Origin of the sequence: Ewingella sp. S1.OA.A_B6 (genome assembly GCF_049889095.1) — a bacterium.
Taxonomy (GTDB): Bacteria; Pseudomonadota; Gammaproteobacteria; order Enterobacterales; family Enterobacteriaceae; genus Ewingella.
In genome coordinates this window covers 1,375,217-1,432,887 of sequence record NZ_JBLJFK010000001.1, presented here as the reverse complement: position 1 = coordinate 1,432,887, position 57,671 = coordinate 1,375,217, and the positions used below count along the sequence as shown (strand labels likewise).

Here is a 57,671-nt window from a genome sequence, read left to right as displayed (position 1 = left end):
ATGAAAATCGCCAAGATACTTAATAATAATGTGGTGGTGGTGCTCGACGAACAGCTACGTGAGCAGGTGGTGATGGGCTGTGGGCTGGCTTTTCAGAAACAGGCAGGTGACAGCGTAGACGACAGTAAAATTGAGAAGGTTTTCGCGCTGAAGAATGATCAACTGGTTGCCCGGCTTTCCGAGTTACTGGGGCATATCTCGATAGACGTTATGACAACGTGTGACCAGATCATTCAGTTGGCCAGCCAGCGTCTGGGGAAGTTACAAGAAAATTTGTACATCGCGCTGACCGATCACTGTAATTTCGCTATCGAACGGCAAAAACAGGGCGTGCCTGTCAGCAATGCGCTGTTGTGGGAAACGCGGCGGTTGTATCCGAAAGAGTACGCTCTGGGGCTGGAAGCGCTGGAGATGATCGACGCCCGGCTCGGGGTCCGTCTGCCGGTTGACGAAGCCGGATTTATTGCTCTGCATCTGGTCAACGCGCAGCTCAACGGTGAAATGGCGGAAGTGACGCAAATCACTAAAGTGATGCAAGAAATACTGCAAATGGTTAAGTACCAATTAAGTCTGGAGTATGACGAGGAAACTCTAAGTTATCAGCGTTTTGTTACTCATCTTAAATTCTTCTCTCAGCGAATGCTCAGCCGCTCGGTGGTCCCTGATGATGATCTGATGCTGCACGTGGCGGTCAAAGAGAACTATCCCAAAGCCTGGGCCTGTGCCGAAAAAATAAGTACTTATCTTATGGCGCATTACCAACGGGAGCTCAGCACTGAAGAGATCATGTACCTGTCGATCAACATAGAAAGGGTGCGAAAAGAGAGCCGCAGCGCTGAAGGTAGATGAGTTTTTTTGCAGTAAAAAAGTTTTCTCATGAATTATGACTGATCACAATTTTACAATACGGTTTCGTTTTTTTTTGCCTCGTTTGTCCATAAAAGGTAGCATCCAACGCCGTAAATATACTGATATTTAATCAGGCTAAGAATAATACAGCGGCAAAGCCGCGCAAACGTCAGCATCTGCAATCGTTTGCCTGTAAGTACATCAGCAGGCATCGGGCATTTTGGAGAACAGGATCGAATGCGATTACATAGAAAGTCTGCTGAAGAGAAGCAAGCCGCTAAGCGACGTTGGTTGGAGTCACATGACGACGGGTATCAAAAAAGCATGGGCAATCGTCAGGTTCAGATGATTGCGATCGGTGGTTCTATCGGGACAGGTTTATTCCTTGGAGCCGGTGCGCGTTTACAAATGGCCGGTCCGGCATTGGCGATTGTGTATGCCGTGTGCGGTATTTTCTCTTTCTTCATCCTCCGCGCGCTCGGTGAGCTGGTATTACACCGCCCGACCAGCGGCAGCTTCGTCTCTTATGCACGTGAGTTCCTCGGTGAGAAAGCCTCCTATGTCGCAGGCTGGATGTACTTTCTCAACTGGGCGATGACCGGCATCGTGGACATCACCGCCGTCGCGCTGTACATGCATTACTGGGGCACCTTCGGTGATGTCCCTCAGTGGATGTTTGCCCTCGGCGCGCTGGCGATTGTTGGCACCATGAACATGATCGGCGTGAAGTGGTTTGCTGAAATGGAGTTCTGGTTTGCGCTGATCAAAGTGGCGGCTATTATGCTGTTCCTGATTGTCGGCGTAGTGGTGCTTGGTACGGGTAAAGAAGTTGCCGGCAACGCCACGGGCCTGCATTTGATCACCGAAAACGGCGGTATCTTCCCGCATGGCTTGTTACCAGCGCTGGTGCTGGTGCAGGGTGTGGTGTTTGCCTTCGCGGCCATTGAGCTGGTGGGAACCGCTGCAGGGGAAACCAAAGATCCTGAAACCGTATTGCCAAAAGCGATTAACAGCGTTATCTGGCGTATTGCACTGTTTTACGTCGGGTCCGTGGTGCTGTTGGTGTTATTGCTGCCGTGGAATGCTTATCAGGCAGGTCAAAGCCCGTTCGTGACCTTCTTCAGCAAACTTGGCGTGCCGTACATTGGTACCATCATGAACATTGTGGTATTGACCGCGGCGCTCTCGAGCCTCAACTCCGGTCTTTATTCCACCGGGCGTATTTTGCGCTCGCTGTCGATGGGCGGTTCTGCGCCGAAGTTCATGTCAAAAATGAACTCGCAGCAGGTGCCTTACGCCGGGATCTTAGTCACTGTGGGTATCTATATCATCGGGGTAGTGCTGAACTACTACGTACCGTCGCAGGTGTTTGAGATTGTACTCAACGTGGCTTCGCTGGGGATCCTTAGCTCGTGGGCCTTTATCATCGTTTGCCAGATGAAACTGCGTAAAGCCATCAAAGAGGGCAAGGCCAAAGAGGTCTCCTTTAAGATGCCGTGGGCCCCGTTCACTTCCTGGCTGACTCTGGGTTTCCTTGTCAGCGTATTAGTGCTGATGGCCTTTGACTACCCGAACGGCACTTTCACCGTGTCGACCATCCCGGTCGTCATCCTCCTGCTGGTGCTTGGCTGGTACGGTTTGCGTAATCGTGCCAAAGAAGTTAACGCTGAACAGGCTGCTCAGGAAGAAGCGCATCATGCCAGTGAAGAGAATAGCTAACTGTTGATGCTTTTGCAGATATGAAAAGTACGAAAGGCACAGCGTCATGCTGTGCCTTTTTTTGGCTGCGCTATAGCCATCCTGCCAGTAATAAATCCGAAATCTGGTCTCTTTTGTCACACTGCATGATTTCTTAGCTACTCTGAATGTCTATCCAAAGGAGCAGTTATGCTGAAAATCTTTATGCGAGTCTTTTCCAGCCCGGAAAAATTTTTAGGGTTGTTCACTGCGAACGACATTCAGGAAACCCTCGAAGAGGGGGAGCGCATTATCATCGATGAAAACGGCATCGCATCGGTGAATCCAGCCAATGAGCAAATGCAACAGGACTTCACCCGTCACGTGAAAAAGATGAGTGTACTTTAATGGCAACGGCAGTTTTTATGGTGTTGATGGTGTGCGGTTATTGGTATACCACCCGCGACATCTCAACGCGTTTCAAACTTAAACGCACCTTTGGTTGGGATGTCTACTTTCTGGTGGCGCTCTACGGTTGTATCTTCGTTTTGCAAGGGGTACTGACTATAGCCATTGTCTATATACTGCTGTGGGGCATCTCGTCGGCGATTAATCACCTACCGGAGATCCACTCTCTGAGGCAGGACGTGCATTATCACCGCGACTTCATCAACTGGAGTTTCCTGGGTATTCAGGCACCGGTGGTTATTATGCTCTGCGTTTCAGTCATGCTGTGCCTGTTTCGCACCACTTGGTCGCCGGGACTTCGGCTCAATACCGCCGGGCGCAAGCAGTTATACAAACAGCTCACCAGTGCCAACGGCGTGGAAGGGATTTTGTATCAATGCATGGAACGGGGCGACATGGTGTATATCACGCTGAGTTCACACCGGGTCTATATTGGAATGGTGCATACAGCTCGCTGCGAAACGTCATCGACGGATAACGTTGTCGTTATCCCGATGATCAGCGGTTACCGCGATCGTCAAACCCAGCAGCTGGTGGTCGAGCATAACTATGCAGCGTATTATCGACAACACTGGATAACGCCGGTGTCCGAGCCAAATAATGCGCTGAACTTCCGCAAGGTGATCCTGATTAATCAGATAGAATCTCTGTCGCTGTTTGATCCCGCTACCGCCTGCGGGTTTGAAAAACTGGCACCGACAGTGGAGCAGCACATTGAGCAGACAGCGCCGGGAGAACGGACGCCGTTGCTTTAAGGCTAATGAATCATTGAGCACTATTCGGCGTTATAGCGTTTGCCCGGATGAGCCTGAGCAAAGCCCGGCAGCATGTTGCGGCGAGCGGTCTCAAAGTCTTCCCACTGCGTTGCATCCTGCAATGGTGGAATGGTGATCTTCTCTTTACGATCGAAGCCTATCAATGCGGCATCCACCAGATCATCCACTTCCATCAAACCTGGTAGATCATCCAGGCTGCGCCCACTGCGTTCCCAGATCTCGGTACGGGTGGCGGCTGGCAATACTGCTTGCACGTAAAGGCCGCTTTGCGCCAATTCACATTGCAAGGTTTGCGAGAAAGTCAGCACAAAGGCTTTGGTCGCCGAATATACTGCCGCGTTCAGTTCTGGTGCCAGTGCCATAACAGACGAGATGTTGATGATTGCGCCGTTTTTATGGTGTAGCAAACCCTCGAGGGCGACACGCGACAGACGAGCGACTAATGTCACGTTCAGGCGGATGAGATGGTCGATGGCATCGGCATCGCTGGTCTCGAAGCCGCCCGGCAGGGAAGCCCCGGCATTGTTCACCAACAGGGAGATTGCAGGGTGGCTGCGCAGATACTCTTCCACCCGCAACAGGTCAGCATGATTTGTAAGGTCAGCAGGAAGAATATCAATCGAAACGCCGAAGGCATCGCGCAGCGACGCTGCCAGTGTTTCCATGCGCTTGCTATCTCGGGCGACCAGAACCAGATCGTAGCCGCGTTTTGCCAGACGGTCAGCATAGGTAGCACCGATACCGCTGGATGCGCCGGTGATCAATGCGACAGGTTTGGAATAAGTTGATTGAGCCATGAAGTGCTACCTCGGTGTCGTGGAATAAAGTGGTTTAATTATGAAACCAGATGATAATCACGCAGGCGGGTACTATAATGCAACCAGATTTTCGACCACCGCATTTTTTGCGATCGCCACAGGAGCCTTTTAATGAAAAGAACCCGACTGGAAGACAGCGTCTGCCCGACCGCACGGGCGCTGGATTTGATCGGTGACTGGTGGACGCTGCTCATTGTGCGTGACGCCATGCGCGGCATAACACGGTTCAGTGAACTTCAGCGTAGCCTGGGTGCGGCAAAAAATATCCTCAGCGCACGGCTAAAAACGCTGGTGGCGGAAGGGATTTTACGCGTAGAACCGGCGTCGGATGGCTCTGCTTATCAGGAGTATGTCTTGACCAAAAAAGGCATCGCGCTACAGCCAATTCTGGTGGCGTTAGGACAGTGGGGCAGTGAGTATTTGTTCGAAGATAATGAGCCTTGCACCCATCTGGTGGACGCAAAAAACCGCCAGCCACTGCGCAAAATAGAGCTGCGTGCGCAGGACGGGCGGGTGCTGGAGAATCAGGATATTGCCGTGATTACCCCTGACGCTTAACGTGCAATCCGTTCATGCCAATACTTCGTAAATTCCTCCTCACCATTGAGACTGACCACCATGTCACCGCTGACGATGAAATGTGTCAGATCACTGTGCATATCCAGTGTGATCTCGGCTTCAACCTGCCAGCCGGGGCAGCTTATTTTCATGGTCTGCGTGAGTAAATAGCGGGCTGAAAGTGGGTCTGCGTTGTTGATGCTCAGTTCGCGGCGTAGGTTGTGATCCACCGTGGTATCAATATCGTCGAAGCGGTACACGCCTTCGCCAAACACGCCGCCTTCGCCGTTGGTCACACAGGCCCAGATGTCCGTCAGAAAATCATAACTGACTGAGCGGTCAACCCGGCCCTGAGTCAGCAAGGTTTGCGGCGTTGGTGCGGCGCTTTCTGGCTGTTTGTTCGGGCCATCAATCAGCAGCGGCTGTTCACAAACTGGCAGTAAAAGTTGGGCGCTGTGCAGATCAACGGTCAGCGTGGCTGCTTCGGCCATCGGCCAAACCATCGGCCAATAAGTGGTAGCCAGTGAAATACGCAAGCGATGACCGGCTTCAAAGCGGTGGGAGATACCATCGAGCTGCACCGGTACGCGCACTTTCGCACCCGGTACCAGCGGTACAGATTTATGATGGCCTTGCAGATGCGTCAGGTTGAGCCAGCCGTGGGTTACACGGTTGACCGCACCCTCCGGCGAAACGTCCGAGAGGCGTACATACAGCATGGCCGCCGGTTTATCGCTGCTCAGCTCTACGGTGAACTCCGGGAAACCAAATATCGATAACGGTTCAGCCAGCGGCTCACCGTCGAAGATCTCGGCGTTACCGTCGTCAACTCGCTGATCCGGCGGTGTTTCACCCAGCACGCCCGCGCCCATCCATTCCCCTGACATCAGGCCATGATTCTGTGGAGAACACAGAGAGATGATACCGGCATCCGTGTACGGCTGCGTATTGAGTTGACCACGGGACAGCCAGCGAGGGCTGTGGCTAACATTACTGGCAGTACCGCGATCAAAACCTACCCACCGGCCTTTGCTTACCGGGCGCTGCGCTGACGGCGGCTGACTATCTTGTTGCCAGGCCTGAATCATCGGGCCATCCATCGCATCGTTGTCTTCACCTTTCAACCAGTGATCCCACCACCGCACCGCCTCCTGTAAGAAACCGATCGCCGGCTCCGGCGTGCCGTCCTGCGGGTACACGTGCGCCCACGGGCCGATAATGGCGCGGCGCGGAACCTTCAGGCTGTCCATCAGACGAAAAACAGCGTTGCTGTAAGCATCGGCCCAGCCACCTATTGCCATGACCGGACATTGGATCGCCGACCAGTCTTCGCATACGGAACCGTGTTGCCAGTAGCGATCACGTAGCGGGTGTTCCATCCACAGCGCCGGGAAGAACGGCATGTTCTCCAGACGGTGCAGCCATTCGTTATACCAGCCATCACCCACCAGGGCCGGATCGGCCGGGCGGCTCTGGTAGGCCAGCATGATGCCTCCCCACCACAGATTATCGTTGAGCAGGCAGCCACCTTTGTAGTGAATGTCATCGGCGTAGCGGTCATCAGTGGAGCAGACGGTAATAATCGCCTTAAGAGCCGCAGGGCGATGGGCCGCTACCTGCAGCGAGTTAAAACCACCCCAGGATTTACCCATCATACCGACGTTACCGCTGCACCAGTTTTGCTCCGTTATCCACGTGATCACTTCCAGCGCATCTTTCTGCTCTTGCAACAGGTACTCATCGGCCAGCAAACCATCGGACTCACCGCTACCGCGCATATCTACGCGAATAACCGCGTACCCGTTACCTGCAAAATAGCCGTGCATCGGTTCATCGCGGGTGCGAGTGCCGTCGCGTTTTCGGTAAGGGATGTACTCGAGGATGGCCGGAACTGGGGTATCATCGGCGGAATCTGGCAGCCATAAACGGGCGGCAAGGCGCGTGCCGTCATTCAGTTTGATCCATAGATGCTCGATCGTGGTGACCGCGTGCGGGAACTCAGTAATGATGCGTTTAGTACTCATAATGCACCTGTAAGTGAAGACTTTTCGGAGGACGAAGAGGGTGAGCGCAGTGCCAGAACTTCGTCGAGCCAGTCGGTGCGCATTTCAGGTACCGAGGTCAGCAGGGTTTCAGTGTAACTGTGCATCGGCGGGCTGAAGACTGCGCGGGTATCACCGCTGGCGACAATCTGTCCCTGATACATCACTGCGACCTGGTGCGCGATGCGTTTTACTGTCCCAAGGTCGTGCGTGATAAACAGGTAGGAAAGGCCAAGCTTCTCTTGTAAACCGCGCAGTAAGCTCAGCACTTCTTCTGCCACTAACGGATCAAGAGCCGATGTTGCTTCATCACAGATGATCAATTCAGGCTGAGCCGCCAGTGCGCGTGCGATACAAATTCGCTGCTTCTGGCCGCCGGAAAGTTCACCGGGATAGCGGTCAATCAGCTTGAGCGGCAGCTCGGTCAGTTTCAGCAACTCTTCAACCCGGGCGCGCACCTGATACTTATTTAGGCCGAAGTAGAAGGCCACCGGGCGGCCGATAAGCTCCAGAATGGTCTGACGTGGGTTGAGCGCTACGTCAGGCAACTGATAAATCATCTGGATCCGCCGCAGCGTCTCTTTCTGGCGCTGCTGGTAGAGAGGCGAAAGGATGACGCCGTCGAACTCCATCGTGCCTTCAGTATCGGGCAGTAACCCCACCAGTGCACGTGCCAGCGTACTTTTTCCACTGCCAGACTCACCGATAATCGCCAGAGTTTTACCGCGTGGCAGTGTCAGATTGATGTCACTGACCACTGTCTTGCGATTGTAGCCGGTGCTCAGATTATTGATGGTCAACAGGGCGGTACTGCCTTTGGGCTGCGCCGCGGTGACCGGTGCCGTCGCGTGTTCACGCTCGGCGACCAGTCTGCGGGTATACGCATGTTGCGGGTGATTAAGAATATTGTCAGTGGTGCCGGTTTCGACCTCTTTACCGTTACGTAACACCATAATGCGGTCGGCCAACTGTGCAACGACGGCCAGATCATGCGTGATATACAGTGCGGCGGTATTGAACTCGCGCACCAGTTTTCGCAGCATCACCAGCACTTCAATTTGGGTGGTAACGTCCAGTGCGGTGGTCGGTTCATCCATTACCAACAGGTCCGGTTTACAGGACATTGCCATGGCGGCCATCGCTCGCTGTAGCTGGCCGCCTGAAAGCTGATGCGGATAGCGTTTACCGATGTTCTCCGGATCGGGTAAATCCAGTGAGCGAAACAGTTGAATCGCCCACTGACGGCTCTCTTGCTTGTTCATCAGGCCGTGGGAGAGCGGGCCTTCACATACTTGCTTTTCGATAGTTAGCGCCGGATTGAAGGCGGCGGCAGCGCTTTGCGCAACATAGGCCACGCGACGTCCGCGCCATTCACGTTTCACCCGCGCAGGTTGCGGTACGATGTCAGTGCCGTCGAGGATCACTTCCCCACCGGCAATCCGGCAACCCTGCCGCGCATAGCCAAGCGCTGCAAGCCCGATGGTGGATTTCCCTGCGCCGGATTCGCCGATAAGCCCGAGCACTTCGCCCCGCGCCAGTTGCAAAGAGATATTCTGCACCAAGGGAGAGCCGTCGAGGGTTTCCACCCGTAGCTCGCGCATTTCAAGGATCAGCGCTTTGTTTAATTGGCTCATGCTTCTTCCCCGTGTGGCAGGTTGTTGCGGGCCAGAAGCCAGTCAACCACCAGATTGACGCCGATGGTTAGCACGGCAATCGCCGCTGCCGGGTAGAGCGGTGCAAACTGACCAAAGTTAATCGCCTGTGCGTTGTCGCGCACCATACTGCCCCAGTCCGCATACGGTGGCTGAATGCCCAATCCTAAGAAGCTCAGACCGGCAATAAACAGGAAGGTGAAGCAAAAACGCATACCAAATTCGGCCAGCAGCGGCGGTATGGCGTTAGGTAATATTTCTTTTCTCAGCACCCAAAGCAGCCCTTCGCCACGCAGGCGGGCCGCTTCGACATACTCCTGGCAGACAATGGCCTGCGCCACCAGACGGGCCAGACGAAATACGCGGGTTGAGTCGAGCAGGGCGATGGTGAGTACCAGTACCGGAATTGATGTGCCCATAACAGAAAGCACCATCAGGGCGAAAATTAGCACGGGAATTGACATCACGGTATCAACAATGCGAGTCAATATCACGTCTACCCATTTGCCATAAATCGCCGCTGCAAATCCGCTGATGATACCGATGACAAACGAAGTGAAGGTGATGGTCAGTGCAATAGCGATAGTGGTGCGGGCACCAAACAGGATACGTGAGAGCATATCGCGGCCCAGACTGTCGGTGCCGAACGGCGTGGCCGCCGACGGCAGCAGCCAGATGTCGCCGACCTGTTCGGTTTCACTGTGTGGCGCCAGCCACGGAGCGAATATTGCAGCCAGCAGATTGATGGCAATAATGATGATGCCAATCCAGGCGGAGAGCGGGATATTGATAAATGATCGTTTCATAATGTCCGGCCTCTAGCGCGCGTGGCGTAAACGTGGGTTACACCAAATAGCCAGTAAATCGGCGGTGGTATTGAGGAAAATGTAAGTGCCGCCGAACAGCAGGCCGCAGGCCTGCACAACGGGCAGGTCACGTTTGGTTACCGCATCCACCATGTATTGACCGATGCCCGGATAGACAAACACCACTTCCACCAGAATTACCCCGACCACCAGATACGCTAGATTAAAGGCGACGACATTGATAATTGGAGCAAGGGCATTGGGCAGCGCGTGGGATACGACAATCCGCCAGCGGGATACGCCTTTGAGCACAGCGCTTTCGATGTAAGGGCTGGACATCACGGCGGTCACCGAGGCACGGGTCATGCGTAACATATGTGCGAGAACCACCAGTGTCAGGGTCAGCATCGGCAATGTACACACATACAACCGTTCACTGAATGAGCTGCTGGGGTCGACCATCGCGAGACTCGGGAACCACGCCAGCCGGATGGCAAAAGCAATCACCAGGACGTAACCGACGAAGAATTCCGGTACCGAAATACTGATGAGCGTCAACGTATTGGCCAGTCGGTCAAAGATCGAGCCGCGCCAGATGGCCGAGGCAATGCCCAGACCCACCGCCAGCGGAATCGCGATGATGGCAGCATAGCCAGCCAGAAACAGCGTATTGCCGAGACGCGGCAGCAGCTCGTTACTAATCGGCCTGCCGTTAGCCAGCGAGTTGCCCAGATCGCCATGCAGAATGCCTGCCAGCCAGTGGAGATAACGCATGACAGCGGGTTCATCGAGTCCCAGTTGCAGACGCAGTGCAGCGACCGTTTCCGGTGTGGCACTTTGGCCGAGGATCGCGGTGGCCACGTCCCCTGGCAGCATTTCGGTGCCGATAAAAATCAGCAGCGACACCAGCCAAAGCGTACCCAGACCGAGCAGTACGCGTTGTAAAACCCGCTTCTTCATCATGCCTCCAGCCATACGCGCTCGGCCAGACGACCACCCATGAAGTTGAACATTGGATGCGGTTTGATGCCGCCGACTTTTTTATTCGCGGCATCGAGATAGTCACCGAACAGAGGGATCATGGCACCGCCGTTATCCCGCACCCTACTTTGCAGTTCGCCGTAGATTTCTGCACGCTGGCTTTCATCCAGCAGGGAACGTGCCTGAATCAACATGGCGTCGAATTTTTCGTCTTTCCAGTGCGTGTCGTTCCATTTGGCGGTGGACTGGTAGGCGGTGGAGAACATCTGGTCCGCCGTCGGGCGTCCGCCCCAGTAGCCCATGCTGAACGGGGCTTTCATCCAAACGTCGTCCCAGTAGCTGTCGGCAGGCTGGCGTTTGATACTGACCTGAATGCCACCTTTCTGCGCCTGTCCCTGGAACAGCGCGGCGGCGTCCAGGGCACCGGCAAAAGCGGCATCGGACGAAGAGAGTTCAACTTTGAGAGCGGACATGCCTGCTTTTTTTAGGTAGAAAGCAGACTTGTCAGGGTCGTAAACGCGCTGCCCGAGGGTGTGATTGAAGAAGCGGTCAGTTTTCGGGATCGGATGATCGTTACCGAGTGAGCCGTAGCCACGTAGCACGGTGTCGAGGATCTTCTGCCGGTCGATGCCGTGCTTAATCGCCATGCGCACGTCGTTATTGTTGAACGGCGCGACGCTGCAATCCATCAGGAACGTAAAGTGCTGCCCGCCGGAGGAGCGCACGATGTTGAGCATCGGGCTGCGCTTAAGGAAATCGACGGTTTTGAAATCTACCCGGTTGATAGCGTGAACCTGCCCAGAAATCAGGGCGTTGGTGCGGGCAGTTGGGTCATTGATGACGATGACTTCTACTGCATCAACAAAGGCGCGGTCTTTCTTCCAGTAATTTGGGTTGCGTTTGAACAGTGAACGAACGCCCGGCTGGTACTGGTCGAAGACGAAACCACCGGTGCCAATTGGGTGTGACCAGTCGGTAAAGCCATTCGGCACCACCAGCAGATGGTAGTCAGCCAGTAGATACGGCAGGTCGGCGTTGCCGCTTTCCAGGGTGATCAGGATTTGCTTATCGCCCTGTTTGGCCAGGCCAGTGATCGGCGCCAGCTGGCTTTTGATGGCGCTTTTGGACTTATCGCCACGATGCAAATTGATGGAGTAAATAATATCGTCGGCGTCGAGTTTCTTGCCGTTGTGGAACGTGACACCCTCCTGCAAGGTGAATAACCATTCGGAAGCACCGGGTTTGGCTTCCCAACGGGAAAATAATTCAGGCGTGGCTTTATTATTTTCGTCAATCTCTACCAGGCCATTCATCAGCATATATGCCTGATTTAAGGGCACCCAGTCGCTGAATAATGTGGGATCTAAAGTATCACTGGTGTTACCGCCTGACATTCCCAATTTTAATATGCCACCTTTTTTCGGTTCAGCGGCAAATGCAGAGAAAGGTAATAGTCCATAAGCGGCAGTAATACCCACAGCGGTAGCGCTGGTAATAAAGCCGCGTCGGCTGAGTTTTGCATCCTGGATTAATTGCGTCAAAGCGGAATTTTTGTCTTTCATATCGTTATCGTCTCCGTGGTGGCAAAACCTGGTGTTTGCAGGCGAAAGCGGTGCAGTATTTGTCTTCTCTCTGAATGATTTATATCAAAACGTATCGAAGAACTTGCATGAGAATTACTCATGAGGGTATGCGAAAAATGCGCAGCAGAACACCCCGGAAAGTTATATTTTGCCCAGAGATGAATATTGAAATGGGAAATAACAGGTGGAACTGCATACCTTAGTCGGCTTAATTGGCGTGTTTTGCTATCTCCTGGCTTATGGGTTAGTCCAAATGCGCAGACTAGCGATTGATGCTAATAGTTACGCATATCTTAATATTATCGGCGGTGTGTTCGGGCTATATTCATTAAGCCATGATTTTAACCTCGCCTCCTGTATTTCCCAGTCGTGCTGGCTTTTATTTACCTTAATTGGGATGAATTCGGCGCGAAAACGGCGGTATTCGGAGAAGAATAAAATTCCGGAAATTAACATTTGAAATAATGCTAAGAATTTTGGCATTTAATTGCAAATGTCTGTTTTAAATTCAATGTCAAGACCTTGGGCTGCCACCCAAGACTAAATCTTAGGTTTGCTGGCTTTTCAAAAGCCACTCTCTCACCTGCCGAATCACGGGTCTCAAATACCTGTCTTGCGGCGTCAGCATAAAACATTTCCCTTCAGCAGCGAGCTTGCCCGGGTGGGCGGGGACCAGTTGTCCTCGGTTGATGAAATCTTGCACCAGCCCCTCCCAGCCAAGCAGAATCCCGTCCCCCAGCACGGCTGATTGCACCAGAAATGGATAACTGTTGGCCCGCCAGGTCTGACGCGGTGCGATATGCTGGATCCCCTGAGATGCAAACCAATCACGCCAGCCGGTCCATTCGCGCTGCGGGTCGTCCTGGATCAGCAAGGTGTAATTGAACAGATCCGCGGCGCTGAAATCAGCCGGTAACTGTTTAAACAGGGCCGGGGAGCACATCGGGTAACAGACTTCGTCAAACAGCGGTTCAGCGTGATAGCCGTCAGGGGGAGAGCGCAAATAGAACATCGCCAGATCGAACTCCGACGATTTCAGCTCAGAAAAGCTGTCAGAGATTTTCATGCGGACCTGCAAATCAGGCATCAGCTGATGCAGGGCTGATAGTCGCGATGACAGCCACAGGCTGCTCATGGCGCTGGTGCAGGCCAGCGTCACCTGCGGCAGGCCGTTCCAGCCCATGACTTCAGCAGTAGACTGTGAAATGTCACCCAGCCATTTACGCACCTGCCCGGCATAGATTTCCCCGCGAGGTGTCAGAGTGACGTTACGCTGGTTGCGCTGAAACAGCTTGCATCCAAGCGTCTCTTCCAGCTGCGAAATCTGTCGGCTAATAGCGCTTTGAGTCAAATTTAGTTGATCGGCAGCCCGTGAAAAACTGCAATGACGTGCAACACATTCAAATGCCACCAGCGTGTTTAGTGGTGGTAAAGGCTCTATCTGCACGTAAATCTCCGCGTCTGAATGTCTGATAAAGGTTTACAAGGACGCCATCATTTCACGAATACACTGCCCAATGTTTTGAATGGCCTGCTCGTAGATTTCGGTCAACGGCTGAGCATAATTGATCCGCAGACAATTGCGATACTTACCTGATGCAGAAAATATTGACCCAATAGCAATTTGTACCTTGTGCTGCTCAAGCATGCGATTAAGACGCTGGGCATCAAGGCGCTCATCCAGTTCAACCCACAGCATGAAGCCACCCTGAGGGCGGCTGACGCGGACTCCACAGGGGAAATATTGGTTGACCCAGCAGTTGATGGTGCTGAGGTTGCGTTGATACTGATTACGCATACGCCGCAGGTGTTGCAGGTAGTGTCCCTCTTTGATGAAGTCTGTTAGGGCAATTTGCGGCAGAGTAGATGTCGCGCCGGTGCTGATAAACTTCATATGCAGCGCGCGATTGTGATAACGGCCGGGCGCGATCCAGCCAATGCGTAGCCCAGGTGCCAGCGTTTTGGAGAATGAGCTGCACAGCAGCACGCGGCCATCTTCGTCGAATGACGTGATAGTAGCAGGGCGCGGATATTGGTAGGAGAGTTCGCCATAAACATCGTCTTCAATGATGGCAATGTCGTAGCTCTGAGCCAGACGTAGCAAGGCTTTTTTACGCTCGTCCGGCATGTTGTAGCCCAGCGGATTATTGCAGTTGGGCGTCAGTTGAATGGCCTTGATAGGCCACTGTTCCAGTGCCAGTTCCAGTGCTTCTATGCTGATGCCGGTGAGCGGATCGGTTGGGATCTCCAGCGCCTTCATGCCATAGCCTTTCAGGGCCTGCATTGCGCCGTGGAAGCTCGGGGAATCCACCGCGACGATATCGCCCACTTCGCACACTGAACGAATGGCGATTGACAGCGCTTCATGACAGCCTGTGGTGATCATAATGTTGCTGGCGTCCATATGGCTGCCGCTGTCGATCATCAGGCGGGCAATCTGTTCGCGCAGCGCCAGCGAGCCGTAAATGGTGTCGTACTTTAGCGCTAGCAGGTTTTGATGCTGGCCAGCGCGAGACATGGCACGGTTCAGCGGTTTCAGGGTTGGGGCCGTAACGTCCGGCGAACCACGCCCAAGCTGCACGAAATCCGGGCGCTCAGGTACGGTGATCAATTCCAGAACCTGATCCCACTGTGTGATCTCAACCGGACGCTGTGCCGGGCGACAGACAGCGGGTAGTGCCGCCTGCGGACGGGCCGACGTAACGAAGTAGCCTGATTTCGGTCGTGCTTCCACCAGGAGCTTCTCTTCCAGTATGCGGTACGCCTGCTGAACGGTGCTGATACTGACGCCGTGTTCGCTGCTGAGAATGCGCACTGATGGCAGCCGTACGCCTGCCGGATAGAGCCCTTGCTCAATCCGTTTGCTCAATACGTGAGCCAGATTCTCATAACGATTCATGCATATTCTCCACAGAAGAAAACTGAAAGCAGTACAGATGCTTCTAATTTAGAGCCAAACCTGTCACTAACGCCAGTTCTGTATGGTTTAAATATCGAATATCTGAATCTGTAATGTTTTGGGTCTCTGCTGCATCCTGTTGTCATCAGGTTAACGGGAGTTTATATAATGAAAAACAGCATTGAAGAGCGTCAGTTCGGCAGCTGTACTGCAGCGGTTTGTAATGAGTCTCTGCCTGGTGACACGGTGCTAAGCGAAGTACCCGTTATCACAACAGTGAAGAAAACCGTCTGGTGGAAAAAAAGCATACAGTTTATGCAAGCGTGGAACGAACGGCGTACAACCCGGAAAATGTTGTTGTCATTGACTGACGATCAACTGCGAGATATTGGGCTGACCCACAGTGATATTCATCAGGAATACGATCGTAAGGTGTGGCCTTCATGGCCGAAATAATATCGAGGGGCGTCTTGATATCCGCTTTTGAATTCAACTTCAACTTCAAGGTCGTGGGCGTCGGCCCACACCGACCAGAGGGCTTATTGCGTCCCTTTGTCGCTTTTTAAATTCAAAAACAAGACCTTGGGCTGCCGCCCAAACCCGCGTTAAGGCCCGCAGTTGAAAGAGCCGGAGATTTTTAAGAGGCGCGGCGATAGGCGCCTCTTAAAGCCAGTTTGCGTGGCAACCCAAGGTCTTAATTTTGAATTTGAAAGCCGGTCTGGGTGGTAACCCAATGTTTTGAAGTTAAAGCGGAAAGCGAGTCGCAATCCGCTCAAAACCCGAACGGCTTTACTTCACCTGCATGCCTGGCTGTGCACCGGAATCCGGGCTTAGCAGGAAGATCTCTTTACCACCAGGGCCTGCGGCCATCACCATGCCTTCTGAGATGCCAAAGCGCATTTTACGCGGTGCAAGATTGGCAACCATAATGGTCAGGCGGCCTTCCAGCAGTTTTGGATCCGGGTAGGCTGAGCGAATACCGGAGAAAATTTGACGGGTTTCGCCGCCGAGATCCAACTGCAAACGCAGCAGCTTGTCAGAACCTTCCACGAAATCGGCGCTCTGGATCAACGCAATGCGCATGTCCACTTTAGCGAAGTCCTCAAAAGTGATAGTTTCCTGAATCGGGTCTTCGGCCAGCGGGCCAGTGACCACTTTTGCGTTAGCGGCAGCAATATCTTCTTTTGATGCATCAACCATGGCGGCCACCTTATCAAGTTCAATTCGGCTGAACAGCGCCTTGAACGGATTCACTTTATGCGAAAGCAATGGTTGTGCAATCGAGTCCCACGTCAGTTCCGTGTTAAGGAACGCTTCTGTACGCTCGGTCAGCGACGGTAATACTGGTTTCAGGTAAGTCATCAGGACGCGGAACAGATTGATGCCCATGGAGCAGATGGCCTGCAGATCGGCATCGTGGCCTTCCTGCTTCGCGACTACCCAGGGAGCCTGTTCATCAACATAACGGTTTGCCAGATCGGCCAGTGCCATGATTTCACGGATAGCGCGACCAGACTCGCGGCTGGCATAGGCTTCAGCAATGCTTACTGCGGCATCGGTAAAGGTTTTATACAGCGCTTCGTTTGCCAGTTTATCTGCCAACTGGCCGTCGAAGCGTTTGGTGAGGAAACCGGCATTACGTGAGGCCAGGTTAACCACTTTATTGACGATGTCTGCGTTGACGCGCTGGACGAAGTCCTCCAGATTCAGGTCGATATCATCAATTCGGGAAGAGAGTTTGGCGGCATAGTAATAGCGCAGGCAGTCCGCATCCAGATGGTTCAGGTAGGTACTGGCTTTAATAAAGGTACCGCGCGATTTGGACATCTTCGCGCCGTTGACCGTCACATAACCGTGCACGAATAAGTTGGTTGGCTTGCGGAAATCGCTGCCTTCCAGCATCGCTGGCCAGAACAGGCTATGGAAATAGACGATATCTTTACCGATGAAGTGATACAGCTCGGTAGTGGAGTCTTTTTTCCAGAACTCATCAAAACTGAGATCGGGGCGACGGTCGCACAAATTTTTGAATGAACCCATATAGCCAATTGGCGCGTCGAGCCAGACGTAAAAATATTTCCCCGGTGCATCAGGGATCTCAAAGCCGAAGTACGGCGAGTCGCGGCTGATGTCCCACTGCTGCAGACCAGACTCAAACCACTCCTGCATCTTATTTGCAACCTGCTCCTGCAGCGCACCGGAGCGGGTCCAGGCCTGCAACATGGCGCTGAATTCCGGCAGGTCAAAGAAGAAATGCTCGGAGTCACGCATCACGGGCGTTGCGCCGGAAACCACAGATTTTGGCTCGATAAGCTCAGTTGGGCTGTAAGTTGCGCCGCATACTTCGCAGTTATCGCCATACTGATCCGGTGATTTACATTTCGGACAGGTGCCTTTCACGAAACGATCCGGCAGGAACATGCCTTTTTCCGGGTCGTACAGCTGGGAAATAATGCGATTTTTGATGAAGCCGTTTTCTTTCAGACGCCCGTAGATCAGCGAAGAAAGCTCGCGGTTTTCGTCGCTGTGCGTTGAATGGTAGTTATCGTAGCTGATGTCAAAACCGGCGAAATCTTTCTGATGCTCCTGGCTCATCTCGGCAATCATTTGCTCCGGTTCAATACCGAGTTGCTGCGCTTTCAGCATGATCGGCGTACCGTGTGCATCGTCAGCACAGATGAAATGAACTTCATTGCCGCGCATTCGCTGGTAACGGACCCAGACGTCAGCCTGGATGTGCTCAAGCATGTGGCCGAGGTGAATAGATCCGTTGGCGTACGGAAGTGCACAGGTTACCAAAATTTTTTTCGCGACTTGAGCCATAGTAAGAACTTGCTTTCTGCTGTTGAAATCAGGGGCATTGATGTTAACCGAAAGCCGTAGGCGACGTAAACAAACGGTATACTCATCATCCTCGAATCATTTTGAGTATATGCTACGTAGAAATATCAATGTCTTTTCATAACACGTTTCAAGGAGCCGGGATGACATCTCATTCCCCTGAGCAGAATACCCCTGAGGGACTGCACGCCTTGGTGACCGGCGTACTGGCCACTTTTACCCATTTCACCCTGCAAAAAGACCTGTTGTCGATAAAGGCGCTGCATCACTGTGCCCTGATGGACAACGTGCTGCACCTCGATCTCACACTGCCTTTTGCGTGGCAAAGCGGTTTTGATGCCCTGAAAGAGAGCACCAGTGCTGAACTGATGCGGGTGACTGGCGCAAAAGGCATCGAATGGCGTCTTAAACATGACATCGCTACCCTGCGACGCGCCAACGACCAGCCTGGCATTAAAGGCGTGCGCAACATCATTGCTGTCAGTTCCGGCAAAGGTGGAGTAGGCAAGTCGACCACGGCGGTGAACGTCGCCCTGGCGCTTGCTGCCGAAGGCGCGAAAGTTGGCATTCTGGACGCAGACATTTATGGTCCGTCGGTGCCCAATATGCTGGGTACCGAGGATGAACGTCCAACGTCGCCTGATGGCCAACATATGGCTCCGATCATGGCTCATGGCCTGGCGACTAACTCTATTGGTTATTTGGTGACAGATGATAACGCTATGGTGTGGCGCGGTCCGATGGCCAGCAAAGCACTGATGCAGATGTTACAAGACACGCTATGGCCGGATCTCGATTATCTGGTGATTGACCTGCCGCCGGGTACTGGCGATATCCAACTCACGCTGTCGCAAAATATCCCGGTGACGGGCGCGGTGGTAGTCACCACACCACAGGACATTGCGCTGCTTGATGCCATGAAAGGCATCGTGATGTTTGAAAAAGTCAACGTGCCGGTACTCGGCATTATCGAAAATATGAGCATGCATATTTGCAGCCAGTGCGGTCACCATGAGCCGATTTTTGGCACCGGCGGCGCGCAGAAACTGGCAGAAAAATACCGCTGTGAGTTGTTGGCCCAGATGCCACTGCATATTTCGTTGCGTGAGGATTTAGATCGCGGTGAGCCGACAGTGGTATCCAATCCACAGAGCGAATTTACCTTGTTGTACCGTCAGCTCGCCGCCCGTATGGCCGCGCAGCTCTATTGGAAGGGCGACGCGATCCCCACGGAAATTGCCTTCCGCGCTTTGTGACCTTAACGCTATCATTTAATTAAATAAAAACCGGCATAGAAGCCGGTTTTTTAATGTTCATCTGGCATGACTCACATCAGTAGTCGTGCTGGATTGCAAATCCGCCCGTGTGTAGGGGGTTGCTACCGAAGCGAGAGTTATGGCAATCCGCTCCAGTAATCCCTGAGTGGGAGCCGCCTTACCTGTGTTAATTAATAGCAGCGGCAATATCAACGCGCAGACGCTTTTTTGATAGGAGAGGCTCGGCGCTAAACGGTGGCGCTGCAACAGCAAGAAAATGCTGCTTGCTACAAAGCCCAGGGCCAATCCGGCCACAACTTCTGACGTGGAATGAACGTGAATAACCAAACGTGAATAACCGACAGCGAGAGCCAGCATGTAACCGCAGGAAACGGCAATGCGGCCAACTGCAGTGGAGAAGCGCCCGCTTAGCACCCACAGCATGACTGGCAAGATAGTAGCTGACAGCGCAGAATGACCACTGAAACCCGTGAAGTCATACTCACGGCTACCAATGCCCCATCCCATAAATGCCAGTTTTGACAGGCAAACAATGCTCCCCACGTTACCAAAAACCATTATCCACTGACCGGCCGGTTTACGGCTTGCGTAGGATGACATCAGCAGGATGAAAATAATTACAGCACTGGGCAGCAGCAACATGCTGTCACCGAAGAAAGTCAGGAAGGACCAATTCATAAAACAGACTCTTTTTCAGGGGAATACAGCAGTAGTTTTTCAAATACTTCGATGGCAATCGAGTCATTGCATGCCAAATAATTTGGCAATTCTACTGTATGTTACCATCGGGGAGTATCCTGAAAGCGGATGAAGGCGGATTTTGCACGCTTGCCCAGCCTGTTTATGTTCATATAGTAATCCACTGTTCAATCGATCACGGCAGTAACCGGTAAGTGCTGGCATCACGCTGGCTTACTCCCTATAATTGGCGCGATCAAAGCACTGTCTGCGTGCTTTTGCCCCTCAAACCTCCAAATCAGGTCTTTAATTTTATGTCTGACAAGCTCCATCAGTGTGTCATCGTCGGTATTGCTGGCGCATCTGCCTCTGGGAAAAGCCTTATTGCCAGTACCTTATATCGTGAACTTCGTGATCAGGTCGGTGATGAGCATATCGGGGTGATTCCAGAAGACTGCTACTATAAAGACCAGAGCCACATGACCATGGAGGAGCGGGTAAAAACCAACTATGACCATCCCAGCGCCATGGACCACAATTTATTATTGCAGCACTTACAAAGCCTGAAAGCCGGGCAATCCATTGAATTACCGGGTTATAGCTTTATCGAGCATACGCGTCTAAGCGAAACCGTCACCCTTAAGCCAAAGAAAGTGATCATCCTCGAAGGCATTCTGCTGTTGACGGATGTCCGGCTGCGTCAAGAGATGAACTTCTCTATTTTCGTCGATACACCGCTGGACATCTGTCTGATGCGTCGTATGAAACGCGATGTTAACGAACGCGGCCGCTCTATGGATTCGGTGATGGTGCAGTATCAGAAAACCGTGCGTCCGATGTTCCTGCAATTTATTGAACCTTCTAAACAATATGCAGATATCATCGTTCCTCGCGGCGGGAAAAACCGTATCGCCATTGATATTCTTAAAGCAAAAATTAGCCAGTTCTTCAATTAAAAAAACCACTCGTTTTCGATGGCCTTTTTAGCAGTTAGCAAACGGAGAGAGACACGATGAGACTTTGCGACCGAGATATAGAAGCCTGGATGGACAGCGGCAAGTTGACAATCACACCGCGTCCACCCGTAGAACGCATTAACGGCGCTACGGTAGATGTACGTCTGGGTAATGGGTTTCGCGTCTTTCTGGGCCATAACGCAGGTTTTATCGATCTTAGTGGCCCGAAGGATGAAGTCAGCGCTTCGCTGGACAAAGTCATGAGCGACGAGATTGTGCTGCCGGAAGGCGAGGCGTTCTTTTTGCACCCAGGTGAACTGGCGCTGGCCGTAACCTTCGAGACGGTTTCAATCCCTGATGATCTGGTGGGCTGGCTTGACGGGCGCTCTTCTCTGGCTCGCCTCGGATTGATGGTTCACGTGACGGCGCATCGTATTGATCCTGGTTGGCAAGGTCGGATCGTCCTGGAATTCTATAATTCAGGTAAGTTGCCTCTGGCTTTACGTCCTGGAATGCTGATTGGTGCGCTAAGCTTTGAACCACTGTCGGGTCCTGCTTCACGCCCTTATAACAGCCGGCAGGATGCTAAATATCGCGATCAACAGGGCGCAGTAGCAAGCCGTATAGACAAAGACTGATTCAAGTTTGTACCCTCTGATTTGCGGGTTAAACGATAAGAGGAAGGCATGAGAAGATTACTGACTACGCTGGTTATTTTACTGGTGGTGATTATTGCCGGTATGACGTCGCTGGTATTTTTAATTAATCCGAATGATTTCCGTGCTTATATGACGGATCGGGTTGAGCAAAAAACCGGCTATCAGCTGGCGATCAAAGGGGATTTACGCTGGCACGTCTGGCCACAGCTCAGCATTCTCGCCGGACAGACGTCGTTGACCGCACCTGGTGCCAGCAAACCGGTAGTCAGTGCGGAGAATATGCGTCTCGACGTTAAACTCTGGCCACTTCTGTCACATCAGTTGGCGGTTCGTCAGGTGATGTTCAAAAATGCGGTGATTCGCCTGACGCCGGAAAGTGAAGCGAATATGCCGGATGCGCCTATAGCGCCTTCCTCTTCTGTCCAGCCACCCAGTGAACTGGAGTCCGGGTGGAAGTTTGATATTGATAAAATCAGTCTGGCAGACAGTCTTCTTATCTGGCAGCGCGGTATGAATGACCAGATAAATGTACGTGATCTGAATTTGCAACTTGTACAGAATGCGCACCGCCAGGCAACCCTTGAACTTTCCAGCCGCATTAACCGTAATCAGCGTGATCTTGCATTTTCGCTCTCCGCCGATCTGGACATGCAGAAGTATCCTGAGCAGTTTTCCGCCAACATTAGCAAATTTACCTATCAGTTAAACGGTGCAGATATTCCGGCCAACGGGATTCAGGGTGGCGGCTCAATGCAGGCCAGTTACCAAAATGACAGCCAGCGCATGACGCTAAGCCAACTAACTCTAACCGCTAATGATAACCAGCTCAGCGGCACGGCGGCGGCTACGCTTTCCGGCACGGCGAATTATCAGGTCAACCTGAATGCTGAGAAATTGGATCTCGATGCACTGTCTGGCTGGCAGGCGAAGACTGCGGGTCAAACAGCTGAAACGGCTAAGGCAGTGACGTCTGCGCCGGTGATTGCCCGGGATGTCAGCAAAGAAACCAATAACTTCAGCATACTCAATAGCTTTAATGCCAATCTGGCGTTAAATGTGGCTGACTTAACATACCGTGGCTTAAAGATTCAGGGTTTTAGTCTGCTGGCTGAGAACCGTCAGGGCAGGGTCAACCTGAAAACACTGAGCGGTAAGATGGCGCCTGGCGATTTCTCGCTGCCAGGTACGATGGACGCGACCAAGACGCGGGCGTTAATCAGTATTAAACCTGTTGTTCATAATGTTGAACTGGGACAGGTATTGGCTGCCTATAATTTGCCGCAAGTGCTTTCCGGTAGCTTCTCGCTGGACGGAGACGTGTCGGGGCAGGGGTTATCCACTGCAGATTTCAGTCAAAACTGGCGTGGCAATGCGCAGATGTCGATGGAGAATGCCCGTCTGAATGGCCTGAATATTCAGCAGCTTATTCAGCAGGCGGTGACCCGTAATAACAACAGTGTGCAGGGACTTGAGAATTACGAGCACTTCACTGCCGTGAAGACAATACAGGCTCAGGGAGAACTGAAGAACGGCACCTTGCAGTTATCCAATTTGGTGGCTGATTCCGCCATGCTGACAGCTAAAGGTGAGGGGAGTTTGAATTTCCCTGACAGTCAGTGCGATATGAATCTGAGCGTTCGTGTTACCGGTGGTTGGAAGGGGAACGGTAATTTGATCTCCCGGCTGCAAAACACCGATATACCGTTGCGTGTTTATGGTCCGTGGACGCAATTGAACTACCAGTTGCAGGTTGACCAGGTACTTCGCAACCAGTTGCAGAATGAAGCCAAAAGCGCCATTCAGAACTGGATTGATAAAAATAAAGGCAGTAAAGACGGCAAAGACCTCAAGTCATTGATCAAGTAGTCAGGACTGAGCGTCGGCATATGTCTAAAAGAACCTGGCCTCTATAAATGAGGTCAATTCTTACATCGGCAAATAGCCAGCTGAGTGAGCTGTAAGAAATAATTGTGTTACGGCATGAATGATAATGATCAGCGATTTTAAACTCAAATCAGTACAGTAAGTACCAGAAAAAAAGGTGTTTCGATTGAAAGTCGTGCGTCGGTTGGCCGTCTGAACAATGGGTCAGAAAGTGACAGTTTGCGATTATAAAACCCGCAAACGAGGGAAACATTCTGAATTTTAAGTCTTTAGCTTAACGTTTATGTGTACTTGCTGCTATCGTAACTAGCAGGTATCAGATCAGAAGATGTTTAGTAGCATGCGTCGCTTAACGCTTCCTTCCTTTACTCAGGGTCTATACTGGTAGAAGAACAAGCGACACTGAAAAAGAAATGATTTAAACAACTTCAGTACAGTGAGTGACCGAACGTTTTTAATATTATAACTGGCTGAATTTTCAAACTATTGGTTTCAAGGAGTATCCTTTACAATGTTAAAAGCTGTTATCCCTGTTGCCGGTCTTGGCACCCGCATGTTGCCTGCTACAAAAGCCATTCCTAAAGAAATGTTGCCGATCGTTGATAAACCATTGATCCAATACATTGTTAACGAATGTGCTGCCGCTGGCATTAAAGAAATCATCCTGGTGACTCACTCTTCTAAAAATGCCATTGAAAACCATTTCGACACGTCGTTTGAACTGGAAAGCATGCTGGAATCACGCGTTAAGCGCCAGTTGCTGGAAGAAGTGCAATCGATCTGCCCGAAAGGCGTAACGATAATGAATGTGCGTCAGGGCCAGTCAAAGGGTCTGGGCCATGCAGTGTTGTGTGCGAAACCTCTAATTGGTAACTCACCTTTTGTCGTTATTCTGCCTGACGTTCTGATGGATGACTCCACCAGCGATCTTCGTAAAGATAACCTTGCCGCCATGCTGGCCCGTTTTAAAGAAAGCGGCAACAGTCAGATAATGGTTGAAGAAGTGCCTGAAGAAGATGTGTCTAAATACGGTGTAGTCGATTGCAACGGCGTGGAAGGCGAACCGGGCAAAAGTACCCCGATGACTGCGATTGTTGAGAAACCGGATCGCAAAGATGCGCCATCGAATCTTGCTGTTGTTGGGCGTTACGTATTATCCGAAGACATCTGGCCACTGCTGGCTGTGACTCCGTACGGCGCAGGCAATGAAATTCAGCTGACCGATGCTATCGCTATGCTGATGAAGAAAAAAACCGTCGAAGCTTTTACCATGACCGGTCGCTCACATGACTGTGGTGATAAACTTGGCTATATGAAAGCCTTTGTTGAGTATGGTATTCGCCACAAATCGCAGGGACCGGCGTTCAAGGCCTGGCTGGAAGAGTTCGCAGGTAAGTAACGGGTCTGTTTTTTATGAAACTCAAGAGCACCATGCTAATGGTGCTTTTTCGTTCATTAAATACAGTGACAAATTGCCAATCTGAACCTCTTCGGCATTGAGCTGACGAAATAAATTATCTAACCCTATTTTAAGATAATGGAATCTTGTCATGGGCAATAGTAAGGGTAAGATCACACTGCTGATGTAGATGCACTGGCAACTGACAATGACAGATTGATGTGGTTAAACTATTGGTTGGGTAACTTGTTTAAATTCAATTAGATAAGTGAATTGGAGCGCATTGGTAGCTTGTAAGCCAAGGGCGGTAGCGTGCTTTTTTATATCATTACTTGCCGTACATCAATGCACCTTTTTTCGTCCAAACTATGGTTTATAATTCTGCTTCTTTATTAAGTTAATGTTCATTAAAACTTAAAAAAGCCATTTCTTAGCTTTTAACGATTTATTATTTGCATTAGCCCATTAACGAGCATCCCAAAACATCAATTTTATTTTTTGTGGAATACTTGGATTATTGAATCTTTACAGAGAGCGCCTACTTAGCATTATAATTTTTTTTGATAAAAATATTTTATGAGGTTGCTTTATAGACCGTGATGGTTATGAGAAACCGTTATCACGATCTACCTTTAATAAGGATACGCAGTGAAAATTCTGGTAACAGGGGCAACAGGTTTTGTCGGCAGTAATTTGGTTGCAAAGCTTCAAGAAAAAAATCACATTGTCGTAGGGACTTCACGTCGTGCATCTGGTAATGCACAGACCCTGGTTAATATCGGGCAGATTTCCAACAAGACCGACTGGTCAGTTGCCCTGAAAGGCTGCGAAACAGTCGTTCATACCGCTGGGCGTGCACACGTTATGGATGATAGAGCAAAAGATAAATTAGCTGAGTTCCGCCGTGTCAACTGTGACGCTACGCTAAAACTCGCGCAAGATGCACAAGTTGCAGGTGTTAAGCATTTTATTTTTATCAGTTCTATTGGTGTCAATGGTAATGAAACTTACGGTACTCCTTTTACCGAGCAGTCCGTACCTAAACCGACTTCTGAATATGCCATTTCGAAGCTTGAAGCTGAAGAAGCATTAAAAAAACAGTTTGCTAATAGCGATATGGCCATAACCGTGATTCGTCCAGCACTTATTTGCGGAGAAAATGCGCCGGGTAATATCCGCCGCTTACTGACAATTGTTGCAAGCGGACTGCCTTTACCTTTTAAAGGTGTCAAAAATAAAAGAGGGATGGCATCACTTGACAATGTTGTGAGTTTTATTACAGCTTGTATAGAGAATCCACAGTCCAAAAATGAACTATTCCTATTGGCTGATAAAAGTGCACCCAGTACCGAAGAGATTGTTCGTGCTTTTTCCTTAGGTATGCAAAAGCCAGCCCGCGTTATGTGGTTCCCCTCTTGTTTATTAGGTTTTGCTTTGAGATTAACGGGTAAGAAGAACTTGTACGATCAACTCTATGGGTCACTCGAAATTGACGTTAGCAAAGCAATGACATTATTGAACTGGCAGCCGCCGGTCACTATTGACGAGACTATGAAAAAAACGGCTGCGTATTTTGTTAAGGAAAATAAATAATGCTTAATGTAATCATTGCTGTGGTTATCTTCATTATTTCTTTTGTTTTGACTTGGTGTTTGCGGGTTTATGCGTTAAAAAATAATGTTATTGATGTTCCTAATCAACGTAGTTCACATTCAGTCCCAACACCACGCGGTGGTGGCGTTGCTATCGTGGTGAGTTTCCTCATTGGGCTGGTGGTTTTATTTATGCTAGGCCTTATCTCAACTTCTCAGTTATTCTCTCTGTCTATTGCGGGTAGTATTACTGCTATTGTTGGGTTTCTCGATGACCATGGACATATCGCAGCCAGATGGCGTTTGCTAATGCATTTTATGGCCGGAGCGGCAGGGCTGTATTTTTTAGGGCAGTTCCCGATTATTGATCTGTTTGGTTATGAGTTTTCCGCCGGTTGGGCTGGCATGTTATTTGGTTTGATCTATTTGGCGTGGATGCTAAATCTTTATAACTTTATGGATGGAATTAATGGTCTGGCAAGTATAGAGGCCATCACGTTTTCAATCAGTTCATGCATGCTGCTTATTTTCTCTGTACCTGGAGCTATGGAAACAAGTCAGTTCTCTATTCTGGTTCTATTAGGTTGCGCAGCATTAGGATTCGTTTTCTGGAATTTTCCAAAAGCTAAAATTTTTATGGGAGACGCAGGCAGCGGTTTCCTCGGTATTATTGTCGGTCTTATTGTGCTGCATGTTGCGACCTTAAGCAGTGGCTTATTTATGGCTGAAATATGCCTGTTGGGCCTATTTATTGTTGATGCTACGGTGACGTTATTGCGTCGCCTTATTGCCGGTAAGAAGGTTTATGAAGCACACGCCAGCCACACATATCAAATTCTGGCCCGTAAGTATGGCAGCCATATACCTGTCACATTAGGCGCATTGCTCATCAACATTGTATGGCTTACTCCTTTGTCGCTTCTTATTGCTAAAGGAGTCGTCACCGGTGTCATTGGCGTTTTCATAGCATGGCTGCCGCTTCTTGCACTCGCTTTCTTCTGCGGTGCAGGAGTGAAAGATAAGGCTAACTCGTCATTATGACCGATTCACTGTTGATCCTCGGGGCCGGTGGGCATGGACGTTCGATTTATGAACTGGCTTCGCTTTCTGGTGCTTTTTCGCATATTGCTTATCTCGACGATAGCTGGAAGCCCGGTGGTGAAAAACGTTCCAATATCATTGGGTGTATTGACCAGTTAAAAGAGTACGCGCCGCGTTATACCCACGCAGTTATCGGTATTGGCAACAATAACGTTAGAGAGCAGCTACAATGCCAAGCTTTGAATCTGGGGCTAAAATTAGCAACCTTAATTCACCCTAAAGCTATTGTCAGTCCTTCCGTAAAAGTCGGTTCAGGCACTGTCATTTTTGCTGGCGTGGTCATTGGCGTAGATGCTCATATTGGGCAAGGCGTCATTATCAATTGTACGTCGACAGTCGATCATGACGGAATGCTTGAAGACTTCTCTCACCTTGGCGTAGGCGTACATCTGGCCGGAAGTGCCCATATTGGGAAGAATGCTTTTGTACAGGTTGGTTCATGCGGAGGGTATAAGGCTTATGTTGAAGCCTTTTCTGTGTGTGCTCCCGGGACAGTTTTGAAAACCAGGGCTTGATGCTCTGATAATCTACTTGGTTGAAATTATGCTTAAGTATTTGCTCTCTTTACCCAGGCCGGCGAAAAGAATTATCACTCTGACAATTGATGTCGTGTTGTTGTTATGTGCTTTCTGGTTCGCATTTTGGGTACGTATTGATTCAATGACACCCGTTGCAAGTTTACCGCACTGGATTTTGATCCTTTCCGTTATTGTTGCAACTCTTGGCTTCTTTGTGAAACTGGGACTATATCGTGCTGTCATTCGATATATCACCGCAAAAATATTAGTTGCTGTGGCTTTCGGCATGGTTGCTTCCTCGTTACTGATCATTATTGCCGCTTTTTATACCAATTTGTATCTGCCGCGTACGGTACCCATTATCTATTTTTCTTTTGGACTTTTGATGATTGCTGGTTCCCGACTTGCATTGCGGATGATCATTAATCGCGGCCTGAAGATGGGCACAAAAATTATTATCTATGGGGCAGGTGCGTCGGGTAGGCAGTTGCTGCCCGCATTGAGTCAGGCTGCTGAATATTATCCCGTGGCTTTTGTGGATGATAATTCCCGCCTGCAAGGAACCGTGATGCATGGTGTAGCAGTCTACTCACCCGATAAACTCGCTTGGTTGGTAGATAAGTATGAGGTCAAGAAAATCCTTCTTGCGATGCCGAGTGCTACTCGTTCCCGCAAACGTGAGGTTATCAATCAGCTGGAAGGCTTGCCATGTGAGGTGCTTTCTATCCCTGGTATGGTTGATTTAGTCGAGGGTAAAGCCAGTATTGATACACTGCGTAAAGTCTCCATCACCGATCTATTAGGGCGGGATCCAGTCGATGCTGTTCCAGAGCTTATCGCGAGGAATATTCGTGATAAATCCGTAATGGTGACGGGAGCCGGAGGATCCATTGGTTCTGAATTATGCCGGCAGATTTTACGCAACGCGCCGAAAATATTGGTGCTCTATGAAATGTCTGAATATTCACTTTATGCTATCGAACGTGAGTTAGCCGATATAATCAGTGCGCACAGTTTACAGACAGAGCTCTATCCTATTTTGGGCAATGTGCAGGAACAGGAGCATGTTGAACGCATATTAACGAGCTTTAAAATAGAAACTATTTATCATGCGGCCGCCTATAAGCACGTGCCGCTGGTTGAATATAATGTAACGGATGGTGTGCGTAATAACGTATTTGGCACGCTGGCGTGTGCGCGGGCAGCCATTGCCTGTCAGGTTACAAAATTTGTATTGATTTCAACCGATAAAGCAGTACGTCCAACCAATACTATGGGCGCGACTAAGCGAATTGCGGAGTTAGTACTTCAGGGGTTAGCGTCTTCCCAAAATGCTACCTGCTTTAGCATGGTGCGCTTTGGTAATGTTCTCGGTTCATCGGGCTCCGTTGTGCCGCTTTTTGAGAAGCAGATCGCAGCAGGTGGTCCGATAACGCTCACTCACCCTGATATTATTCGTTACTTTATGACCATTCCTGAAGCTGCGCAGTTGGTTATCCAGGCCGGTGCAATGGGCCATGGTGGTGATGTATTCGTACTGGACATGGGCGACCCTGTAAAAATTATCGATTTGGCCCATCGAATGGTTACGCTAAGTGGACTTAAGCTCCGTGACGCTCAAAATCCTGCTGGGGATATAGAGATCAAAATGACCGGTCTGCGGCCAGGTGAGAAACTTTTTGAAGAGTTACTCATCGGAGAAAATGTTATGAATACGCAGCACCCGCGCATCATGACTGCGAATGAAGTCATGATGCCATGGGAAGAACTCACTGAATTAATCAGCGAGTTGAACATTGCCTGCAGTCATTTCGACCAAAACCGTATACGCGAGTTGTTACTTAAAGCGCCTGCCGGCTTCATGCCCACCGATGGTATATGTGATGTTATGTGGGTTAAATCCCAGGACAAATGACCGTATATAACGTCTTTACATTTAATATAAATTAAATGTTGGTTTAAGCGCGAATTTGTAAATCCAAAGAGAGATTGTTGAGATGAAAATTCTTGTTACCGGTGGTGCCGGTTTTATTGGTTCAGCAGTAGTTCGTCATGTTATTAATAATACGAAAGATAATGTCATTAACATAGATAAATTGACCTATGCTGGAAACCTTGAATCATTACTTAGCGTGTCTGAGAGCGACCGTTATGCGTTTGAACAGGTTGATATCTGCGATAAAAATGCACTGGATCAGGTTTTTATCCAGCATCAACCTGATGCTGTAATGCATTTAGCAGCGGAGAGCCATGTTGACCGTTCAATCACCGGTCCTGCTGAATTTATCGGCACTAACATTGTTGGAACTTATACGTTGCTCGAAGCAGCCAGAGCCTATTGGGCTGGCTTAGATGATCATCGTAAGAATACATTTCGTTTCCATCACATATCCACAGATGAGGTTTACGGCGATTTACCGCATCCTGATGAATGGGAAAGCGATGAGGCGCTGCCGCTCTTTACAGAGAAAACCGCGTATGCGCCAAGCAGTCCTTATTCTGCTTCGAAAGCCTCCAGTGACCATATTGTACGTGCCTGGCAGCGTACCTATGGCCTGCCATGCATCGTAACAAACTGTTCGAATAACTATGGCCCGTACCATTTCCCTGAAAAACTCATTCCTTTAGTCATACTTAATGCCCTCGAAGGAAAAAACTTGCCTATTTACGGCAAAGGCGATCAAATCCGTGACTGGTTATATGTTGAAGACCATGCCTGTGCGCTTTATAAAGTGGTCACAGAAGGCAAAGTCGGTGAGACATATAATATTGGTGGGCATAATGAGAAGAAAAATCTCGATGTGGTGCTGACTATTTGTGGCCTTTTGGATGAACTCGTTCCAAAAGAGCAATCCTACAGTAAACAGATCACTTATGTGACAGATCGCCCTGGGCATGACCGTCGTTATGCCATTGATGCAGAGAAAATTAATCAGGAACTCAACTGGAAGCCTGTTGAAACATTCGAGTCTGGGATTAGAAAAACTATTATTTGGTATCTTGATAACCCAACTTGGTGCAAGAGAGTGCAAGATGGCAGCTATCAACGTGAACGTTTAGGACTGGAATAATTATATGAAAGGTATTATTTTAGCAGGCGGATCAGGCACGCGTTTATATCCTGTAACAATGGGTGTGTCGAAGCAGTTACTGCCAATTTATGATAAACCAATGATTTACTATCCGCTTTCAGTATTAATGTTAGCGGGTATTCGAGATATTCTCATTATAACTACGGAAGAAGATCAAGCATCCTTTCAGCGTCTTTTAGGTGATGGTCGACATTTTGGTGTGCGTTTAGAATATGCAGTACAACCGAATCCAGATGGACTCGCTCAAGCTTTCATTATAGGCGAAGATTTTATTGGTTCAGATTCCGTTTGTTTGGTATTAGGAGATAATATCTTCTTTGGACAGGGTTTTAGCGGTAAGTTGCGCTCAGTAGCTGAGAGAACGGATGGCGCGACCATTTTTGGCTACCATGTTATTGATCCAGAGCGTTTTGGAGTCGTTGATTTTGACTCCGATTTTAATGCGTTATCAATTGAAGAAAAACCAATACATCCTAAATCAAATTGGGCAGTGACCGGTCTCTACTTCTATGATAATAGTGTCATAGAAATAGCAAAGAATATTAAACCGTCAGAGCGTGGCGAATTAGAGATCACCGCAGTCAATGAAGAATACTTAAAAAGGTCGAAACTTCAGGTCGAATTACTTGGTCGCGGATTCGCATGGCTTGATACCGGTACTCATGACAGTTTGATTGAAGCGGGCAGCTTTGTTGAAACTGTTCAGAAAAGACAAGGCATGATGGTTGCCTGTCCAGAAGAAATTGCGTGGCGTAATGGTTGGTTAAGCGATGATGAGTTGCTAGAGCGAGGTACACTTTTCAAAAAAAATAGTTATGGTCAATATCTCTTAAAACTCATCAATTAGTTAATATTATATTTGCTAATGAAATTTATCGTTTGTTGATGCAATTTATAATTGTATTTGATCTAAATTAATTAAATGGTAGGAAGTTTTATGAATATTATCAAGACGCCTCTTTCTGGATGTTTAATTCTTGAACCAAAAATTTTTGGTGATTCTCGGGGTTTTTTTTTGGAAGCCTGGCATGAAAAAAAATATAAAGAGGCTGGCATCGAAGAGAGTTTCGTCCAAGATAATCGTTCTCGCTCGGCTAAAAATGTTTTACGCGGTTTGCATTTTCAGAAGACCAAGCCACAAGGTAAACTGGTCAGTGTAATTAGTGGCACTGTTTATGATGTTGCAGTCGATTTACGTCGAGATTCTGAGACATTAGGTCAATATGTTGGAGTGATTCTGAGCGGTGAGAAAAATAATCAGCTTTATGTCCCTCCTGGCTTTGCTCATGGTTTTTGTGTGTTGAGCGAGTATGCCGATTTTCATTATAAATGCACAGATTTCTATGACCCAAGCGATGAGGGCGGAATTATGTGGGATGATGTTAATCTTGATATTGCTTGGCCAATCGAGAATCCTCTTTTATCAGAGAAAGATAAAAAACAGATGACGCTGCAAGAATACCGGGATATGAAATGAGTGATAAGTATACAGTAATTGGAGGCAATGGTTTCATTGGTGGTGAAATTGTATCCTTACTTAAAGAAAAAGGTGAAACGGTTAACGTACCTGTTCGTAACTGCAATACACTGCTAACTACTGACCTAGGTATAGTTATATTTGCAGCAGGTAACGGCGATTGTGTAAACAAACCATTTGAAGTTTTTAATTCAAATACCAAACTTTTAGCCGATATACTAGAACATGCAAGTTTTACTAAATTAATATATATTTCATCTACACGTGTATATATGGAGCAAGAAGCGTCTAGTGAAAGCGCGAATGTTACAATATGTGAGAGTGACAACCGGCGCTTATTTAATCTGACGAAGTTAGTCTCTGAGGAGCTTTGTCTAAGAAGCGAAAAAAATACTGTTATTGTCAGGCCTAGTAATGTGTATGGGCTTGCCTTACATAGCCCGCTTTTTTTGCCAAGTATTATTAGAAATTCCATCAATAATAAGCATGTGGATATGTATGTCTCGCCGGAATATGCTAAGGACTATGTTTCAGTTACTGATGTTGCTGCATTAATTTATAAAATAGCACAAAAGAATACTCATAATGTTTATAACATTGCTTCCGGCTCTAATACAACGGCTGATGAGATTGCAAACGTCATATTGTCAGAAACTCAATGCAGTATTAAATGGCATAATGGCTTTGCAGGGGAGTACTTCCCAGTAACTGATAACTCACGAACCATTAATGAATATAATTTCAGCTATCGTAATGTTTTAGATGAAATGAAAATAATGATTAAAAATTACATAAAGTATCTAAGCAATGATATCTAAATTATTTTCACCAGTAATACGACAACTTCAAGATCAAGATAAAAAGAAAGTATTAATTAATTTCTTTTTTCTTGGTGCGGAACGTATCGTCCAACTAATTGTAATAATTTTAATAAATAGGATAATAATCGGGAGCTATCATCTTGATGATTTTAGTAACTGGCAATATTCGTTGGTTGTGATGACTGTATTCATGACAGGAACATGGATATGTGGTTCGGAAGTTGTTATTCCTCGGTTGATGGATCATCCTGAACGCCTCAATTTAACGATAAGCAATGTCTTAACCCTTCGTTTAATTGCCGGGCTTTTAGTCGGTCTCTTAATGCTAGGCTGGGGGATATTTTTTGCGCATGGTTTAGCTCGCCTTTTTATCATTGGGCTGTCAGTGTCGGTGGCTCTACGTGAAACCATGATAGTGGGTTTAACTTGGTTTCAGAGCGAAGCGAAATTAAGAAAACCTTGTTTGATATTGATGTTTTCTGCAATAGTAAAGTTGGTCGTAATTTATTTTGGAGTGCATTATAACGTTCCGATTAATTATTTATGGGTGGCTTGGGTAATCGAGTCGTTACTACCTTGCATCCTTATCTATTATAGCTTTAAAAATTTTACTAATTTTAAATTTGTAAAAATAAACAGCGAAATAATATTTTTGCTGAAATCAGGTTTGATCGTTTGGTTTTGTTTGGTAATGCAACAACTTACAATGAAATTCGATCGTATTTATTTAGATGGAAGAGTAAGTGGTGAGTTTTATTCAAACTACGCTTCTGCTTTACAGTTAGTTGATAACTGGTATGCAATATGTATTTTATTCGTCCAGGCAATAGCTCCTGTCTTTATCTTCAAATATGTGAAGATAAAAGATATAAAACAAAAACTACCTTTTTGTGTCTTTTCAACACTCGGCATGACCTGCGCAGGAGCACTGTTTACTACAATACTCTCTAATGAGTTTATTAGTCTATTTTATGGGGGTAAGTTATTATTTGCAGGTACCTATTTAGCTCATTTTATTTGGCTTACTCCACTTTTAGCTACGGATCAGTTACTTAGTCTGGTCCTTATTAGGATTAAGAAAACATCACGTATAGCAATCAAATGGTTGATTGCATTCTTGTTAACCATATTATTGGTCCCGTTAGCATATTTATTCTTAGGTGTGAACGGTATACTTTTCGCATTAATGTTAATTTACACATTTAATATACTATTTTCTTTATGGAACATAATCCATGCACACTGAGCTTATATCTATTATTGTGCCGGCATATTGTAATGCTGAAAAACTAGAGAGATTTTTAAAAGGTATTATTGAGTTAGATTACCCAAGAAATTTCCTGCAGTTAATAATTATTGATGATTGTAGTCCCATAGATTTAGAGTCTACTTTTAATGAATTTAAAAAAGAATGTAACAACTCTCACTCTTTAATATTTCATCGTAACAGTATTAATCTTGGGCGCTCAAAAACCAGGAATATCGGAATAGGATATGCCGAGGGACGTGTTCTACTGTTCATTGACGTAGATAATATCCTGGAAAAGAAAGCACTTATTGGTATCTCTGATTTCTTTTATGAAAAAAATCTCACATCGGCGCGTATAAATATTAGGATTAATCCATCGCGGTTATGTAGCAGCCAATATATGCGTTATTTTGACAGCCGTTATCTTGGTGCAAGGGATGTAGGGCAATCTCTTATTAGTACTCGATTTTTTGCTAGCGATGGCGTAGCCGTAACACGCGACGTGATAGATTCAATCGGTGGTTTTGATGAAAGCTTCTATCATTATGGCTGTGAGGATGAAGAATTAGGTATGCGTATCGGTGAAATGGGTTACCCATTTTATTTTCTTCCAAACGTCAAAGCTGAAGATAGTGATACCCCAACAATAAGTCGTGCTTCAGCCCGGATGGTGACTTACGCACATAAGTCCTTTCCTTTATTAAAAGAAAAACATCCTGAATGTCTGCGTGAAAGTATTTTTGGCGCTTATGAATTATTGCGCATAAGCCAAAAAAAATCCGACCGTATCTTACTCAGCATTTTACATGCAGCACCAATCAAAACATTTAGAATGTGTCTACTTAAAGTATGCGATTTTTTAGATAAAAAACCGTTTAAAATACCCGCAGTAATTTACAAGTCACTATTAGCCTTTTCTTATATTGAAGGCGGAAGGTTAAGGGGAAGTAAATGAGCATTTTTTTATTATCCCCAGGTTTCATATATGCTTCAGTATGGCTATTTACATTTAGCTTGTATAGTTTGGGTTTAACAACAAACACTATAGCTATATCAGATAATGTTGCATTCTTTATAATGGCTAATGTTTTCTTGGGGTTATTGTTTTCTTTATTATTCATTCGTAATGGTTCAGTCAGTTCTATTGCTTTGTCAAAAACAATGCCAACTGCAAAATCCACAAAAATAATGTTTATTATTTGGTGTGTGGCTGTAATACCCGACGTCATTGTAGCCGGTGGTATACCGATGCTTATGCAATTACGCGGAGGATATAACTATACGGAATTTGGCATTCCTACCTACCATGGTTTTGTAAACATGATCTTCCTTTTTGTTTTTCCCGCAATTTATTATCAATATATTTGTTCAAAAAACAAAAAGTTGATACTGATATTATTAGGGATGTGCATATGGGAAATGCTAGTTTTTAGGCGTGGAATAATCATGTCTGGATTGGTTGAAGTATCGTTAGTCTACTTTCTCCACAAAAGATTGACCCTGAATGTATTCTTGAAAGTATTTACTGCACTGGTGTTAATAATATTCTTATTTGGTGCGGTTGGTGATGTACGCGGTGCGGAAAATCCATATAGTTATTTAATAACGGATAAAGATTCGGTGCTAAATTTTCTACCTTCAGGTTTTACTTGGTTTTATGTATATATAACTGCGGGAATGGCTAATCTAACCTATAATTTTTCTCATATCATTCCAGTATTTGATTTCACAAGTTTTCAGGATTTGTTCCCAAGCGTTATTCGTAATATTATTTATCCGGATCTAGGCTTTCATGATTCTATGAAGCTTATAGATAGTAATGCGAATGTTTCGACAATGTTTGAAAAATTACTACCTGACTTGGGCATATTTGGTTCCTTGATGGTAGTGTTTTTAATGCTTTCATTATTTAGTTACGCATACCAAAACTTACTCAAGTCATATCGATTTAGCATATATCCATATGCGGTTGCTATGCAATGCGTTATTTTTAGTGGGTTTTATAATTTGTTTTTTATACAAACATATTTTTTGTTATTTGTTATTACCTTGGTATTTGTGAGGGTAACCCTTAAGAGGAAAAACAGTGTTCACACTAGCTAAAAAAGACGTTGAAAGATATTATATGCTTTGTGGCAGAGATAAACTCAGTGTTACAACGTTTGATGTAATAAAAGCTTTCTTAGGCTTCAAGTTAACACCAGTACTGCTTTTTCGCATGAGTAGCTTTTGTTATAGAAAAAAAATACCTGTGTTTGATAAAATATTCTCTCTTATTAACTTTGTCATCTTTGGTGTAGAGATTGCTAATAACTGCTGGATAGGAGGAGGATTATTTATCCCTCACTCACAAGGTATTGTCATCGGAGCTTCTTCTATTGGTACGAGTGCAACTATTTATCAGCAAGTAACCTTGGGGGCAACTAATATTGACATTCCATTTAATTACGCCAATAGACCCAAACTTGGTGATAACGTAGTAGTTGCTTCTGGTGCAAAGGTTTTGGGTGGAATAGTAATTGGCAACAATGTTATTATTGCCGCTAATGCTGTCGTAACTAAATCATTTGGTGATGATGTTATTCTCGCTGGTTTACCTGCAAAAATAATTAAGCGTAAATAAAATGAAAGCATTGTTTATTTGTCCGCGATTTTTTGGTTATGAAAATGAAATATCAGAAGCTTTACATCGAGCAGGGTATGATGTTACATATTTTGATGAAAAGCCGTATAATAATTTCTTTTTCAAAGTGCTTTTGAGAGTTTGGAAAAATAATTTTTTAGTTAAAAAAATAATAAATAACTACTTTGCGAAATTACTCAATAGTGCACCTGAGAAAGTGGATATTATTATTGTGCTTAAAGGTGAGTCACTCACGGAAAACATTGTTAAAAGTATTCGTGCAAAATATAAAAAAACTAAAATGGTATTTTACGCTTGGGACTCAATAGTTAATTACCCTCAAGTTCAAGATTATCTTTATCTTTTTGATAAAAAATACACTTTTGATGATCGTGATATAAATAAGTTTAAAAATTTAGAGCACCTTCCTTTATTTTTCTCACCTGAGTTTTCGAAAGTCAATGTACAAGAAAGTCATGCACGAGTTAGTCCAAAAAAGAGAATTGCCTTTTTAGGTAGTGTACATAGCGATAGATACGTGCTGCTAGGTAAAATCTATCAAAAATATAAACATACATTCGAACTCGATTTCGTGCTTTATTTTCCATCGATTGTTATGTTGCTAGGTTTTATCGCGACTAATATTAAGAATGTTTTTCGATATAAGCTATACAGCTTCACAATACACTCTAGAAGTAAAAAAGAAGTCGTATGTTTATTTAAAAATGCAGATGCTATTCTTGATATACAGCACCCTGGTCAATCAGGACTGACAATGCGGACTCTTGAATGTCTTCCTTTGCAAATAAAAATGATTACTACAAATATTGAGATAAAAAATTATGAATTCTATAATGAATGTAATTATTTTTTTCTCGACAGGAATGAATTGACTTTAAGTTCTGAGTTTTTTGCTAAAGAATTTCAGCCTACAGATCCCAATGTTATTAATAAATACAGTGTTGACTATTGGGTGAAAACGCTCTGTAACTAAATTATTCATTCATATGTCACTTTAATGAATGCCGCCTTCATTGAAGGCGGCATTGTGGTCATTATCTGCAAGACACTGAATTGTAATTACTTACTTACTTACTTACTTACTTACATTTATTTTCTTTTTTGAATTTTTCTATTTTTTCTTTATATTCAAAATAACTGCTTTTCGGTGTGCGTTTCAAATCTTTACTAGTAAAATCAACGCTGACTATTCCAAATCTATTTTGATAGCCCCATAACCATTCAAAATTGTCTAGAAAACTCCAGAATAAATAGCCTTTCACATTTGCCCCTTCTTTCTTTGCCTCTGTTATCGCGTCAATATGAGCAGAAAGATATTTTGTTCTGAGGGGATCTTGCACTATACCATCTTTTAACTTTTCATCACTGGGGCCAAATCCTGCTCCATTTTCTGTGATAATTAACTCAGGGTTGCCATAATTGTTCTTTAGTGAAATAAGCAGGTTAATAAATTCCTTTGGCGACACTGGCCCGTTATATGAAGGTTCTTTGTCAGGGTTAGGCCTATCACCAATACCAAATGGTTTATTAATATCGTCTTTGACTAACGTTGGTCCATAATAATTAACCCCGATAAAGTCAGGCTTTGCGGCTGATATTTTGATCATTTCAGCATCGGTTGGACGAAAGTTTGGATTTTCCGCTTCATAGAGTTCTTTGACTTCTTTTGGATATTCCCCTTTATATACAGCATCTAAAATCCACTTGTTATGGACCTCATTACACATCTCTGCTGCTTGGCTGACATTATTATCGGGATCTATACATGGCGAAAGATTAAGAGCCATCCCAATTTTTCCGGGATTCTTCATTTTATGATAATTACTTACTGCTAATGCATTTGCTAAAAGGACATTGTGCATTGATGTGGCTTGTATTGCGCGTGACTTAACTGAAAGAACTTTTTCGTAACCTTCAGGGGTTGCTGAAACCAAATTATCTACTAAGGGTGAAAGAGTAAATATATAACCTTCAGGTTCATTAAAGGTGATGAAGTACGGAGCATCCTTTCCGAAATTCTTAAAGATTAAGTTTGAGTAATTGCTGAACCATTGCGGTGATGCGGGGTTGGACCAGCCACCTTGTTTGTACAAGGTCAGTGGCATATCCCAATGATAGAGTGTGATAATTGGTTTTATTCCGGCATCTTTTAAATCTTTTATTAATTTTTGGTAGTATTCAATACCTTTCGGATTGACCGAAACACCGTCAGGCATAACACGAGACCAAGCAATTGAAAATCGATAGGCATTTACGCCCATTTTTTTCATCAGTTGAATGTCTTTAATATACACATCACGGGATATTTGGTTTGTGGCAATATCTCCATTTTCACTTTTACCCGTTACGTGTTTAGTCACATTGTTATGCGTGAAATAGTCCCAGTTCGAAGGGCCTTTCCCATCAAGATTCCATCCTCCCTCAACTTGATATGCTGAGCTTGCTGTACCCCACAAGAAATTGCATTTATCATTCCCAGAGCTTGACTGTATGTTGAATGCCACTAGCGATACTAAGATCGATACCGTTAATTTTTTTTTCATTAATGTGTTTTCCATTGTCAGAACGGTTTTAAATAAGCTTGATTCGATATAACTGATTGAGCTATATGTAATTTTTAGACATCATAAGTCATAATTTTGGCACTATATTATCATGTTTTTAATCAAAAAAAATAAATCCAAGATGTATTTATGAGTTGCCTCACTTTCCTAATAAAATTTAGTACATCATTGATTTTTAAATTAATCTAATTGTTTGATTAGGTTTGCATTTCTCTATTTTTCTACTAAAGAGTGGTTTGTTAAAAAATCAGATGTAGATAAAGTATTCCTTGTCAGCCACTTCTTCATACAACTCGCATACTTTCTGGATGCCGGCCAACATTATTTTGTTTAATGCACGGTTCATGTCCATAGTCCCACCAGTCTAGGTATTGTAATAACGTAGCGTTAGATGACCACTGAACAGCAGCTGTAAGACGTGTTTCATTTCTAGTATTCGTAAACCTTTGCTTCGCCAGCGACTGACTGCGGTAGGTATCCCTTCGTCAGTCATTGATCTTACCTGTTCATCATTTTTATTTTCTTATGTCGCAGATCGTCATGGCACAGCAGACGTCTCATGGGCTGTGATCTCTTGATTTTCGGTGGCCTGGGGATAAGTTCTGTGAGCGTCTGCGCACCTGTAAAGCTGTTCTTTGGAATGTTATTAATAGGCTAAATAAAATTTATTTAGTTATTTAGCAAAGTCCATTCAGCATTTAATTAATAAAAATTTCTTCCAAGCATAGTAGTGAGTAAAGCCTCAGCAATCACTCGGTGACCAAAATCACCAGGATGATTTACCCCATTTCCAGTTATAGCCCAGATATTTTTTCTCTTAAGTATTTGGTTCCAAACATCCGTAATGTCAATAAATGTTGTGTGCTCGTACTTTAGCGATAGCGCCTTCAATCCATTGCTGTATCCTTGGAAATATTCTTTTTTAGGAAGAACCCATTCTGGGTTTGGTCTGATTGGGGAAGTAAGGACAATACGGGCATTTTTATTTTTATTCTTTATTTCTCTTATTAAAAACTCTATGTTTTTGATAAACTCTTTTGGAGTTACGTCATTGCTATCATTTACACCAAAAGAAATGACATAAATATTTGAATCAAGCTTCAACATGCGTCCAGTATTATCAGAAACGGCGTTATTAGTATTCCAGCCAGGTACTGATGGGTTATACCAGTGGTATCCTCCTCCTTTGAACATTGATAGATAAGCAGAGACAAGGCCAACAAATGGCGGCTGGTTAGGGGCTGAGTATATGTCTGTTGCATTAGCCCCAAACGTTATACTGTCTCCGTAATATGTTACTTTAATGTCAGGCTCTTCTTTTATTAATTTACGCAAATCACTTATGCTGCCTGACATTTTTAAATTCAAATGGCCGTTCTTTTTATAGGATACCGGTATTTGATAATTTTGATATTCCGTATTTACTTTGACGTTAAATTTTTTATCTTCTTTTAGTGGTTTACTAAAACCAGCAGGTGCCACGGGTACCGCACTATCCGTCGGGAATGTAATCGAGCTACCATGGTAAACGAAATCTTTATTTTTACGGTATAGAACACTGGTCGTTTGATTGAAAACCATAACTGAAGAAGTTGGTTTGAACATTAATTTTTCTTTCTTGTATTCTACAGAGGCATATACTGGTTCAGCGTAAACATACGTACCACCAAAAAAAGAAGGGTGTATGTTGAATTTGTTGACAATATAGTTACTGCAAGATACTTCAGTGCATGATAAATATGTATCATTTGCTTTAGGTAGTTCGGCATAAGAATTAATGGATACTAACAAACAGGCAGCTAAGATGTTTTTTTTCATTGTTTTTTTCCGTAAGATTTTTTCTTTATCCAATTATTCAAGGGCTTTTCGATCAAGGTATAACTACCAAGACCAATAACTTGACAAAAAATATAATAGATAATGACGTATGCGGTTATTCCAATGGTGTTTTCAAGGCCATAATGAGTCCATACGAATAAAAAAATTGGCGCTGCAATTCCGTGTGAAAGGTAGAGACTATAAGAGGAATCACCGAGGAGCAAAAAAATTCTGTAACGTGGTATTTTCCCTTCCAAACTTAGCGCTGAAAATACTAAAATGAATGCCGGTATCCCCCATGTAAGAACGCGAGAGTATTCGTTGTAGGGTAATATACCTGAATTAACGAATGCAAAAATTGGAAAGAAGGATATAAGGCCAAGCCATGCCAGCCACTTAGGTAGAATGCATCCTGAAGAGTACAAGCGGTAAAGGTACATTCCCATAAGAAACTCAATAAACATTTGACTGGAAAGCGTAAGCAGAACTTTGTTTTCACCGTGAGCTATGGAGTTACCCATACCGAAAATAACAAATGTAAGAATTGCGTAAACTTCAAGCGAGTTTGCTTTTTTTACTCTTAATGCCAGCATTGCAGCCAGAATAAAATAAAATAAGAACTCAAACTGAAGTGTCCAGCCGATACCAAGAATTGGTGGTTTATCGAAGTTCGTGAAAGTCATCGTTTTCACGAACCACATTAAATCTAGACGAGAGGAATTGAAAATGTAAGCAAAATCTTCGGTTGGTTGAGATATTAAGTTAGAACTTTCCATCCAAGATATGAATACCACGGCAAGTGTCGTGACAAAATAAAGAGGCCATATTCGGGTAATTCTACGCTTAATAAATCCCAGAGGAGATAGTTTGGGTACCATACCATCTTTGTGCAATCCACCGTATATGATGAATGGCATGATGAAACCACTAATGATGAAAAATATGTCTACGCCGATGCCACCAAGGTTAGTTATTGAAGGTGGAATACCATAAACCGACAGGTTTGCATGGGCATAAATCACCAAAAAAGCAGCAAAAAATCTAAGGTATTGTATGTTAGCAATCATGATTTAACGTTTTTTTGTAAAGAAAGGTATTCTATCAGGTAATCCACGAGTAAATCATAAATTCAGCTATCATTTTTGGCGAACCACAATTGAGAAATTGATAGGTTCCATGTTGAAAGCGTTGTCACTTTACTTCGCATAGGCTTAAAGTTGCGTATCGCATTTTGTGATCGCTGCAATATGTTCCCCCTTTGCCATTCTCATGTACAATGCTTGTGTCCATTTGTATAGCTCAGAGCAAATTAACCCCAATATAACAAAGGGTTAGTCGTAAAGCTGGGCAATCAACCAATTCAGACAGGAGTTGTTAATGTCCAAACAACAGATCGGCGTTGTCGGTATGGCGGTCATGGGCCGTAACCTCGCGCTTAACATTGAAAGCCGTGGTTATTCCGTTTCCATTTTTAACCGTTCTGGCGACAAGACTGATGAAGTCATCGCTGAAAACCCGGGTAAAAATCTGGTTCCACACTACAGCGTCGAAGAGTTTGTTGACTCGCTGGAAAAACCTCGCCGCATCCTGCTGATGGTGAAAGCAGGCGAAGCAACAGACAAAACCATCGCATCCCTGACTCCTCATCTGGATAAAGGTGACATCCTGATCGATGGCGGCAACACCTATTATAAAGACACCATTCGCCGTAACCGCGAACTGTCTGAGCAAGGCTTTAACTTCATCGGTACCGGCGTTTCCGGCGGTGAAGAGGGCGCACTGAAAGGCCCATCTATCATGCCTGGTGGTCAGAAAGAAGCTTACGCGCTGGTTGCCCCAATCCTTGAGCAAATCGCTGCTCGCGCCGAAGATGGTGAAGCCTGTGTGGCTTACATCGGTGCAGACGGTGCGGGTCACTACGTTAAGATGGTTCATAACGGTATCGAATACGGCGACATGCAGCTTATTGCAGAAGCGTATTCATTGCTGAAACAGTCTTTGGGCCTGAGCAATGAAGAGCTGGCAAGCACTTTTGTTGACTGGAACAAAGGCGAGCTGAACAGCTATCTGATCGACATCACTAAAGATATCTTCACCAAGAAAGATGAAGAAGGTAAATATCTGGTTGATGTGATTCTGGATGAAGCGGCCAACAAAGGTACCGGCAAATGGACCAGCCAGAGCTCGCTGGATCTTGGTGAACCGCTGACGCTGATCACAGAGTCAGTCTTTGCTCGCTATCTGTCGTCCCTGAAAGACCAACGCGTTGCGGCTTCTAAAGTACTTACAGGCCCAACCGTTAAACCTTTCAATGGTGACAAAGCGGAATTTATCGAAAAAATCCGCCGTGCGTTGTATCTGGGTAAAATTGTCTCTTATGCACAGGGCTTCTCACAGCTGAAAGCGGCATCAGAAGAGAATAACTGGGATCTGCATTACGGCGAAATCGCCAAGATCTTCCGTGCTGGCTGTATCATCCGCGCTCAGTTCCTGCAGAAAATTACCGATGCGTATGCTGAAAATGCATCTATCGCTAACCTGCTGCTGGCACCGTATTTCAAAAATATCGCTGATGAGTATCAGCAAGCGCTGCGTGATGTGGTCTCCTATGCCGTGCAGAACGGTATCCCGACGCCAACCTTCTCTGCTGCGATCAACTATTATGACAGCTACCGTTCAGCGGTTTTGCCTGCTAACCTGATCCAGGCACAGCGTGACTACTTCGGTGCCCATACTTACAAGCGTATCGATAAAGACGGCGTGTTCCATACCGAGTGGCTGGACTAAGTTAAAGCGGGTTATTCTCAATGTCTTATTAAACGACCCTCTAAGCGGGTCGTTTTTATTTTCCTCTCAAAACCTGATTCAACTGCAGATGATTTGAAATTTGCGAACTAACGAACCGGTTAAATTTCGGTGTAATCTGATCGAAATGTCTGGCTTTAGGTTAGGTGTTTCTTAACCCGGCAGACTATAATAACTTCATGCATACAATTGTTTATAAGTAATTTTTTCTTAGGGTGATCATGAATCAAGATAACAACAGTGTGAACAAAAGTCGCAGCAGTCAACCGGATGAATCTATTGATTTAGTTGATGTTTTTATACGACTTTGGCGTGGTAAATTGACTATCATTATCTGTATGATTTTGGCGCTGGCTCTAGCAGTCGTTTATTTGTTTGTTGCCAAAGAAAAATGGACTTCTGAAGCGATTCTTACCTACCCGGACTCAGGTCAGGTTGCGAACTATAACAATGCGATGGGAGTCCTCTATAGCCAAAATCCGACTAATGCGCCAACTGTCATTGACGTTCAACAGCGTTTTTTTGGAAGATTTAATGCTGCGACTTCAGCTTTATCAGAACAACTTAATAATCAGCCTGACCCGGAAAAGTTAACGATAACTTCGGTAGTCAAAGATCAGCTGGCACCCATTAAAATAAACTTTACCGCTGCAACTGCGGGTCAGGCGCAGAAAACGTTGACGACCTATATCCAGCAGATCAATAAGCGCGTAGTCAACGAGCTCGACGATGACTTGCAAATTAGCATTAACTCTAAAATCGGCGATCTGAAAGAGGATTTAGCAACGAAAGAGAAGGTGGCTCAGGAGAGGAAGGACAAGCGTCTGGAAATCCTTAATCAGGCATTGATCGTTGCTGAGCAGTCGAACGTTAAGAACACCAAGGTACAGCAGGCAGAAACGCTGTCTGAAGATACGCTGTTCGTTCTTGGCAGCGATGCGCTCTCTTCAATCATTAAGAATGAAGCTACGCGCCCCTTACCTTTAGATGATTCGTACTACAGTTCCCGCCAGTCATTGTTAGCGATCAGCGCGTTAAAATCGAAACCGGATTCAACTTACTCCTTCCGTTATGTGATGAAACCAAATCTGCCACTTCACCGGGACAGTCCGAAGAAGCCGCTGATACTCATACTGGGTGCCTTGGGCGGTTTTATTCTTGGCGCGATAGTCGTGCTAGGACGTAACGCTGTGAGGAATTATTCTCTTCGTTCATAATTTCTGAAAGATAAAAAAGGCCGGTTTAGTAAATAAACCGGCCTTTTTGCTATTTGAATCAGCTAAAAATCACTTCTTATGCCGTTGACGCAAATTCTCAATCACGGTACTAAAGTTCAAATCCTGATCCTGCAATAACACCAGCAGGTGATACATCAAATCTGAGGCCTCATTGGTCAGCTCGAAACGGTCGTTGACCGTAGCCGCCAGTGCGGTTTCCACGCCTTCTTCACCCACTTTCTGCGCTATACGTTTGGTGCCACTGGCATAGAGTTTGGCGGTGTAAGAACTTTCAGGGTCAGCATTTTTACGTGATGCCAGCAATTCTTCGAGTTGGAACAGGAATCCCCAGTCGGTGGCGGCAGGGTGGAAGCAGCTGTTGGTGCCTTGATGGCAGGTCGGGCCGATCGGATTCACCAGCGCCAGCAGGGTATCATTATCGCAATCCGGATAGATACTGACCAGATTGAGGAAATGACCTGAGCTTTCACCTTTGGTCCAAAGGCGTTGTTTCGTCCGCGAATAAAATGTCACTTTGCCGGAGTCTTGCGTCACACTCAGGGCATCCTGGTTCATATACCCCATCATCAACACTTCACCAGACACCGCATGCTGTACAACCACCGGCATCAGATTATCGACTTTTTCCCAGTCGAGCAGGCTAATCTGTTGTTCGCTTAAACGACCATTATTTACAAATTCGTTACTCACAAGCGGATCTCCACGCCATTTTCTGCCAGGAAGCTTTTCAGCTCGCCGATATTGATAATTTGTTTATGGAACACTGATGCCGCCAGAGCGCCATCAACATTCGCCTGTTGGAAAGCGTCGAGGAAGTGCTGGGGTGTTCCCGCACCGCCCGAAGCAATCAGCGGCACGCGGCACACGTCGCGCATCAGCTTCAGTTGCTGCAAGTCATAACCGTTACGCACGCCATCCTGGTTCATCATATTCAGTACAATTTCACCTGCGCCACGTTCCTGTACTTCCTTTACCCAGTCCAGTGTCTGCCAGGTGGTAACCTTGGTACGCGCTTCATCACCGGTAAACTGGTGAACCTGATAACTGCCTGACTCTGCATCATGCCAGGTATCGATGCCCACAACGATGCACTGTACACCGAAACGATCAGCCAGACGGCTTATCAACGTTGGGTCTGCCAGTGCAGGCGAGTTGATGGAAATTTTATCTGCGCCAAACTGCAGGATCTGCGCCGCGTCTTCTGCACTCTTAATGCCACCCGCCACACAGAACGGAATGTCGATCACTTCCGCCACTCGCGACACCCAACTTTTATCCACCACGCGCCCATCAGAAGAGGCAGTAATGTCGTAAAATACCAGTTCATCTGCGCCTTCTTCGGCGTAGCGTTTTGCCAGTGGCACAATGTCACCGATGATCTCGTGATTGCGAAACTGTACGCCTTTTACTACCTGGCCGTTTTTGACGTCCAGACAGGGAATTATCCGTTTTGCCAGCATGAAATTGCCTCCGTCACGCTAAATTTACCGTCGAGCAATGCACGCCCGACAATCACGCCTTCCACGCCGCTGTCACGTAATTGAGCGATATCATCCAGAGAGCCAATACCGCCGGAAGCCTGAAAGGCGACCTGCGGATAACGCGTGGTGACTTCGCGGTACAGCTCAACGTTGGAACCGGCCAGCGTGCCATCGCGGGAGATATCGGTGCAAAGTACATGTTTCAGGCCAAAGGGCAGATATTGCTCGACCACCTGTTCCAGCGTGGCGTTGGAGTTTTCCTGCCAACCGCTGATGGCAACATTTTTAGCGCCGTTGGCGTCAATACGCACATCCAATGCCAGTACCAGTGCATCGGCGCCAAAACGGCTGAACCAGGCTTGCACCAGCTCAGGGTCTTTTACCGCCGTTGAACCCACAACAACGCGGGTTGCGCCAGCCGATAATAGAGCTTCTACATCTTGTTCATGGCGAATACCGCCACCGACTTGCACGGGTACCGTGACGCCCGCCAGCAGTTTTTTCAGTAAAGGGATCTGGCGCGCGGCGGGATCTTTAGCACCGGTCAAATCGACCAGATGCAAAACTTCTGCGCCCTGGCGTTGATAATCCTGCAAGCGAGGCAGCGGGTCGCTACCATAATCGCGCTGCTGGCCATAATCACCCTGATGCAAACGCACCACGCTACCGTCGATCAAATCCAAAGCGGGAATAATCATGGTGCTCACATCTCCAGAAAATTTTGCAACAGTCGTGCACCCGCGGCACCGGAACGCTCCGGATGAAACTGCACGCCGAAGAAGTTGTCTTTTGCCACGGCGGCGGTGAACGGCTCGCCGTACAGCGTTTGAGCCAAGGTGTTTTCGCATATTGGCATCGCATATCCGTGGACGAAATAGAAATAAGCGTTCTCATCAATACCGCGGAACAGGTGGCTGTCCGCATTGGCGATCACCTGATTCCAGCCCATGTGCGGCAACGGCAATCCGCGATCCTGCATACGTTGCACCGGCTGGTCGATAATCCCCAGCGTTTTGATGCCGCCATTCTCGTCGCTACCGGAACCCAACAATTGCATCCCCAGGCAAATGCCCAGCACTGGTTGAGTACAGGCCTTGATCAGCTCAATCAGTTCACGTTGCTCTAGCTGCTCCATGGCGGCGCGCGCGGTTCCCACGCCCGGTAAAAACAGTTTGTCAGCTCGCAGCACCACTTCCGGGTCGCGGCTCACCTTGGGCTCATAACCTAAACGTTGTACCGCATACTTTACCGACGAGAGATTGGCACAGCCGGTATCAAGAATGACGACGCTCATCACAGCACTCCTTTCGAACTCGGCAGCGTGTTGCCGTCGACACGGATAGCCTGGCGCAAGGTGCGGCCAAAGGCTTTGAACAGACTTTCAACACGGTGATGATCGTTCTTACCTTTGGTTCGTAAGTGCAGCGTACAGCCCATTGCGTAAGAGAGAGAACGGAAGAAGTGCTCGACCATCTCCGTGCTCAAATCGCCCACACGCTGATAGTTAAACTCGGCTTTATACTCGAGGTGCGGACGACCGGAAATATCCAGCGCGCAGCGCGCCAGACATTCGTCCATCGGCAGTACAAAGCCGAAACGGCCGATCCCACGTTTGTCACCCAACGCCTTATTTAGGGCCTCGCCCAGCGCCAGCCCGGTATCTTCCACGGTGTGGTGGTCGTCAATATAGAGATCGCCTTTGACCTCGATATTCATGCGGAATCCACCGTGGGTGGCAATCTGATCTAGCATATGGTCAAAGAAGCCGACGCCGGTGCGGATTTTGCTTTCACCTTCGCGGTCCAGCCAGACGTCCACCTCGATGGACGTTTCACGGGTCACGCGATTAATGTGCGCATAACGATCGCGCAAAGTCAGCTGCGCGGCAATGGCAGCCCAGTTCAGCATACCGCGCTGGTAACGCAAACCGACGATGCCCATATTGGCCGCCAGTTGAATATCGGTGTCGCGGTCGCCAATCACATAGCTGTTAGCGACATCCATCAGGCCGCTTTCCAGATAACCTTTTACCAGTTCGGTTTTTGGTTTGCGGCAGCGACAGTGGTCTGCCGGCAGGTGAGGGCAGATCAGCACTTCGTCAAATATCACCCCCTGTGAGCTAAGGATCTGCATCATCAGATTGTGCGGCGGATCGAAAGTCTCCTGCGGGAAACTGGCGGTGCCCAGGCCGTCCTGATTAGTGATCATCACCAATTTGAAACCGGCAACTTGTAACGCCAGCAGTGCGGGGATCACGCCCGGCTCGAATGCCAGTTTATCCAGACGGTCTACCTGAAAATCTTCAGGCGGTTCACTAATCAACGTACCGTCGCGGTCGATGAATAAGATCTTTTGTACTAACGGGCTCAGGCTCACATCGGCTCCTTGCTTGGGGCTGTTTCATTATTCATGGTGGCGGCGGGCTGACTTATCCCGGGCAGCGGTTGCAGTGCGTCGATCACCCGTTGGCACTCTTTGCGCGTGCCAACGGTAATGCGCAGACAGCCGGAAAGCCCCGGTTGTTTGTTCTGGTCACGTAAGATAATGCCCTGATCCCAGAGGGTTTTAAATACCTGACTTGAAGCGGTAAAGCGAACAAGCAGGTAATTGGTTTCGCTGGTGAATACCTGTTCCACGCAGTCGCAGCGTTTTAGTTGCTGTGTCAGCCATGAGCGTGTTTCAACAATCTCTGCCACTCGAGCACGCATCACGGCCAGACCTTCGTTACTTAACGCCTGTGCGGCAATGTCGGCAACCGGCGTGGAAAGCGGGTAAGGTGCGATCACTTTCATTAATAAGGCAATCAGTTCGCTGTTGGCTAAGGTGAAGCCGCAGCGCAAACCGGCCAGCGCGAAGGCTTTTGACAGCGTGCGCAAAACCGCAAGGTGTGGATACTCTTTTAGCCAGCTTGTCACCGAGGCCTGCGGGCAGAACTCAATATAAGCTTCATCAATGGCGACAATGGCGCGGCCCCGGGTCAACTCGAGTACCGCACGCAGGTCGTCAGGATCAATCAGATTACCGGTCGGGTTGTTCGGGCTACAAACATAGACCAGTTTGACGCCATCCAGCGCAGCTTCAATGGCCGGTAAATCCAGCGACCAGTCCTCTTTAGCCTGAACTGTACGGCCTTCGACGCCGATGGTTTCCGCGCTGACGCTGTACATACCGTAAGTCGGTGGACAATAAAGGATGGCGTCTTTTCCTGGCTCGCAGAAAGCGCGGATCAACAGCTCGATCCCTTCATCTGCGCCACGGCTGACGAGTACCTGATCTTTCTCTAACCCGGCGTAGGCCGCGTAACGTTCAATCACCAGCACCGGCTGACATTCCGGGTAACGGTTGAAGGTCTGGGCGGTCAGTTCAAACTGCGGTGCGATCGGATACTCGTTAGCGTTCAGCCATACATCACCATTGCCACCCAGGCGACGGGCCGACTGATAAGGTGTCAGCTCGCGCACGTTCTTACGCGCCAGCGACTGAATGCTCAGATTTTTTTCGTTGCTCATAATCCTTGCTCCTTCAGTACGTTAACACGCAACGTCACGGCATTTTTGTGTGCGGTTAGCTGCTCAGCCTGTGCCAGCGTTTCAATCGTCGTAGCCAGACCGAGTAACCCTTGCGGGGTGAGTTGCTGTACGGTCATTCGTTTCTGGAAATCCGCCAGCCCGAGGCTGGAGCAGGTTGCCGTGTAACCGTAGGTCGGTAAGACGTGATTGGTGCCTGAGGCGTAATCCCCGGCGGATTCCGGTGACCAGTCGCCAAGAAACACTGACCCGGCGCTGGTGATGCTGTCGACCAGCGCTTCCGGTTCACGGGTTTGCAGGATCAAATGTTCAGGGCCATAAGCGTTACTGATTTCAAGACACTGCGCCAAATCTTTGGCAACGATCAGGCGGCTGCTTTCCAGCGCCTGCCGGGCAATCTCTTTGCGGGATAACTGCGCCAGTTGGCGTTCAACGGCTTCAGCGACGGCGACGGCCATTTCCATACTGGGGGTCAGCAAAATCACCTGTGAGTCTGGGCCATGCTCGGCTTGTGACAGCAGATCAGAGGCCACAAAGTCCGGCGTTGCACCCCTGTCTGCGATCACCAGTACTTCAGACGGGCCAGCTGGCATGTCGATGGCCGCACCATTGAGGCTCTGGCTCACCTGACGTTTAGCTTCGGTGACATAGGCATTCCCCGGCCCGAAGATTTTTGCCACTTTCGGTACGCTTTGGGTGCCGAAAGCCAGCGCGGCAATGGCCTGCGCGCCTCCCAACTGATAGACCTCCGTCACGCCGCACAGTTTAGCGGCATACAGAATTTCATCGGCAATCGGCGGTGGTGAACATAACGTGACGCGCTGACAACCGGCGATGTGCGCCGGTGTTGCCAGCATCAATACGGTAGAAACCAGCGGTGCAGAACCGCCCGGAATATACAGCCCAACCGACTGAATGGGACGGGTCAGTTGCTGGCAGCGTACACCCGGCTGCGTTTCAATATCCACCACCGCCAGCTTCTGCGCTTCGTGGAAGGTCGTAATATTGCGAACGGCGTGCGCCATCGCTTGTTTTACGTCATCGCCTAAACGCGCGGATGCCGCTTCAATCTGCTGCGCCGTAACGCGAATATCGCCTACGTCAGTCTTATCAAAGGTTGCACAGAACTCACGTAAAGCAGTGTCGCCTTCGGTGCGCACGCGGCGCAGGATCTCAGTAACCGACTCGGTGATGCGGTCCGAGGCCGAGATCGCCGGGCGGGTCAGCAGCTCGCGACGTTGCTGTTCGTCACATTGCTGCCAGTCAATCGGGGTGGTAAACGCGTTTGGCTGCATGGCCTTACTCCATCATTTTTTCGATTGGCAGGACCAGAATCGAACTGGCACCCAGCGCTTTCAGTTTTTCCATGGTTTCCCAGAACAGCGTTTCACTGCTGACCATGTGCATCGCAACGCGTTGTTGATCGCCTGCGAGAGGCAGAATAGTAGGGCGCTCAGCGCCTGGCAGCAGGGCAATGATTTCATCCAGACGTTCACTCGGCGCGTGCAACATAATGTACTTTGATTCACGAGCCTGAATCACGCCCTGAATACGGGTCATCAGACGGTCAATCAGCAGCTGTTTTTCCTGCGGCATTTCGCCGTCACGCTGGATAAGGCAGGCCTTCGAGCGGTAAATCACTTCTACTTCGCGCAGACCATTAGCCTCAAGGGTTGCACCCGTGGAAACCAGATCGCAAATGGCATCTGACAGACCGGCACGCGGGGCCACTTCAACAGAGCCGTTGAGCAAACACGATTTGAACTCAACGCCCTGTTTGTCCAGATACTGCTTGAGGATATGTGGATAGGAAGTGGCGATGCGGGCTTTTTGCAGGCTTTGCGGACCGGTATATTCGCAGTCCAGTGGAGTCGCCAGCGACAGGCGGCAGCCACCGAAATCCAGGCGGCGCAGCGTGAAATAACGCGGGTCTTCGCCTTGCGCCCGGCGATTGAGCAACTCTTCTTCCAGCACGTTCTCGCCGATGATGCCTAAATCAACAACGCCGTCCATCACCAAACCGGGGATATCGTCATCACGCACGCGCAAAATATCGATAGGCATGTTTTCTGCGAAGGCGATCAGGCGTTGCTCCTGCAAATTGATTTTGATCCCGCAGCGTGCCAGCAGTTCGCGTGACTCATCACTAAGGCGACCTGACTTCTGCATTGCTATACGTAAACGTGATTTATCTAACATGATGACCTCGACCTTTCTTATGTTTGTTAGCTGTAATGGTTAAATATTTGCGTAATTATATAAGTCATTCGGACTTCAAATTGCAGGTAAAAAAAAACCCCCGGAAGATATCTTCCGGGGGCTCTCTCTACATTCTGCGCCACTGGAAGATCTAAACAGTCTCCCAGCACCAATCGCCTGCAAGACTAGTCAGGGTAATGGTGATGATGGTGGTTGATCAGAATGTTGTTCATGTTTGTTTCTCTTGAAGTGAATACGCCAGATAGCGAAACTTATGCCGGTAAAACTAAACTATCCGATAGCCGCAGTGCAACCTTTTTTTCCGGGGATAAATTTTTCTTATAAAGGGTGCGAGTTTCATCAATGATATGAATACTGCCGCTGCCAGACAAAGTCGCTAACACTTGTGTAAAAAACCTGACGTGTTAGGACGTTCTCTGAACGTCCTCGTGGCGCTAATTTGCTAAACTAAAAACAATTCGGCATTGATCATGCAGGAACGCATGACAAGCAAAGGATGGAGTTGAGTATGAAAAAAGTCGCAATAGTTGGGCTGGGCTGGCTGGGTATGCCACTGGCAATGGCACTGAACGCCAAAGGCTATCAGGTGGTTGGCAGCAAAACCACGCCTGACGGTGTAGAAGCCGCACGGATGTGCGGCATTGACTGCTATCCGCTAGTCTTTCTGCCGGAAATGCAGTGCGAGGCTGCAGATCTCGATACATTGTTAAATGTCGACGCGCTGATTATCACCTTGCCGGCTCGCCGAACAGTAGAAGGGAGCGAACTTTATTTCCAGGCAGTACAGCAGTTGGTGGATAGCGCGCTGGCGCATAATGTCAGGCGCATCATCTTTACCAGCTCAACCTCCATTTATGGCGACGGCAGTGGGACGATGCGTGAAGATTCCTTGCTACGTCCTGTGACCCCCAGCGGAAAGGTCCTCGAAGAGTTGGAGAACTGGTTCCACCGGCTGCCGAATACCTCTGTTGATGTGCTGCGGCTGGCGGGTCTGGTGGGTTCTGACCGTCATCCGGGACGTTTTATGGCGGGTAAAATCAATGTGCAGGGTGGTCACTATGGTGTCAATCTGGTGCATCAGGATGACGTTATTGCCGCGATGATCCTGCTGCTGAGCCTGCCTAAAGGCGGACATACCTATAACCTCTGCGCGCCGTTACATCCGCAGAAGCAGCATTTCTACCCGGCACTGGCCCGCCAGCTTGGTTTAACTGAACCTCATTTTGCTGAATCTGTTGAAGGCGACGGGGGAGGTAAACTCATCGATGGCAACCGCATTTGCAAAGAACTGGGATTTGAGTATCAGCACCCTGATCCTGAACTGATGCCTATCAGTTGATCAATCATTGCAGAACCCATCATAACGAATAGCCTTAATGATGATGGGTTTTGCTGATTAATTTTGCCGTTTTATATAGATATAATTTGCAGGCTATTTAAAGCAATCAGTAAAAACGTAAGAAACCCTTCCTCCTTTATATCTCAGCTCATCTCTCCATAAAATGATCAATATCTGTTCTATTTTACCTGGCGTCTTGATGAAATATATTTATAACGTACTGTGACTAATATAAAGGAATACACCTTCTTTCACTGTGGTTGCGACATATAGTAGTCCTTTTTGCACATCAAACGTACTTCTTATATTGAATCGATAGCAACATGATGAATATTAATCTTGTTTTTTTTAATTGAGAAACATAAATCACTTTTATAAGCCCAATACCTAAAGTTTTGTACATGGATGCCGATAGTGAATATAGAGAAAAATTACTCTTCAAATTGAACTGTTACATAACCAATGCTTCTGTATTTTTCTCAGTGCAGAAGTTTCCGTATACATACATTTTCTGTTACATACCTTGGCTTTATGCTTTGCAAAGGCTGCACGTTTCTCACCAGTTCTTCACTTTTTATTCTGAATTCATGCCGCATTTTATCTCAAATCACGCTACATGCGTCCAGAGGAGGATTTAAAGCGAAATTTCTGTTTTTATACAAAATATCTATAAATATTAAATTTATAGTGTTAAAGACTGCATTTATCCCATCATCTTGGTGTTTGTGTCTTTCAATTTGGCTTTTAATGGCGTTTGTAGGAAATGATCTAATAATGGCGATAAAAAGTGGCCTGATAGGGCTGTTTTAAGACGTGTTTTTACTTTTGGTTGTAATTTGAGCGAGTAATTTAGGTTAAGTGCTGCTTTTTGATGAAAGTAAATTTTATTTTTGTGATATGGATCACACTTTTGTTAAAATGAGTTAGCGTTAAGATTGTATGTGACGATGGTTCGGGGTTACATTTGCGCAGCACTAGGAATAATCCTAATAAATGTATGTAAAAGCGTTTCACAGAACGACACGCAATCATAGCAACGGACCCTGCCAGCTCGACTCAATTGATAATTATTAAATTTAGTTAGACGTGAAATTATCGCACTATATTTGATTTACATCAGGAACTACTTTGTATTGGCGGTGAGTGACATCCGCGGGATAAAACCGTTTATCGTCGCAGAACATTTCTTTGAAAAAAGAAGTCCATCGTCCAATGGGCCAATTGTTTTGATAGTAAAAATCCCTGTTATGCCGGAATGATTTCCGCGGCGCGGATTATATCTATCAACCAGCTTTGAATTCACAGCTGGTGGTATGGGGTATAGAAGCATGTCTGACTTGCTTAAACATATATATGACATCAACCTGTCATATTTGCTCTTAGCACAGCGTTTAATTAACGATGAAAAGGCCTCAGCGATGTTCCGGCTGGGAATTGATGATGTCATGGCTGACGCATTAGGTCACTTGACCTTACCGCAAATGGTAAAACTGGCTGAAACGAATCAGTTGTTGTGCCAGTTCCGTTTTGACGACAGCAAAACAATTCAACGTCTGACGCAGGAATCACGGGTAGATGATTTGCAGCAAATTCATACGGGTATCTTGTTATCAAGCCATTTACTGAAAGGTCTTTCATCCAGGGACAGCAGTGCTCCTAAGAAAAGGGCATAACTATGTCTCTGACAAAAGCCTCAGCGTCAAAAGAGGCCACTGCTAAACCGGTGGTAAAAAGTATCGTTCAGGAAGCCCGGGATATTCAGCTGGCGATGGAACTGATCACGCTGGGTGCCCGCTTACAGATGCTGGAAAGTGAAACACAACTAAGTCGTGGTCGATTAATTAAACTCTATAAAGAGTTGCGTGGCAGCCCGCCGCCGAAAGGGATGTTGCCGTTCTCGACGGACTGGTTCATGACCTGGGAACAAAACATTCACTCATCGATGTTCTACAACGCCTACTCTTTTCTTTTGCGAAGCGGGCACTGTAACGGCGTCGAAGCTGTCATTATGGCGTATCGTCTGTACCTGGAACAATGCCCTGAACAGCCCGGTGAAGCGCCTATTTTGGCACTCACCCGAGCCTGGACGCTGGTGCGCTTTGTCGACAGTGGCATGCTGCAACTCTCTTCCTGCAACAGCTGCGACGGCTCATTTATTACTCATGCGCATCAACCTCGTCACGGTTTTGTCTGCAGTCTTTGCCAACCACCATCCCGTGCAGTAAAAAGACGTAAACTTTCCCCGCAAGTTGCCGATATTACATCTCAAGAGCTGGACGAACAGGTCAAGCGCGCGGTTTGAGATGATGTGGGCTTCAACACTTTTCATAGGAAAATATGCTGTGAAAAGCAAAAAGTGAAAAGAAAGCAAAGAATGGCAGCACCGTCATTCTTTGCTTCATCCCCTAACATCCCTCGTTGTTACTGACGTCTTCACGACGGCTGAGACATCACACCTCGCGTCTAACCTCACCATGTCTTATACCCAAAAGCTATATCGAATTAAGGAATCATCGTGCTAGTGATAATAGGTTACATCGTGGTCCTTGGCTCAGTCTTTGGCGGCTTCATGATGGTCGGCGGCGAGATGGGCGCATTATACCAACCGGCAGAACTGGTGATTATTGCCGGTGCCGGGGTCGGTGCATTTCTGGTGGGTAACAACGGTAAAGCCATTAAATCGACGATGCGCGCACTGCCGAAATTGTTCCGTGGCTCCCGTTACAACAAATCCACATATATGGATTTGATGGCGCTGATTTATCGCTTGCTGGCCAAATCTCGCCAGCAAGGCATGCTGTCACTGGAAAATGATATCGATAATCCTCAGGAGAGCGATATTTTCGCTAATTATCCGCGGATTCTTGCCGATAAACATTTAGTCGAGTTTTTAACTGACTATCTGCGCCTGATCGTCAGCGGCAACATGAACGCATTCGAAATTGAAGCCCTGATGGACGAAGAAATCGAAACCTACGAGCAGGAAAGTGAGGTGCCAGCGAATAGCCTGGCACTGGTCGGGGATTCATTACCCGCTTTCGGTATCGTGGCCGCTGTTATGGGGATCGTTCATACGCTGGCGGCGGCGGATCGTCCTGCTGCTGAGTTGGGTGCATTGATTGCCCATGCGATGGTCGGGACTTTCCTCGGTATTTTACTGGCGTACGGTTTTGTTTCTCCTCTGGCGTCGGTGCTGCGACAGAAATGTGCCGAAAATACCAAAATGATGCAGTGCATCAAAGTGACTTTGCTCTCCAGCCTGAATGGGTACGCGCCGCAAATCGCGGTGGAGTTCGGTCGTAAGACGCTTTATACCGCAGAACGTCCATCCTTCGTTGAGTTGGAAGAACATGTTCGCCAGGCCAAATCGCCTAACAAGCAA

52 protein-coding genes and 1 other annotated feature (1 of these 53 cut by a window edge) are annotated in these 57,671 nt (G+C 47.2%); of the genes, 31 read left to right on the top strand and 21 right to left on the bottom strand.

All coding sequences use genetic code 11. The annotated features are described in order from the left end of the window. From bglG to ACMV8I_RS06825, 4 genes are all read left to right on the top strand, one after another. The gene (gene bglG, locus ACMV8I_RS06840; protein WP_498864421.1) at positions 1-849 is read left to right on the top strand and encodes a transcriptional antiterminator BglG; all 849 of its coding nucleotides are present in this window, start codon (positions 1-3) and stop codon (positions 847-849) included. Positions 850-1,086: 237 nt separating this feature from the next. Then, positions 1,087-2,568, top strand: coding sequence for an L-asparagine permease (gene ansP, locus ACMV8I_RS06835; protein WP_498864420.1), 1,482 nt, complete (start codon positions 1,087-1,089; stop codon positions 2,566-2,568). Positions 2,569-2,736: 168 nt separating this feature from the next. After that, a complete protein-coding gene (locus ACMV8I_RS06830; protein WP_498864419.1) occupies positions 2,737-2,934 on the top strand; it encodes a hypothetical protein in 198 nt (65 codons plus the stop codon). Next, positions 2,934-3,749, top strand: a complete 816-nt coding sequence (locus ACMV8I_RS06825; RefSeq protein ID WP_498864418.1) for a hypothetical protein — start codon at positions 2,934-2,936, stop codon at positions 3,747-3,749. The genes ACMV8I_RS06830 and ACMV8I_RS06825 overlap by 1 nt, the downstream gene beginning before the upstream one ends. Positions 3,750-3,769: 20 nt before the next feature. Here ACMV8I_RS06825 and ACMV8I_RS06820 read toward each other — a convergent pair whose 3' ends face one another. After that, positions 3,770-4,567, bottom strand: coding sequence for an SDR family NAD(P)-dependent oxidoreductase (locus ACMV8I_RS06820; RefSeq protein WP_498864417.1), 798 nt, complete (start codon positions 4,565-4,567; stop codon positions 3,770-3,772). A 132-nt stretch (positions 4,568-4,699) separates the two neighbouring features. Between ACMV8I_RS06820 and ACMV8I_RS06815 the strand changes: the two genes are divergently transcribed. Continuing rightward, positions 4,700-5,146 (top strand): winged helix-turn-helix transcriptional regulator, encoded by a 447-nt coding sequence (locus ACMV8I_RS06815; protein WP_498864416.1) that lies wholly within the window; start codon positions 4,700-4,702, stop codon positions 5,144-5,146. Here the strand turns inward: ACMV8I_RS06815 and ACMV8I_RS06810 are convergent. From ACMV8I_RS06810 to ACMV8I_RS06790, 5 genes are read right to left on the bottom strand one after another with little or no spacing between them, the layout of a single operon-like run. Beyond that, the gene (locus ACMV8I_RS06810) at positions 5,143-7,170 is read right to left on the bottom strand and encodes a CocE/NonD family hydrolase (protein ID WP_498864415.1); all 2,028 of its coding nucleotides are present in this window, start codon (positions 7,168-7,170) and stop codon (positions 5,143-5,145) included. The two genes, ACMV8I_RS06815 and ACMV8I_RS06810, sit on opposite strands and share 4 nt — an antisense overlap. Beyond that, the gene (locus ACMV8I_RS06805; protein WP_498864414.1) at positions 7,167-8,822 is read right to left on the bottom strand and encodes an ABC transporter ATP-binding protein; all 1,656 of its coding nucleotides are present in this window, start codon (positions 8,820-8,822) and stop codon (positions 7,167-7,169) included. Before ACMV8I_RS06805 ends, ACMV8I_RS06810 begins: the two co-directional genes overlap by 4 nt. Further along, entirely contained in the window at positions 8,819-9,646 is an 828-nt protein-coding gene (locus ACMV8I_RS06800; RefSeq protein ID WP_498864413.1) for an ABC transporter permease, read from the bottom strand. Before ACMV8I_RS06800 ends, ACMV8I_RS06805 begins: the two co-directional genes overlap by 4 nt. Before the next feature lie 12 nt (positions 9,647-9,658). Then, positions 9,659-10,606: an ABC transporter permease gene (locus tag ACMV8I_RS06795; protein ID WP_498864412.1), complete on the bottom strand. Its 948-nt coding sequence runs from the start codon at positions 10,604-10,606 to the stop codon at positions 9,659-9,661. Beyond that, positions 10,606-12,189, bottom strand: a complete 1,584-nt coding sequence (locus tag ACMV8I_RS06790; protein ID WP_498864411.1) for an ABC transporter substrate-binding protein — start codon at positions 12,187-12,189, stop codon at positions 10,606-10,608. Before ACMV8I_RS06790 ends, ACMV8I_RS06795 begins: the two co-directional genes overlap by 1 nt. A gap of 205 nt (positions 12,190-12,394) precedes the next feature. Here ACMV8I_RS06790 and ACMV8I_RS06785 point away from each other — a divergent pair, with 205 nt between their 5' ends. Continuing rightward, entirely contained in the window at positions 12,395-12,670 is a 276-nt protein-coding gene (locus ACMV8I_RS06785; RefSeq protein WP_498864410.1) for a CBU_0592 family membrane protein, read from the top strand. Positions 12,671-12,757: 87 nt separating this feature from the next. Here ACMV8I_RS06785 and ACMV8I_RS06780 read toward each other — a convergent pair whose 3' ends face one another. Both ACMV8I_RS06780 and ACMV8I_RS06775 read right to left on the bottom strand, forming a co-directional pair. Then, the gene (locus ACMV8I_RS06780) at positions 12,758-13,657 is read right to left on the bottom strand and encodes a LysR substrate-binding domain-containing protein (protein WP_498864409.1); all 900 of its coding nucleotides are present in this window, start codon (positions 13,655-13,657) and stop codon (positions 12,758-12,760) included. A gap of 33 nt (positions 13,658-13,690) precedes the next feature. Continuing rightward, a complete protein-coding gene (locus tag ACMV8I_RS06775) occupies positions 13,691-15,109 on the bottom strand; it encodes an aminotransferase-like domain-containing protein (RefSeq protein ID WP_498864408.1) in 1,419 nt (472 codons plus the stop codon). Between the two features lie 168 nt (positions 15,110-15,277). Here ACMV8I_RS06775 and ACMV8I_RS06770 point away from each other — a divergent pair, with 168 nt between their 5' ends. Next, positions 15,278-15,565, top strand: a complete 288-nt coding sequence (locus ACMV8I_RS06770) for a DUF1127 domain-containing protein (RefSeq protein ID WP_498864407.1) — start codon at positions 15,278-15,280, stop codon at positions 15,563-15,565. Positions 15,566-15,898: 333 nt separating this feature from the next. Here the strand turns inward: ACMV8I_RS06770 and metG are convergent, their stop codons facing one another. Beyond that, positions 15,899-17,932 (bottom strand): methionine--tRNA ligase, encoded by a 2,034-nt coding sequence (metG, locus tag ACMV8I_RS06765; protein ID WP_498864406.1) that lies wholly within the window; start codon positions 17,930-17,932, stop codon positions 15,899-15,901. Positions 17,933-18,093: 161 nt separating this feature from the next. Between metG and apbC the strand changes: the two genes are divergently transcribed. Then, complete coding sequence (apbC, locus tag ACMV8I_RS06760; protein WP_498864405.1) at positions 18,094-19,206, top strand: iron-sulfur cluster carrier protein ApbC; 1,113 nt, start codon at positions 18,094-18,096, stop codon at positions 19,204-19,206. 57 nt (positions 19,207-19,263) lie between these two features. Here apbC and ACMV8I_RS06755 read toward each other — a convergent pair whose 3' ends face one another. Beyond that, positions 19,264-19,905 (bottom strand): phosphatase PAP2 family protein, encoded by a 642-nt coding sequence (locus tag ACMV8I_RS06755; RefSeq protein ID WP_498864404.1) that lies wholly within the window; start codon positions 19,903-19,905, stop codon positions 19,264-19,266. Between the two features lie 314 nt (positions 19,906-20,219). Here ACMV8I_RS06755 and udk point away from each other — a divergent pair, with 314 nt between their 5' ends. From udk to ACMV8I_RS06670, 17 genes are all read left to right on the top strand, one after another. Next, positions 20,220-20,861 (top strand): uridine kinase, encoded by a 642-nt coding sequence (gene udk, locus ACMV8I_RS06750; RefSeq protein ID WP_498864403.1) that lies wholly within the window; start codon positions 20,220-20,222, stop codon positions 20,859-20,861. A gap of 56 nt (positions 20,862-20,917) precedes the next feature. Continuing rightward, positions 20,918-21,499 (top strand): dCTP deaminase, encoded by a 582-nt coding sequence (gene dcd / locus ACMV8I_RS06745; RefSeq protein WP_498864402.1) that lies wholly within the window; start codon positions 20,918-20,920, stop codon positions 21,497-21,499. A gap of 48 nt (positions 21,500-21,547) precedes the next feature. After that, positions 21,548-23,386, top strand: coding sequence for an outer membrane assembly protein AsmA (gene asmA / locus ACMV8I_RS06740; protein ID WP_498864401.1), 1,839 nt, complete (start codon positions 21,548-21,550; stop codon positions 23,384-23,386). Positions 23,387-23,915: 529 nt separating this feature from the next. Beyond that, positions 23,916-24,803, top strand: coding sequence for a UTP--glucose-1-phosphate uridylyltransferase GalU (gene galU / locus ACMV8I_RS06735; RefSeq protein ID WP_498864400.1), 888 nt, complete (start codon positions 23,916-23,918; stop codon positions 24,801-24,803). Between the two features lie 648 nt (positions 24,804-25,451). Then, positions 25,452-26,396 (top strand): NAD-dependent epimerase/dehydratase family protein, encoded by a 945-nt coding sequence (locus tag ACMV8I_RS06730; RefSeq protein ID WP_498864399.1) that lies wholly within the window; start codon positions 25,452-25,454, stop codon positions 26,394-26,396. Beyond that, positions 26,396-27,436, top strand: a complete 1,041-nt coding sequence (locus ACMV8I_RS06725) for an MraY family glycosyltransferase (RefSeq protein ID WP_498864398.1) — start codon at positions 26,396-26,398, stop codon at positions 27,434-27,436. Before ACMV8I_RS06730 ends, ACMV8I_RS06725 begins: the two co-directional genes overlap by 1 nt. Continuing rightward, positions 27,433-28,011: a PglD-related sugar-binding protein gene (locus ACMV8I_RS06720; RefSeq protein WP_498864397.1), complete on the top strand. Its 579-nt coding sequence runs from the start codon at positions 27,433-27,435 to the stop codon at positions 28,009-28,011. The genes ACMV8I_RS06725 and ACMV8I_RS06720 overlap by 4 nt, the downstream gene beginning before the upstream one ends. Before the next feature lie 28 nt (positions 28,012-28,039). Then, positions 28,040-29,929 carry a polysaccharide biosynthesis protein gene (locus ACMV8I_RS06715; RefSeq protein ID WP_498864396.1) on the top strand — a complete coding sequence of 630 codons (1,890 nt, stop codon included), beginning with the start codon at positions 28,040-28,042 and terminating at the stop codon, positions 29,927-29,929. Between the two features lie 82 nt (positions 29,930-30,011). Then, entirely contained in the window at positions 30,012-31,085 is a 1,074-nt protein-coding gene (rfbB, locus tag ACMV8I_RS06710; RefSeq protein WP_498864395.1) for a dTDP-glucose 4,6-dehydratase, read from the top strand. 4 nt (positions 31,086-31,089) lie between these two features. Continuing rightward, positions 31,090-31,953 (top strand): glucose-1-phosphate thymidylyltransferase RfbA, encoded by an 864-nt coding sequence (rfbA, locus tag ACMV8I_RS06705; RefSeq protein ID WP_498864394.1) that lies wholly within the window; start codon positions 31,090-31,092, stop codon positions 31,951-31,953. Positions 31,954-32,043: 90 nt separating this feature from the next. Then, on the top strand, positions 32,044-32,583 hold the full coding sequence (gene rfbC, locus ACMV8I_RS06700; protein ID WP_498864393.1) for a dTDP-4-dehydrorhamnose 3,5-epimerase: 540 nt from the start codon (positions 32,044-32,046) through the stop codon (positions 32,581-32,583). Next, positions 32,580-33,401 (top strand): NAD-dependent epimerase/dehydratase family protein, encoded by an 822-nt coding sequence (locus tag ACMV8I_RS06695; protein ID WP_498864392.1) that lies wholly within the window; start codon positions 32,580-32,582, stop codon positions 33,399-33,401. Before rfbC ends, ACMV8I_RS06695 begins: the two co-directional genes overlap by 4 nt. Next, positions 33,391-34,650: an MATE family efflux transporter gene (locus tag ACMV8I_RS06690; RefSeq protein ID WP_498864391.1), complete on the top strand. Its 1,260-nt coding sequence runs from the start codon at positions 33,391-33,393 to the stop codon at positions 34,648-34,650. Before ACMV8I_RS06695 ends, ACMV8I_RS06690 begins: the two co-directional genes overlap by 11 nt. Next, a complete protein-coding gene (locus ACMV8I_RS06685; protein WP_498864390.1) occupies positions 34,640-35,608 on the top strand; it encodes a glycosyltransferase family 2 protein in 969 nt (322 codons plus the stop codon). Before ACMV8I_RS06690 ends, ACMV8I_RS06685 begins: the two co-directional genes overlap by 11 nt. Beyond that, on the top strand, positions 35,605-36,756 hold the full coding sequence (locus ACMV8I_RS06680) for an O-antigen polymerase (RefSeq protein ID WP_498864389.1): 1,152 nt from the start codon (positions 35,605-35,607) through the stop codon (positions 36,754-36,756). The genes ACMV8I_RS06685 and ACMV8I_RS06680 overlap by 4 nt, the downstream gene beginning before the upstream one ends. Continuing rightward, a complete protein-coding gene (locus tag ACMV8I_RS06675; protein WP_498864388.1) occupies positions 36,740-37,276 on the top strand; it encodes a serine O-acetyltransferase in 537 nt (178 codons plus the stop codon). The genes ACMV8I_RS06680 and ACMV8I_RS06675 overlap by 17 nt, the downstream gene beginning before the upstream one ends. Position 37,277: 1 nt before the next feature. After that, complete coding sequence (locus tag ACMV8I_RS06670) at positions 37,278-38,270, top strand: WaaS/CpsH family glycosyltransferase (RefSeq protein ID WP_498864387.1); 993 nt, start codon at positions 37,278-37,280, stop codon at positions 38,268-38,270. Between the two features lie 106 nt (positions 38,271-38,376). On the opposite strand, the gene ACMV8I_RS06665 is transcribed toward ACMV8I_RS06670, so the two are convergent. The 3 genes from ACMV8I_RS06665 to ACMV8I_RS06655 all read right to left on the bottom strand — a co-directional run bounded on the left by ACMV8I_RS06665 (position 38,377) and on the right by ACMV8I_RS06655 (position 42,746). Further along, a complete protein-coding gene (locus tag ACMV8I_RS06665; protein ID WP_498864386.1) occupies positions 38,377-39,840 on the bottom strand; it encodes a glycoside hydrolase family 1 protein in 1,464 nt (487 codons plus the stop codon). 723 nt (positions 39,841-40,563) lie between these two features. Then, positions 40,564-41,679, bottom strand: a complete 1,116-nt coding sequence (locus ACMV8I_RS06660) for an SGNH/GDSL hydrolase family protein (protein ID WP_498864385.1) — start codon at positions 41,677-41,679, stop codon at positions 40,564-40,566. Next, a complete protein-coding gene (locus ACMV8I_RS06655) occupies positions 41,676-42,746 on the bottom strand; it encodes an acyltransferase family protein (RefSeq protein WP_498864384.1) in 1,071 nt (356 codons plus the stop codon). Before ACMV8I_RS06655 ends, ACMV8I_RS06660 begins: the two co-directional genes overlap by 4 nt. Before the next feature lie 310 nt (positions 42,747-43,056). On the opposite strand from ACMV8I_RS06655, the gene gnd reads away from it, so the two are divergent. Together gnd and wzzB are read left to right on the top strand one after the other, a co-directional pair. Further along, positions 43,057-44,466, top strand: coding sequence for an NADP-dependent phosphogluconate dehydrogenase (gnd, locus tag ACMV8I_RS06650; RefSeq protein WP_498864383.1), 1,410 nt, complete (start codon positions 43,057-43,059; stop codon positions 44,464-44,466). 239 nt (positions 44,467-44,705) lie between these two features. Further along, positions 44,706-45,701: an LPS O-antigen chain length determinant protein WzzB gene (wzzB, locus tag ACMV8I_RS06645; RefSeq protein ID WP_498864382.1), complete on the top strand. Its 996-nt coding sequence runs from the start codon at positions 44,706-44,708 to the stop codon at positions 45,699-45,701. Positions 45,702-45,770: 69 nt separating this feature from the next. On the opposite strand, the gene hisIE is transcribed toward wzzB, so the two are convergent. The 8 genes from hisIE to hisG are packed head-to-tail and all read right to left on the bottom strand — an operon-like array spanning position 45,771 to position 52,929. Next, positions 45,771-46,412, bottom strand: a complete 642-nt coding sequence (gene hisIE, locus ACMV8I_RS06640) for a bifunctional phosphoribosyl-AMP cyclohydrolase/phosphoribosyl-ATP diphosphatase HisIE (protein ID WP_498864381.1) — start codon at positions 46,410-46,412, stop codon at positions 45,771-45,773. Then, the gene (gene hisF, locus ACMV8I_RS06635; RefSeq protein WP_498864380.1) at positions 46,409-47,182 is read right to left on the bottom strand and encodes an imidazole glycerol phosphate synthase subunit HisF; all 774 of its coding nucleotides are present in this window, start codon (positions 47,180-47,182) and stop codon (positions 46,409-46,411) included. Before hisF ends, hisIE begins: the two co-directional genes overlap by 4 nt. Continuing rightward, positions 47,164-47,901, bottom strand: a complete 738-nt coding sequence (hisA, locus tag ACMV8I_RS06630) for a 1-(5-phosphoribosyl)-5-[(5-phosphoribosylamino)methylideneamino]imidazole-4-carboxamide isomerase (RefSeq protein ID WP_498864379.1) — start codon at positions 47,899-47,901, stop codon at positions 47,164-47,166. Before hisA ends, hisF begins: the two co-directional genes overlap by 19 nt. Before the next feature lie 5 nt (positions 47,902-47,906). Beyond that, a complete protein-coding gene (hisH, locus tag ACMV8I_RS06625) occupies positions 47,907-48,497 on the bottom strand; it encodes an imidazole glycerol phosphate synthase subunit HisH (RefSeq protein WP_498864378.1) in 591 nt (196 codons plus the stop codon). Continuing rightward, positions 48,497-49,579 carry a bifunctional histidinol-phosphatase/imidazoleglycerol-phosphate dehydratase HisB gene (hisB, locus tag ACMV8I_RS06620; protein WP_498864377.1) on the bottom strand — a complete coding sequence of 361 codons (1,083 nt, stop codon included), beginning with the start codon at positions 49,577-49,579 and terminating at the stop codon, positions 48,497-48,499. The genes hisH and hisB overlap by 1 nt, the downstream gene beginning before the upstream one ends. Beyond that, complete coding sequence (gene hisC, locus ACMV8I_RS06615; RefSeq protein WP_498864376.1) at positions 49,576-50,712, bottom strand: histidinol-phosphate transaminase; 1,137 nt, start codon at positions 50,710-50,712, stop codon at positions 49,576-49,578. Before hisC ends, hisB begins: the two co-directional genes overlap by 4 nt. Continuing rightward, positions 50,709-52,025 carry a histidinol dehydrogenase gene (gene hisD / locus ACMV8I_RS06610; RefSeq protein ID WP_498864375.1) on the bottom strand — a complete coding sequence of 439 codons (1,317 nt, stop codon included), beginning with the start codon at positions 52,023-52,025 and terminating at the stop codon, positions 50,709-50,711. The genes hisC and hisD overlap by 4 nt, the downstream gene beginning before the upstream one ends. A gap of 4 nt (positions 52,026-52,029) precedes the next feature. Then, positions 52,030-52,929 carry an ATP phosphoribosyltransferase gene (hisG, locus tag ACMV8I_RS06605; RefSeq protein ID WP_498864374.1) on the bottom strand — a complete coding sequence of 300 codons (900 nt, stop codon included), beginning with the start codon at positions 52,927-52,929 and terminating at the stop codon, positions 52,030-52,032. Positions 52,930-53,017: 88 nt separating this feature from the next. After that, positions 53,018-53,139, bottom strand: a sequence feature (His leader region). A gap of 319 nt (positions 53,140-53,458) precedes the next feature. Between hisG and ACMV8I_RS06600 the strand changes: the two genes are divergently transcribed. The 4 genes from ACMV8I_RS06600 to motA form a co-directional block, all read left to right on the top strand. Next, the gene (locus ACMV8I_RS06600) at positions 53,459-54,289 is read left to right on the top strand and encodes an SDR family oxidoreductase (protein ID WP_498864373.1); all 831 of its coding nucleotides are present in this window, start codon (positions 53,459-53,461) and stop codon (positions 54,287-54,289) included. A gap of 1,313 nt (positions 54,290-55,602) precedes the next feature. Further along, the gene (gene flhD, locus ACMV8I_RS06595) at positions 55,603-55,962 is read left to right on the top strand and encodes a flagellar transcriptional regulator FlhD (RefSeq protein ID WP_498864372.1); all 360 of its coding nucleotides are present in this window, start codon (positions 55,603-55,605) and stop codon (positions 55,960-55,962) included. Positions 55,963-55,964: 2 nt separating this feature from the next. Further along, on the top strand, positions 55,965-56,591 hold the full coding sequence (flhC, locus tag ACMV8I_RS06590) for a flagellar transcriptional regulator FlhC (protein ID WP_498864371.1): 627 nt from the start codon (positions 55,965-55,967) through the stop codon (positions 56,589-56,591). A gap of 213 nt (positions 56,592-56,804) precedes the next feature. After that, a protein-coding gene (gene motA, locus ACMV8I_RS06585) for a flagellar motor stator protein MotA (protein ID WP_498864370.1) crosses the window boundary here: on the top strand, positions 56,805-57,671 show its 5' portion. 21 nt of this gene lie beyond the right edge of the window; 867 of the gene's 888 nt are visible here — the first part of the coding sequence; it begins with the start codon at positions 56,805-56,807; its stop codon lies beyond the right edge, outside the window.

What these genes read in the sequence shown, in the direction of transcription:
- metG (WP_498864406.1), bottom strand. Translation starts at nt 17,932, where the DNA reads ATGGCTCAAGTCGCGAAAAAAATTTTGGTAACCTGTGCACTTCCGTAC.
- ACMV8I_RS06815 (WP_498864416.1), top strand. Translation starts at nt 4,700, where the DNA reads ATGAAAAGAACCCGACTGGAAGACAGCGTCTGCCCGACCGCACGGGCG.
- ACMV8I_RS06690 (WP_498864391.1), top strand. Translation starts at nt 33,391, where the DNA reads ATGATATCTAAATTATTTTCACCAGTAATACGACAACTTCAAGATCAA.
- ACMV8I_RS06660 (WP_498864385.1), bottom strand. Translation starts at nt 41,679, where the DNA reads ATGAAAAAAAACATCTTAGCTGCCTGTTTGTTAGTATCCATTAATTCT.
- rfbB (WP_498864395.1), top strand. Translation starts at nt 30,012, where the DNA reads ATGAAAATTCTTGTTACCGGTGGTGCCGGTTTTATTGGTTCAGCAGTA.
- hisH (WP_498864378.1), bottom strand. Translation starts at nt 48,497, where the DNA reads ATGAGCGTCGTCATTCTTGATACCGGCTGTGCCAATCTCTCGTCGGTA.
- ACMV8I_RS06830 (WP_498864419.1), top strand. Translation starts at nt 2,737, where the DNA reads ATGCTGAAAATCTTTATGCGAGTCTTTTCCAGCCCGGAAAAATTTTTA.
- flhC (WP_498864371.1), top strand. Translation starts at nt 55,965, where the DNA reads ATGTCTCTGACAAAAGCCTCAGCGTCAAAAGAGGCCACTGCTAAACCG.
- gnd (WP_498864383.1), top strand. Translation starts at nt 43,057, where the DNA reads ATGTCCAAACAACAGATCGGCGTTGTCGGTATGGCGGTCATGGGCCGT.
- ACMV8I_RS06795 (WP_498864412.1), bottom strand. Translation starts at nt 10,606, where the DNA reads ATGAAGAAGCGGGTTTTACAACGCGTACTGCTCGGTCTGGGTACGCTT.
- asmA (WP_498864401.1), top strand. Translation starts at nt 21,548, where the DNA reads ATGAGAAGATTACTGACTACGCTGGTTATTTTACTGGTGGTGATTATT.
- wzzB (WP_498864382.1), top strand. Translation starts at nt 44,706, where the DNA reads ATGAATCAAGATAACAACAGTGTGAACAAAAGTCGCAGCAGTCAACCG.
- ACMV8I_RS06665 (WP_498864386.1), bottom strand. Translation starts at nt 39,840, where the DNA reads ATGAAAAAAAAATTAACGGTATCGATCTTAGTATCGCTAGTGGCATTC.
- rfbC (WP_498864393.1), top strand. Translation starts at nt 32,044, where the DNA reads ATGAATATTATCAAGACGCCTCTTTCTGGATGTTTAATTCTTGAACCA.
- ACMV8I_RS06805 (WP_498864414.1), bottom strand. Translation starts at nt 8,822, where the DNA reads ATGAGCCAATTAAACAAAGCGCTGATCCTTGAAATGCGCGAGCTACGG.
- flhD (WP_498864372.1), top strand. Translation starts at nt 55,603, where the DNA reads ATGGGGTATAGAAGCATGTCTGACTTGCTTAAACATATATATGACATC.
- ACMV8I_RS06685 (WP_498864390.1), top strand. Translation starts at nt 34,640, where the DNA reads ATGCACACTGAGCTTATATCTATTATTGTGCCGGCATATTGTAATGCT.
- dcd (WP_498864402.1), top strand. Translation starts at nt 20,918, where the DNA reads ATGAGACTTTGCGACCGAGATATAGAAGCCTGGATGGACAGCGGCAAG.
- udk (WP_498864403.1), top strand. Translation starts at nt 20,220, where the DNA reads ATGTCTGACAAGCTCCATCAGTGTGTCATCGTCGGTATTGCTGGCGCA.
- ACMV8I_RS06680 (WP_498864389.1), top strand. Translation starts at nt 35,605, where the DNA reads ATGAGCATTTTTTTATTATCCCCAGGTTTCATATATGCTTCAGTATGG.
- ACMV8I_RS06670 (WP_498864387.1), top strand. Translation starts at nt 37,278, where the DNA reads ATGAAAGCATTGTTTATTTGTCCGCGATTTTTTGGTTATGAAAATGAA.
- hisD (WP_498864375.1), bottom strand. Translation starts at nt 52,025, where the DNA reads ATGCAGCCAAACGCGTTTACCACCCCGATTGACTGGCAGCAATGTGAC.
- ACMV8I_RS06820 (WP_498864417.1), bottom strand. Translation starts at nt 4,567, where the DNA reads ATGGCTCAATCAACTTATTCCAAACCTGTCGCATTGATCACCGGCGCA.
- ACMV8I_RS06770 (WP_498864407.1), top strand. Translation starts at nt 15,278, where the DNA reads ATGAAAAACAGCATTGAAGAGCGTCAGTTCGGCAGCTGTACTGCAGCG.
- ACMV8I_RS06755 (WP_498864404.1), bottom strand. Translation starts at nt 19,905, where the DNA reads ATGAATTGGTCCTTCCTGACTTTCTTCGGTGACAGCATGTTGCTGCTG.
- ansP (WP_498864420.1), top strand. Translation starts at nt 1,087, where the DNA reads ATGCGATTACATAGAAAGTCTGCTGAAGAGAAGCAAGCCGCTAAGCGA.
- ACMV8I_RS06810 (WP_498864415.1), bottom strand. Translation starts at nt 7,170, where the DNA reads ATGAGTACTAAACGCATCATTACTGAGTTCCCGCACGCGGTCACCACG.
- ACMV8I_RS06790 (WP_498864411.1), bottom strand. Translation starts at nt 12,189, where the DNA reads ATGAAAGACAAAAATTCCGCTTTGACGCAATTAATCCAGGATGCAAAA.
- ACMV8I_RS06600 (WP_498864373.1), top strand. Translation starts at nt 53,459, where the DNA reads ATGAAAAAAGTCGCAATAGTTGGGCTGGGCTGGCTGGGTATGCCACTG.
- bglG (WP_498864421.1), top strand. Translation starts at nt 1, where the DNA reads ATGAAAATCGCCAAGATACTTAATAATAATGTGGTGGTGGTGCTCGAC.
- apbC (WP_498864405.1), top strand. Translation starts at nt 18,094, where the DNA reads ATGACATCTCATTCCCCTGAGCAGAATACCCCTGAGGGACTGCACGCC.
- ACMV8I_RS06715 (WP_498864396.1), top strand. Translation starts at nt 28,040, where the DNA reads ATGCTTAAGTATTTGCTCTCTTTACCCAGGCCGGCGAAAAGAATTATC.
- hisA (WP_498864379.1), bottom strand. Translation starts at nt 47,901, where the DNA reads ATGATTATTCCCGCTTTGGATTTGATCGACGGTAGCGTGGTGCGTTTG.
- hisG (WP_498864374.1), bottom strand. Translation starts at nt 52,929, where the DNA reads ATGTTAGATAAATCACGTTTACGTATAGCAATGCAGAAGTCAGGTCGC.
- ACMV8I_RS06725 (WP_498864398.1), top strand. Translation starts at nt 26,396, where the DNA reads ATGCTTAATGTAATCATTGCTGTGGTTATCTTCATTATTTCTTTTGTT.
- hisF (WP_498864380.1), bottom strand. Translation starts at nt 47,182, where the DNA reads ATGCTGGCAAAACGGATAATTCCCTGTCTGGACGTCAAAAACGGCCAG.
- rfbA (WP_498864394.1), top strand. Translation starts at nt 31,090, where the DNA reads ATGAAAGGTATTATTTTAGCAGGCGGATCAGGCACGCGTTTATATCCT.
- ACMV8I_RS06825 (WP_498864418.1), top strand. Translation starts at nt 2,934, where the DNA reads ATGGCAACGGCAGTTTTTATGGTGTTGATGGTGTGCGGTTATTGGTAT.
- galU (WP_498864400.1), top strand. Translation starts at nt 23,916, where the DNA reads ATGTTAAAAGCTGTTATCCCTGTTGCCGGTCTTGGCACCCGCATGTTG.
- ACMV8I_RS06720 (WP_498864397.1), top strand. Translation starts at nt 27,433, where the DNA reads ATGACCGATTCACTGTTGATCCTCGGGGCCGGTGGGCATGGACGTTCG.
- ACMV8I_RS06695 (WP_498864392.1), top strand. Translation starts at nt 32,580, where the DNA reads ATGAGTGATAAGTATACAGTAATTGGAGGCAATGGTTTCATTGGTGGT.
- hisC (WP_498864376.1), bottom strand. Translation starts at nt 50,712, where the DNA reads ATGAGCAACGAAAAAAATCTGAGCATTCAGTCGCTGGCGCGTAAGAAC.
- ACMV8I_RS06800 (WP_498864413.1), bottom strand. Translation starts at nt 9,646, where the DNA reads ATGAAACGATCATTTATCAATATCCCGCTCTCCGCCTGGATTGGCATC.
- ACMV8I_RS06655 (WP_498864384.1), bottom strand. Translation starts at nt 42,746, where the DNA reads ATGATTGCTAACATACAATACCTTAGATTTTTTGCTGCTTTTTTGGTG.
- ACMV8I_RS06775 (WP_498864408.1), bottom strand. Translation starts at nt 15,109, where the DNA reads ATGAATCGTTATGAGAATCTGGCTCACGTATTGAGCAAACGGATTGAG.